This window comes from Alloalcanivorax marinus, from assembly GCF_016906305.1.
Taxonomy (GTDB): Bacteria; Pseudomonadota; Gammaproteobacteria; order Pseudomonadales; family Alcanivoracaceae; genus Alloalcanivorax; species Alloalcanivorax marinus.
Genome location: NZ_JADDOL010000001.1, coordinates 54592 through 109818 on the forward strand (window position 1 = coordinate 54592; position 55227 = coordinate 109818).

Annotated in this window: 57 protein-coding genes and 1 tRNA gene (2 of these 58 cut by a window edge); 18 read left to right on the forward strand and 40 right to left on the reverse strand. The window is 66.7% G+C overall.

The features are described 5' to 3' along the window. The 3 genes from IM760_RS00285 to IM760_RS00295 form a co-directional block, all read right to left on the reverse strand. Positions 1–161, reverse strand: the 5' portion of a protein-coding gene (locus IM760_RS00285) for a c-type cytochrome (RefSeq protein ID WP_204426789.1). Its footprint begins 283 nt before the window's first position; the window shows 161 of its 444 coding nt (coding positions 1–161); it begins with the start codon at positions 159–161; the stop codon falls past the left edge of the window. A gap of 98 nt (positions 162–259) precedes the next feature. Further along, positions 260–2857, reverse strand: a complete 2598-nt coding sequence (locus IM760_RS00290) for a CHASE2 domain-containing protein (RefSeq protein ID WP_204426558.1) — start codon at positions 2855–2857, stop codon at positions 260–262. Between the two features lie 173 nt (positions 2858–3030). Then, positions 3031–3720 carry a response regulator transcription factor gene (locus IM760_RS00295; protein ID WP_138773419.1) on the reverse strand — a complete coding sequence of 230 codons (690 nt, stop codon included), beginning with the start codon at positions 3718–3720 and terminating at the stop codon, positions 3031–3033. Between the two features lie 164 nt (positions 3721–3884). On the opposite strand from IM760_RS00295, the gene IM760_RS00300 reads away from it, so the two are divergent. From IM760_RS00300 to IM760_RS00315, 4 genes are all read left to right on the forward strand, one after another. Then, positions 3885–3961, forward strand: a tRNA-Arg gene (locus IM760_RS00300). A 155-nt stretch (positions 3962–4116) separates the two neighbouring features. Next, positions 4117–5556 (forward strand): pyruvate kinase, encoded by a 1440-nt coding sequence (pyk, locus tag IM760_RS00305; protein WP_204426559.1) that lies wholly within the window; start codon positions 4117–4119, stop codon positions 5554–5556. A 604-nt stretch (positions 5557–6160) separates the two neighbouring features. After that, complete coding sequence (locus IM760_RS00310; protein WP_204426560.1) at positions 6161–7531, forward strand: hypothetical protein; 1371 nt, start codon at positions 6161–6163, stop codon at positions 7529–7531. Between the two features lie 170 nt (positions 7532–7701). Next, a complete protein-coding gene (locus IM760_RS00315; protein WP_204426561.1) occupies positions 7702–8559 on the forward strand; it encodes a hypothetical protein in 858 nt (285 codons plus the stop codon). Between the two features lie 4 nt (positions 8560–8563). Here the strand turns inward: IM760_RS00315 and nfi are convergent, their stop codons facing one another. From nfi to IM760_RS00350, 7 genes are all read right to left on the reverse strand, one after another. Further along, a complete protein-coding gene (gene nfi, locus IM760_RS00320) occupies positions 8564–9313 on the reverse strand; it encodes a deoxyribonuclease V (RefSeq protein WP_204426562.1) in 750 nt (249 codons plus the stop codon). Positions 9314–9406: 93 nt separating this feature from the next. Next, positions 9407–10978: a PepSY-associated TM helix domain-containing protein gene (locus IM760_RS00325; protein WP_204426563.1), complete on the reverse strand. Its 1572-nt coding sequence runs from the start codon at positions 10976–10978 to the stop codon at positions 9407–9409. Next, complete coding sequence (locus tag IM760_RS00330) at positions 10978–11232, reverse strand: hypothetical protein (protein WP_204426564.1); 255 nt, start codon at positions 11230–11232, stop codon at positions 10978–10980. Before IM760_RS00330 ends, IM760_RS00325 begins: the two co-directional genes overlap by 1 nt. Further along, positions 11229–11519 carry a hypothetical protein gene (locus tag IM760_RS00335; protein WP_204426565.1) on the reverse strand — a complete coding sequence of 97 codons (291 nt, stop codon included), beginning with the start codon at positions 11517–11519 and terminating at the stop codon, positions 11229–11231. Before IM760_RS00335 ends, IM760_RS00330 begins: the two co-directional genes overlap by 4 nt. An 81-nt stretch (positions 11520–11600) precedes the next feature. Beyond that, a complete protein-coding gene (locus IM760_RS00340) occupies positions 11601–12176 on the reverse strand; it encodes a hypothetical protein (protein WP_204426566.1) in 576 nt (191 codons plus the stop codon). Continuing rightward, a complete protein-coding gene (locus IM760_RS00345; RefSeq protein ID WP_204426567.1) occupies positions 12173–12775 on the reverse strand; it encodes a hypothetical protein in 603 nt (200 codons plus the stop codon). The genes IM760_RS00340 and IM760_RS00345 overlap by 4 nt, the downstream gene beginning before the upstream one ends. 347 nt (positions 12776–13122) lie before the next feature. Continuing rightward, a complete protein-coding gene (locus IM760_RS00350; RefSeq protein ID WP_204426568.1) occupies positions 13123–13362 on the reverse strand; it encodes a hypothetical protein in 240 nt (79 codons plus the stop codon). Between the two features lie 208 nt (positions 13363–13570). Between IM760_RS00350 and IM760_RS00355 the strand changes: the two genes are divergently transcribed. Then, complete coding sequence (locus tag IM760_RS00355) at positions 13571–14659, forward strand: lipase family alpha/beta hydrolase (protein WP_338021353.1); 1089 nt, start codon at positions 13571–13573, stop codon at positions 14657–14659. Then, positions 14656–15291 (forward strand): class I SAM-dependent methyltransferase, encoded by a 636-nt coding sequence (locus IM760_RS00360; protein WP_239549524.1) that lies wholly within the window; start codon positions 14656–14658, stop codon positions 15289–15291. The genes IM760_RS00355 and IM760_RS00360 overlap by 4 nt, the downstream gene beginning before the upstream one ends. A gap of 242 nt (positions 15292–15533) precedes the next feature. On the opposite strand, the gene IM760_RS00365 is transcribed toward IM760_RS00360, so the two are convergent. The 6 genes from IM760_RS00365 to IM760_RS00390 form a co-directional block, all read right to left on the reverse strand. After that, the gene (locus IM760_RS00365) at positions 15534–16142 is read right to left on the reverse strand and encodes a GNAT family N-acetyltransferase (protein WP_204426569.1); all 609 of its coding nucleotides are present in this window, start codon (positions 16140–16142) and stop codon (positions 15534–15536) included. A 135-nt stretch (positions 16143–16277) separates the two neighbouring features. Beyond that, on the reverse strand, positions 16278–17015 hold the full coding sequence (locus IM760_RS00370) for a sulfite exporter TauE/SafE family protein (RefSeq protein ID WP_204426570.1): 738 nt from the start codon (positions 17013–17015) through the stop codon (positions 16278–16280). Continuing rightward, complete coding sequence (locus IM760_RS00375) at positions 17016–17804, reverse strand: SDR family NAD(P)-dependent oxidoreductase (protein WP_204426571.1); 789 nt, start codon at positions 17802–17804, stop codon at positions 17016–17018. Next, positions 17801–18736, reverse strand: coding sequence for an SDR family oxidoreductase (locus IM760_RS00380; RefSeq protein ID WP_204426572.1), 936 nt, complete (start codon positions 18734–18736; stop codon positions 17801–17803). Before IM760_RS00380 ends, IM760_RS00375 begins: the two co-directional genes overlap by 4 nt. Continuing rightward, positions 18733–19644: a bile acid:sodium symporter family protein gene (locus IM760_RS00385; RefSeq protein WP_204426573.1), complete on the reverse strand. Its 912-nt coding sequence runs from the start codon at positions 19642–19644 to the stop codon at positions 18733–18735. The genes IM760_RS00380 and IM760_RS00385 overlap by 4 nt, the downstream gene beginning before the upstream one ends. Before the next feature lie 9 nt (positions 19645–19653). Further along, a complete protein-coding gene (locus IM760_RS00390) occupies positions 19654–20946 on the reverse strand; it encodes a flavin-containing monooxygenase (protein WP_204426574.1) in 1293 nt (430 codons plus the stop codon). 108 nt (positions 20947–21054) lie between these two features. On the opposite strand from IM760_RS00390, the gene IM760_RS00395 reads away from it, so the two are divergent. After that, positions 21055–22014 carry an AraC family transcriptional regulator gene (locus IM760_RS00395; RefSeq protein ID WP_204426575.1) on the forward strand — a complete coding sequence of 320 codons (960 nt, stop codon included), beginning with the start codon at positions 21055–21057 and terminating at the stop codon, positions 22012–22014. On the opposite strand, the gene IM760_RS00400 is transcribed toward IM760_RS00395, so the two are convergent. From IM760_RS00400 to IM760_RS00420, 5 genes are all read right to left on the reverse strand, one after another. Beyond that, positions 22011–23282, reverse strand: coding sequence for an O-acetylhomoserine aminocarboxypropyltransferase/cysteine synthase family protein (locus IM760_RS00400; protein ID WP_204426576.1), 1272 nt, complete (start codon positions 23280–23282; stop codon positions 22011–22013). The two genes, IM760_RS00395 and IM760_RS00400, sit on opposite strands and share 4 nt — an antisense overlap. 19 nt (positions 23283–23301) lie before the next feature. Then, positions 23302–24168, reverse strand: a complete 867-nt coding sequence (locus IM760_RS00405; protein WP_204426577.1) for a crotonase/enoyl-CoA hydratase family protein — start codon at positions 24166–24168, stop codon at positions 23302–23304. A gap of 23 nt (positions 24169–24191) precedes the next feature. After that, the gene (locus IM760_RS00410; RefSeq protein ID WP_239549525.1) at positions 24192–24941 is read right to left on the reverse strand and encodes a helix-turn-helix domain-containing protein; all 750 of its coding nucleotides are present in this window, start codon (positions 24939–24941) and stop codon (positions 24192–24194) included. Between the two features lie 4 nt (positions 24942–24945). Then, the gene (locus tag IM760_RS00415; RefSeq protein ID WP_204426578.1) at positions 24946–25443 is read right to left on the reverse strand and encodes an Mpo1 family 2-hydroxy fatty acid dioxygenase; all 498 of its coding nucleotides are present in this window, start codon (positions 25441–25443) and stop codon (positions 24946–24948) included. Between the two features lie 84 nt (positions 25444–25527). Then, positions 25528–25932 (reverse strand): CBS domain-containing protein, encoded by a 405-nt coding sequence (locus IM760_RS00420; RefSeq protein ID WP_204426579.1) that lies wholly within the window; start codon positions 25930–25932, stop codon positions 25528–25530. A gap of 131 nt (positions 25933–26063) precedes the next feature. On the opposite strand from IM760_RS00420, the gene IM760_RS00425 reads away from it, so the two are divergent. Both IM760_RS00425 and IM760_RS00430 read left to right on the forward strand, forming a co-directional pair. Continuing rightward, positions 26064–28019 carry an ATP-binding protein gene (locus IM760_RS00425; protein WP_204426580.1) on the forward strand — a complete coding sequence of 652 codons (1956 nt, stop codon included), beginning with the start codon at positions 26064–26066 and terminating at the stop codon, positions 28017–28019. After that, positions 28012–28836, forward strand: a complete 825-nt coding sequence (locus IM760_RS00430) for a mechanosensitive ion channel family protein (RefSeq protein ID WP_204426581.1) — start codon at positions 28012–28014, stop codon at positions 28834–28836. The genes IM760_RS00425 and IM760_RS00430 overlap by 8 nt, the downstream gene beginning before the upstream one ends. A 6-nt stretch (positions 28837–28842) precedes the next feature. On the opposite strand, the gene IM760_RS00435 is transcribed toward IM760_RS00430, so the two are convergent. The 4 genes from IM760_RS00435 to IM760_RS00450 all read right to left on the reverse strand — a co-directional run bounded on the left by IM760_RS00435 (position 28843) and on the right by IM760_RS00450 (position 34682). Next, the gene (locus IM760_RS00435; protein ID WP_239549526.1) at positions 28843–29649 is read right to left on the reverse strand and encodes a metal-dependent hydrolase; all 807 of its coding nucleotides are present in this window, start codon (positions 29647–29649) and stop codon (positions 28843–28845) included. 185 nt (positions 29650–29834) lie between these two features. Then, on the reverse strand, positions 29835–32909 hold the full coding sequence (locus tag IM760_RS00440) for an efflux RND transporter permease subunit (protein WP_204426583.1): 3075 nt from the start codon (positions 32907–32909) through the stop codon (positions 29835–29837). Continuing rightward, positions 32909–33982, reverse strand: coding sequence for an efflux RND transporter periplasmic adaptor subunit (locus tag IM760_RS00445; protein ID WP_204426584.1), 1074 nt, complete (start codon positions 33980–33982; stop codon positions 32909–32911). Before IM760_RS00445 ends, IM760_RS00440 begins: the two co-directional genes overlap by 1 nt. A 250-nt stretch (positions 33983–34232) precedes the next feature. Further along, positions 34233–34682, reverse strand: coding sequence for a Dps family protein (locus IM760_RS00450; RefSeq protein ID WP_204426585.1), 450 nt, complete (start codon positions 34680–34682; stop codon positions 34233–34235). A gap of 215 nt (positions 34683–34897) precedes the next feature. Here IM760_RS00450 and trhA point away from each other — a divergent pair, with 215 nt between their 5' ends. Genes trhA through IM760_RS00465 form a run of 3 tightly spaced genes read left to right on the forward strand, consistent with a single transcriptional unit; the run spans position 34898 to position 36405 of the window. Further along, positions 34898–35533: a PAQR family membrane homeostasis protein TrhA gene (gene trhA, locus IM760_RS00455; RefSeq protein WP_204426793.1), complete on the forward strand. Its 636-nt coding sequence runs from the start codon at positions 34898–34900 to the stop codon at positions 35531–35533. A 24-nt stretch (positions 35534–35557) separates the two neighbouring features. Next, positions 35558–35995: a YeeE/YedE family protein gene (locus tag IM760_RS00460; RefSeq protein WP_204426586.1), complete on the forward strand. Its 438-nt coding sequence runs from the start codon at positions 35558–35560 to the stop codon at positions 35993–35995. After that, positions 35995–36405 carry a DUF6691 family protein gene (locus IM760_RS00465; protein ID WP_204426587.1) on the forward strand — a complete coding sequence of 137 codons (411 nt, stop codon included), beginning with the start codon at positions 35995–35997 and terminating at the stop codon, positions 36403–36405. The genes IM760_RS00460 and IM760_RS00465 overlap by 1 nt, the downstream gene beginning before the upstream one ends. A gap of 6 nt (positions 36406–36411) precedes the next feature. On the opposite strand, the gene IM760_RS00470 is transcribed toward IM760_RS00465, so the two are convergent. Together IM760_RS00470 and IM760_RS00475 are read right to left on the reverse strand one after the other, a co-directional pair. Further along, entirely contained in the window at positions 36412–36891 is a 480-nt protein-coding gene (locus tag IM760_RS00470) for a glutathione peroxidase (protein WP_204426588.1), read from the reverse strand. Positions 36892–36963: 72 nt separating this feature from the next. Then, positions 36964–37638 (reverse strand): type 1 glutamine amidotransferase domain-containing protein, encoded by a 675-nt coding sequence (locus IM760_RS00475; RefSeq protein WP_204426589.1) that lies wholly within the window; start codon positions 37636–37638, stop codon positions 36964–36966. 167 nt (positions 37639–37805) lie between these two features. Between IM760_RS00475 and IM760_RS00480 the strand changes: the two genes are divergently transcribed. Then, the gene (locus tag IM760_RS00480) at positions 37806–39158 is read left to right on the forward strand and encodes a deoxyguanosinetriphosphate triphosphohydrolase (protein WP_204426590.1); all 1353 of its coding nucleotides are present in this window, start codon (positions 37806–37808) and stop codon (positions 39156–39158) included. On the opposite strand, the gene IM760_RS00485 is transcribed toward IM760_RS00480, so the two are convergent. Next, positions 39155–39502, reverse strand: a complete 348-nt coding sequence (locus tag IM760_RS00485) for a gamma-glutamylcyclotransferase family protein (protein ID WP_239549527.1) — start codon at positions 39500–39502, stop codon at positions 39155–39157. The genes IM760_RS00480 and IM760_RS00485 overlap by 4 nt on opposite strands. Before the next feature lie 171 nt (positions 39503–39673). Here IM760_RS00485 and IM760_RS00490 point away from each other — a divergent pair, with 171 nt between their 5' ends. Beyond that, on the forward strand, positions 39674–40861 hold the full coding sequence (locus IM760_RS00490; RefSeq protein ID WP_204426591.1) for a helix-turn-helix transcriptional regulator: 1188 nt from the start codon (positions 39674–39676) through the stop codon (positions 40859–40861). Between the two features lie 6 nt (positions 40862–40867). On the opposite strand, the gene IM760_RS00495 is transcribed toward IM760_RS00490, so the two are convergent. The 4 genes from IM760_RS00495 to IM760_RS00510 form a co-directional block, all read right to left on the reverse strand. Beyond that, entirely contained in the window at positions 40868–41767 is a 900-nt protein-coding gene (locus tag IM760_RS00495) for an endonuclease/exonuclease/phosphatase family protein (RefSeq protein WP_204426592.1), read from the reverse strand. A gap of 14 nt (positions 41768–41781) precedes the next feature. Continuing rightward, positions 41782–42429, reverse strand: coding sequence for a thiol:disulfide interchange protein DsbA/DsbL (locus IM760_RS00500; protein ID WP_204426593.1), 648 nt, complete (start codon positions 42427–42429; stop codon positions 41782–41784). A gap of 181 nt (positions 42430–42610) precedes the next feature. Further along, the gene (locus tag IM760_RS00505) at positions 42611–43264 is read right to left on the reverse strand and encodes a c-type cytochrome (RefSeq protein ID WP_204426594.1); all 654 of its coding nucleotides are present in this window, start codon (positions 43262–43264) and stop codon (positions 42611–42613) included. A 24-nt stretch (positions 43265–43288) separates the two neighbouring features. Then, the gene (locus IM760_RS00510) at positions 43289–43585 is read right to left on the reverse strand and encodes a c-type cytochrome (protein ID WP_204426595.1); all 297 of its coding nucleotides are present in this window, start codon (positions 43583–43585) and stop codon (positions 43289–43291) included. A gap of 179 nt (positions 43586–43764) precedes the next feature. Between IM760_RS00510 and yihA the strand changes: the two genes are divergently transcribed. Continuing rightward, positions 43765–44400, forward strand: a complete 636-nt coding sequence (gene yihA, locus IM760_RS00515) for a ribosome biogenesis GTP-binding protein YihA/YsxC (protein ID WP_204426596.1) — start codon at positions 43765–43767, stop codon at positions 44398–44400. 520 nt (positions 44401–44920) lie between these two features. Here the strand turns inward: yihA and IM760_RS00520 are convergent. The 7 genes from IM760_RS00520 to IM760_RS00550 all read right to left on the reverse strand — a co-directional run bounded on the left by IM760_RS00520 (position 44921) and on the right by IM760_RS00550 (position 51600). Continuing rightward, entirely contained in the window at positions 44921–45253 is a 333-nt protein-coding gene (locus IM760_RS00520; protein WP_204426597.1) for a Na+/H+ antiporter subunit G, read from the reverse strand. Positions 45254–45266: 13 nt separating this feature from the next. Further along, entirely contained in the window at positions 45267–45536 is a 270-nt protein-coding gene (locus tag IM760_RS00525; RefSeq protein WP_204426598.1) for a K+/H+ antiporter subunit F, read from the reverse strand. Further along, complete coding sequence (locus tag IM760_RS00530) at positions 45530–46015, reverse strand: Na+/H+ antiporter subunit E (RefSeq protein ID WP_204426599.1); 486 nt, start codon at positions 46013–46015, stop codon at positions 45530–45532. Before IM760_RS00530 ends, IM760_RS00525 begins: the two co-directional genes overlap by 7 nt. Beyond that, positions 46012–47493, reverse strand: a complete 1482-nt coding sequence (locus tag IM760_RS00535) for a monovalent cation/H+ antiporter subunit D (RefSeq protein WP_204426600.1) — start codon at positions 47491–47493, stop codon at positions 46012–46014. The genes IM760_RS00530 and IM760_RS00535 overlap by 4 nt, the downstream gene beginning before the upstream one ends. Next, positions 47493–47828, reverse strand: a complete 336-nt coding sequence (locus IM760_RS00540; protein WP_204426601.1) for a Na+/H+ antiporter subunit C — start codon at positions 47826–47828, stop codon at positions 47493–47495. Before IM760_RS00540 ends, IM760_RS00535 begins: the two co-directional genes overlap by 1 nt. Continuing rightward, entirely contained in the window at positions 47828–50626 is a 2799-nt protein-coding gene (locus tag IM760_RS00545) for a monovalent cation/H+ antiporter subunit A (RefSeq protein WP_204426602.1), read from the reverse strand. Before IM760_RS00545 ends, IM760_RS00540 begins: the two co-directional genes overlap by 1 nt. Before the next feature lie 209 nt (positions 50627–50835). Then, complete coding sequence (locus tag IM760_RS00550; protein WP_204426603.1) at positions 50836–51600, reverse strand: ATP-binding protein; 765 nt, start codon at positions 51598–51600, stop codon at positions 50836–50838. A gap of 143 nt (positions 51601–51743) precedes the next feature. Between IM760_RS00550 and IM760_RS00555 the strand changes: the two genes are divergently transcribed. Genes IM760_RS00555 through IM760_RS00565 form a run of 3 tightly spaced genes read left to right on the forward strand, consistent with a single transcriptional unit; the run spans position 51744 to position 54763 of the window. Then, positions 51744–52001, forward strand: a complete 258-nt coding sequence (locus IM760_RS00555) for a hypothetical protein (RefSeq protein ID WP_204426604.1) — start codon at positions 51744–51746, stop codon at positions 51999–52001. After that, positions 52002–53339, forward strand: coding sequence for a DUF2868 domain-containing protein (locus IM760_RS00560; protein WP_204426605.1), 1338 nt, complete (start codon positions 52002–52004; stop codon positions 53337–53339). After that, on the forward strand, positions 53336–54763 hold the full coding sequence (locus IM760_RS00565) for a GTPase/DUF3482 domain-containing protein (protein WP_204426606.1): 1428 nt from the start codon (positions 53336–53338) through the stop codon (positions 54761–54763). Before IM760_RS00560 ends, IM760_RS00565 begins: the two co-directional genes overlap by 4 nt. A 7-nt stretch (positions 54764–54770) precedes the next feature. Here IM760_RS00565 and IM760_RS00570 read toward each other — a convergent pair whose 3' ends face one another. Beyond that, on the reverse strand, positions 54771–55227 hold the 3' end of the coding sequence (locus tag IM760_RS00570; protein ID WP_204426607.1) for a cytochrome c peroxidase. It continues 662 nt past the right edge of the window; only the last 457 of its 1119 coding nucleotides appear in the window; its start codon lies beyond the right edge, outside the window; it ends in the stop codon at positions 54771–54773.

The window sequence follows — 55227 nt, forward strand, 5'->3', positions numbered from 1 at the left end:
TCCTCGCCTTCCACGCACACGCTGCCCACCGGCTTGAGGCGTTCGGCGGTGGCGCGGTCACTGAAGATGGAGCGTTGACCCAGGGGGTAGGAGGAACTCTCGGCGGCCGAAGCCATTCCGGCGAACAGGGTAGCCAGAAGGACCAGGCTGGCGGACAGCATTTTCTTCACGATGACACCTCTTATAGCTGTGACTTGCCCTGGGGGCGGCGGGATTATACCCGTAGAGAACACGGGGAAAAAGGCACCCGCGCCCGGGGTCACAGATGATCCACCTGAATCCGGGGCAGGGAGAGGATAAAACAGCTGCCCTCGCCCGGGGTGCTGCGGACCTCGATGTCGCCACCGTGGCGCTCGGTGACCACCTTGACGAAGCGCAGCCCCAGACCGGCGCCACGGGTGCGGGCGCCGCCGCTGGTGCTGGCGCGGCTGAAGCGTTCGAACAGCTTGTCCTGGAATTCCTCGGGGATGCCCACGCCGTGGTCGCGCACCTGGCAGACCACCTTGTCCTCCATGGCGGACAGGCTGACCTCCACGGCACCGCCTTCCTGGCTGTATTTGATGGCGTTGGTGAGCAGGTTGACCACCAGCCGCTCAAGCAGCTCGTTGTTGCCGCGCACCCACACGTCCACATCCTGGTCGTAGTCGAAGCTCAGTCCGATGTCCCGGGTCTGGGCCTGGATCTGCACCTGGTCGATGGCCGATTCCACCACATCGAGCATGTCCTGCTCGATCATCTCCACCGCTTCCTCGGATTCCACCCGGGCCAGCTGCAGGAACTGCTCGGCGATGTTCAGGTTGCGCTGGGCGTAGTGTTCCACGTTGTCCAGGAAGTCGCGCAGGCGCTCGCCGTCCTCGCCGTGGCGCATCTTGCCGATCAGCGCCAGCACCGAGACCATCGGTGAGCGCAGGTCGTGGGACAGGAAATCCAGCATCTCCGTGCGGGTGCGCATCGCCTGCTTCACGTCCGAGATGTCCTTGAGACTGATGATCAACATGCGCCCGGGCTGGTCGCCGGCATGCACCAGAATCATGTCCAGGTACAGATCCATGCCGCGCCGGTTGCGGCATTCCTTCTGCACGCGGCCATCGGCGAGCACGTTCTGCACCAGCTCCACCCAGTGGCGGTCGCCGCTGAATTCCAGCTCCCGGCCGATGTCCGCCAGCCCCAGGGTGTCCTGGCCAACCCCTTCCAGGCTCAGCAGGTAGGCGGCCTGGGGGTTGATGAACACCACCCCGCCGCAGGCGTCGCAGATCAGCACGCCCTCGCTCATCTGCGCCAGGCCCACCTGGAAGAAGCGGGTCAGCGCCTGTTGGCGCTGTTCCTCGTTGCGCAGTTTCTCCACGTGCTTTTCGATCACTTCGTAGCGCGGGCCGGTGTTGCGGCCCCGGGCCTCGGTGCGCGACAGCATGGCGCGGATCCAGTAATCGTAGGTGTCCGCGTCCAGCCCCTGACGCCAGGCCACCCACAGTTCGTAGCGCAGGCCGTCATGACGGAACGGGTAACGGCGGGCCAGCTGGCCGCGCCAGTCCACCGGCGCCAGCTGTTCACCGCCGGTGACCGGCGAGCCGCCCTGGGTCTGCAACCGCCAGGCGCGCACCGGCAGCACCTGATCCAGCATGCGTAGCATGCGCGACATGGGCGCCGGCTCGGTGAGGCGCCGGTTGAGGTCGCTGTACTCCGCCAGCCGCGCCAGGGCGTTGCGCATATAAGCCATGGAATATTCCAGGCGCCGCCAGGTCCACAGCGGGTAGGCGACGATGGCGGACAGCAACGCCGCCGCCGGCGGGAACCACAGATTGAACAGCGCCAGCAGCCCGTAACAGACCGCCAGGGTCAGGCCCAGGAAGCCGAGCACCACCGGAATGCTCCAGCGCGGCAGCACCAGGGGCAGGCACAGGGGAGCCAGCAGCGCCAGCACCACCCCCAGCAGCAGGGTCCAGACCTGGCCCATGGCCTCGATCAGCTCGCCCCGGCGCAGGGCATCGAAGATGTTGGCGTTGATCTCCACCCCGGCCATCAGCTCGCCCTGGCCGGCCAGCGGGGTCGGCAGCACGTCGCCGAGGCCGGCGGCGGTGGCGCCGATCAGCACGAACTGGTCCTTGACCAGCTGATCGGGCACCCGGCCTTCCAGCAGGTCCACCGCGGACACCTGCGGGTAGGTGCCGGCCGGGCCGGCGAAGGGAATGTAGCGCTGGTACTTGCGCACATTGGCGAGCCCGGAAAAGCCCTCGTCCTCGCCGGCGGGGTAGCGATCCGGCGACAACAGCCCCTCGCCTTCCAGCAGGGCCTGCGTAATGTGCGGCCACCAGGGCTGGCCGATGCCCGAGCGCATGTACACCGAGCGGGCCACGCCGTCGCCGTCCAGCTCCAGGTCCACATGGCCCAGGCCCTTGGCTGCCCGGGCGAAGAAGGAATGGGGCAGCACCTCGATCAGCTGGCCACCGGAGCGCAGCTGCTCCACGTGCACCGGCAGATAGACGTTGCCGGCGTCCTGGATGGCCTGGACCAGGGCCTGGTCGGACTCCGGCCGGGCCCGGTCCGGCTCGGACAGGATCAGGTCCATCAGAATGGCCCGGGCGCCCTGCTTCTCCAGCTGGCGGATGATCTGCGCATGGACGCGACGGTCCCAGGGCCAGCGACCGATCTCACGCAGGCTGTATTCATCGATACCGACGATCAGCACGTCGCCGGACGGCTCCATGGGGAGCCACTGCATCATACTGTCGTAGACGTAGCGATTGAAAAAGGAGAGGGAGCCGCTGATCGAGAGCAGTACGCAGAGGCCCGCCACCACCAGCAGCACGGACAAATGTTCGACAAAGTAGCGTTTCTGCTCGGAACCCGAGTTCGCCATGGTGCCCCTAGAAATTTATTACTGCGCAGCCGTGAACCGTTTGTTATTCGCCCTCGCGCGGCGCGGGGCGCCCCCTGGCCGGGGAGGCATCGACAATAAACGGGCGGCCCGACCAGACAGGCACCTCGGACTGGCCGGGCGGGCAGGCCCGCCCCGGGTCGGCGACGACTGTTCTACTCGTCGACCGGCTCCAGGCGGTAGCCGTGCTGATACACCGTTTTGATCCGATAGCCCCGCTCGGGCCGGATTTGCAGACTACGACGAATGCGGCTGATATGCACGTCCACCGTGCGGGATTCGATCGGGGTCATGATGCCCCAGACCTTTTCCAGCAGATGGGCCCGGGACATCAGTTTGCCCACGTTCTGGAACAGATAGCAGGCCAGCTCGTAATCCTTGTCGGTGAGCTTGACGGGTTCCTCGTCGAGAAAGATCTGGCGCCGACCGCGATCGATCGTCCAGGGTCCCACGGTCATCATTCCTTGATCGTCCATGTCGGCCACACCCGCCCGGCGCCCCAGCGCGGTGAGGCGAGCCAGCAGTTCCGCTTGTTTCACAGGCTTAACCATATAGTCGTCGGCCCCCTGGCTCAGCGCACCGACGATGGAGGATTCATCGTCACGCTGGGTCGCGAACAGCACCGGCGTCTTGTTGCCGCTGGCGCGTACTTCGCCCAGTACGGCATAGCCGCTCATGTCGGGAACTTCCCAATCGAGCACCAGCAAATCGAAGGTATCCCTGCGCAGCAGGCTCATGAACTCCCGCCCACTGGAGAGATGCGTGCAGGTATGCCCGGCCTCGCGGAGCCAGTGCGTAACCAGCTCGGCCTGGGCGTGATCGTCTTCTAGGTAAGCAATACGCACCGTGTGTTCTCCATCCTTTGCCGCATGAGGGTAACCAAAGCGTGAGGGCCTGACGGGAAAAGATTGTAAAATGCCGGATCCCGTCGGGTCCATGGACTCCCCCGACACAACCCGGTATTATGCGCGTCCCGCATCGGGGCACCCCGTTCGGAATCACAAGTTTTGCGCCCGTAGCTCAGCTGGATAGAGCGTTGCCCTCCGGAGGCAAAGGTCAGAGGTTCGAATCCTCTCGGGCGTGCCAAATAAAAAGGGCCACCCCATCTGGGGTGGCCCTTTTTATTTGGCACGCCCGACGGATCGACCTCTCAGGTTCGACCAACTCGCTTCACCTCCCACCAAACCGTCACCATTTTTTGCCACAATAGCGTCATCGTTCATCGCCCCCGGGAAACCCGCATGTTCCGCCGCACCAAAATCGTCGCCACCCTTGGCCCCGCCTCCTCCGACGCCGACACCCTGGCCGCCCTGATCGACGCCGGCGTCAACGTCTTCCGACTGAATTTCTCCCACGGCAGCGCCGACGACCACCGCGCGGTGGCCGCCCGGGTCCGCCAGCAGGCCGACGCCCGGGGCCGCACGGTGGCCCTGCTGGGCGACCTGCAGGGCCCGAAGATCCGCGTGGCCCGCTTCCGGGACGGCCCGGTGATGCTGCGTGGCGGGGCGCCCTTCGCCATCGACACCGCCCTGGACAAGGACGCCGGCGACGCCACCGTGGTGGGCACCGACTACGCCGGCCTGGCGGACGACTGCCGCGAAGGCGACACCCTTCTGCTCAACGACGGGCTGATCCAGCTTGAGGTCACCGCCGTGGAGGGCAGCCGGGTGCATTGCCGGGTCAAGGTGGGCGGCGAGCTGTCCAACAATAAAGGCATCAACCGCCTGGGCGGCGGCCTCAACGCCGAGGCCCTGACCGAAAAGGACCGCCGGGACGTGCGGCTGGCCGCCGAGCTGGACCTGGATTTCCTGGCCCTGTCCTTTCCCCGTCACGCGGACGACATTCACCAGACCCGGGCGCTGTACCGGGAGGCCGGTGGCCAGGGCGCCATGGTGGCGAAGATCGAGCGGGCCGAGGCGGTGGCCGACCCGGCCACGCTGGATGCCCTGATCGAGGCGTCCGACGGCGCCATGGTGGCCCGCGGCGATCTGGCGGTGGAAATCGGTGACGCGGAACTGGTGGGGGTGCAGAAACACATCATCCGCCGCGCCCGGGACCTGGACCGCTTCGTGATCACCGCCACCCAGATGATGGAGTCCATGATCCACAGCCCCCAGCCCACCCGCGCCGAGGTGTCGGACGTGGCCAATGCGGTGCTGGACGGCACCGACGCGGTGATGCTCTCGGCGGAGACCGCCGTGGGGGACTACCCGGTGGCCACCGTGGAAGCCATGGACCGCATCATTCGGGGTGCCGAACGCACCTACCAGAACCGCCCGCCGGCGCACCGCCAGGAACAGGCCATGGAGCGCACCGACGAGGCCATCGCCCGGGCCGCCATGCACGTGGCCAACCATCTCGAAGGGGTACGCGCCATCGTCGCCATGACCGAGACCGGCACCACGCCCTTGTTGATGTCACGGGTGCGCTCCGGCCTGCCGATCTTCGCCTTCACCCCCAACCCCCGCACCCTGCGCCGGGTGGCCCTGTACCGGGGCGTGGAGCCGCTGCGTTTCGACACCACCCTGCCCGCCGACCAGGCCAACCGGGCGGCGGTGGCCCACCTGAGCGAAGCCGGCGTGGTCGGCCCCGAGGACCGGGTGATCCTGACCAAGGGCGACGCGGTGCGCGAAGGCGGCGGCACCAATACGCTGAAAATCGTTACCGCCGGGCAGGTCTGATTGTTCCCGACGGACACATCTTGCAACATTTTTCCAGTGGTGAGCCCCCCGGCGCCGGGGGCGCCCCACGGCAACCTGAATGTGTGAACATTTGTTTTCGCTCCGAAAAAGATCACTTTCTTTTTTTCGGTATTCGATTCCAAAAAATCACGCCCAGCGCTTCTATTGCGGATTCAGGGGGCCTCAAAGGGGCAGAAACAAAAATAGCTTTTCGTGTATACCGCGAAAAGATCGTGGCCCCGGCGAATTAATCAACACCTGTTCACATTAGGCGAAAAAGCCGCCCATGGGCCTGGAGAAACGCTCACATACCCTCCGGTATTTTGGTTCTTTGCAGTATTGCTTCGCCGACAAAAGGGGCTCTAAGATAGCTCGTGACGACCGGGTGAAGCCTGTATTTTCGCGGCCTTCGCCGAAAGTCTAGTGGACTTGTTCAACGCGAACGTGTCCGCTCGGGAGACGATGCCCTGGGAAGGGCATACGAGAGGGGTTCATCGTTCATCGCCCGAAACGGGTCTGTCACCCCGGGGGTGGTGGCCGGTTCCAGGGATGACCGGATTACGGCCCTCGCAATACCAAAACTTCGAAGAACAGGACAAAAACAATGGCACTTAAGTGGACCAAGAACGCTCCGGGAGCGCTGAACAGCAGTGCTGATCAACCCCAGATTTCCAAACTGACCAAAGCCATCGGCGTGGCCACCGTGTTCGGTGCCATGACCGCTCTGTCTCCGGCTGCCCAGGCTCTGAAAACCGATTTCGGCATGGAATACCGCGCCACCGCCTTCGCCAACCAGATCGATGAAGACGGCCAGGCCAACGGCGGCACCTCGGACAGCGACACCGGCTTCGGCCACCTGATCCGCATCAAGGGCAACTTCCTGGACGAGGACACCGGCATCTCCGTGTTCACCAGCGTGGAAGTGGCCGGCGACCGCTGGGTCGGCGACAACAACGGCGGCGCCGTGAACCCCTCTTTCAACAGCACCAGCCGTGGCGACAACGTGCGTCTGGACCTGGGCTATGTGCAGATCCCGGTGGGCCACACCGTGTTCCGCGTGGGCCGTCAGGCCACCAGCTACAACAACTGTTTCCTGGTGTGTGACGACCGCCGTGACCGGATCCTGGTGGTTCAGCCGTTCAGCAAGACCACCAGCGTGGTCGCGAGTTACGACCGTCGCTCCGACGCCACCGGCTACCGCAACCAGGACAACGGCGACATGAGCCTGCTCGGTCTGACCACCAAGATCAGCGACTGGAGCGCCGGCATCCTCTGGGTTCAGTGGTACAACAACTACGAAGGCGCGCGTAACCCGCTCGTCAACCCGGACGCCTACCCGCTGTCCAATGTGAGCCTGTTCTCCGGTTACCTGGACGGCAGCCTGACCGAAGCGCTGGACATGGCCGTGGGCTTCAACCTGTTCACCAACGGCAACGTGGAAACCGGTGCCCCGAACGACGACCGCTTCTTCCAGGAAGACGCACCGTCCGCCTACCTGCGCCTCGGCACCAACCTGGGCATGGTTGACCTGGGCGTTCAGTACGCCGCCACCCGTGACGGCGGTCTGATCTCCCCCGGCTTCGACACCTGGTCCAGCCTGATCAACTCCAACCCGGAAGCCACCCAGAGCGCCAGCAGCCTGTACCGCATGGGCGGCACCCTGGGCCTGAAGGACTTCGACGAGGACCTGCTGATGGCCCGCGCCAAGTTCAACCTGACGCCGAAGTTCTCCATCACCGGCGCCGTGGGCCAGCTGTCCATCGACAACGGCACCAATGACGACGACAGCATGGTCTACGACCTGCAGTTCGCCTACCAGGCCAACAAAGCACTGCGCACCTGGCTGTCCGTGGGCATGATCGAAGAGAACGAAGTCGGCACGCTGTCCGGGAACGACCTGGTCGGTGGCGGCCTCGGCACCTTCGCCAACGACGACGTGAAAGCCGCCAGCCTGAACATGACCGTGAACTTCTAAGTTCACCAGGCTGTCACTTTCCGACGCGGATAACGGGGCGACCAAGGTCGCCCCGTTTTCTTTTGGCGATCCGTTTTTGCGAAGCGTCGTACGGTACTGGACAAGGTCTCCCTTCCTTGCCCACACTCTTTTGTCCGCGCTACCGGTTCTTCTGATACGGAAACCCTTTCATGATCAAGTTCAATTCCCGCATTCTTTTGCTTTCCGGCGTCCTCGCCGCTTCCGGTCTGAGCGGCTGCGCGCTCACCGACGCGGAAGCGGAACAGGCCATGCAGGTCGTCGACAGTCCCACCGCCCTGAACACGCCGCAGCCTGAATGGGACACGCCGTTCTGGGAGCGAGGCAACCGCGCCGCCCCGGCCGACGACGAGCGGCAGGCCCCCAGCTTTACCCGCCGTGACGCCCCCCTGGCGAACGTGGCCATTGTCCTCGACGACGGGGTCGACGACACCCTGCCCGAGGCGCTGGTGGGCCGGGCCTCGGACCACGGCATGCTGGTGTTGCCCAAGGGCCTGGTCCAGGACGCCCTCACCCATACCCCCGGTTGCGACGACCTGGCCGGCGAAGCCTGCCGCTCGGCGCTGGCGGTCTACCCCGGCGCGCGCCTGGTGGTGAAAATCGACGACGCCGGTGGCGATCAGGTGGCGGTACGCGTTTGGGACACCGCCCTCAACAAGGAGCTGCAAGAGCGCGTCGGCAACAACGATCAGGGCGCCGCCCGTCTGCTCGACAGCCTGGGCAGCCAGGTGGCGGCGGCCGAATGGTCGGTGCGTCCGTTCGTGGGCGAAGGCAATGCGCTGTACATCGCCGCCGGTCGGGTCAACGGGCTGGCGGAAGGCACCGAACTGGAAGTGCGGGAACCCGGCCGCGCGGTGCGCACCCCCACCGGTCAGGTGGTGGCCTGGCGGGCCGGCGAGGTGATCGGCAAGGCGCGGGTCGCCGAGTGGGTGGGCGCCACCCTGTCACGGGTGGAGCCGGTCAGTGGCACCGCGCCGACCCCCAACCACCGCCTGTCCCTGGCGCCCTGAACGGTCAATGCCCCGGCGTGGGCAACTGCTCCAGCCGGGCCAGCCAGCGCTGGCCCCGGTTGGAGGCCAGACCGTCCGCCCAGCGGGTGGTTTCCGGCAGCCGGTAACGGGTGGTGCAGTGCATCACCCGTTCCAGGGCCCCATCCAGATCCATCCGATGCCCCGGTGACACGAACAGCGGCTTGAAGCCCGGCCGCGTGCGCAGCACCGCGCCGAGCACTTCACCCTCACCGCTTTTGCCGGCGGCGCTTCCCCTGCCCGCCATCAGCGGCGTCCATTCCCCGCGCCCTTCCGGCACCGGTCCGTGGCGGCCGTACAGTTTCTTCTTGGCCACCCCCACCGTGGGCAGGCCGGTGAGCACGCCCAGATGGGCGGCGATGCCGAGCCGGCGCGGATGAGCCACGCCGTGGCCGTCGCAAAGCAGCAGGTCCGGCGGCGTTCGCAATTGTTCCAGGGCCTTGAGGATCACCGGGCATTCGCGGAACGAAAGCAGGCCCGGCACGTAGGGGAAGCGTACCGGCAGGCGGGCCAGGGCATAGTCCAGCGGCTCCAGGTCCGCGTAGCGCAGCACCACGATGGCGGCGCGGGCGGTGTCGCGATTCTCGAAGCCCACGTCCACCCCGGCCACGGTCACCGGCGCCGGACCGTCCGGTTGCAGCCGCACCTGTCGCGCGGTCTCCACTTGCAGGGCCTTGGCACGGGCCGGCGTCATCGCCGCCCAGTCACGTTCCAGCTGCTCCGAGCTGAGGGTCATCGGCACACTCCTTTTGCCTTTGTCGGTTGCGGGGCACGGGCACCAGCCTAACACGGCGCCGCCGCCACCGTCGGTGACGGCCGTGGGCGGGCGTCAGGCCGGGTCCGGGTCGGCCCCGGCCGGCGCCGGGGCGGCGGACCGGACGGTGCCGGTCCACAGCGGATGGGGCGCGGCACGGCGCTGGCGGCGCACGCGCAGCCGCTCCACCAGCAGCAGGCCGGCGGCCACCGCCCACAGCGAGCCATTGACCAGCAGGATGTCCGTCTCCCGCCAGGTGGCGAAGCCTTCCCAGGCGCCCTGCACCAGCGGCGCCGCCATATAGAGCACCGCGCACAGGGTCGGCCACAGCCGGGCGGTGGCCAGCGGCGGCGCGCGGAAGGCAGCGGCCAGGGCAATCAGCAGGGTGATGAGAAAGGCGATTTTTTCCGCCGGCGCGGTCCAGGCGGACCAGGGCGAATGGAGCATCGGTTTGCTGACCAGGAAGCTCACCGCCAGGCCGGCGACCACGCCGAAGGTGACCCCCAGGGTCAGCCGCAGCATCACGGCGGCGGCGCGGCTCGGGCCCTGGCGATCAGTGCGCCGCTCGCACCAGAGAATGTTCCCGGAGAAGAACAGCAGGCAGCCCAGCAACGCCAGCACGAAATACAGCACCCGCACCAGCAGGCCGCCGTAATCGCCGAAGTGCAGCGAGTAGACCGGCGTCAGGAAGGCGTCATTGAGGGTGCGGTTGCCCGGCCCGGTGGTGGTCAGCAGCGCCGCGTCGTCGCCGCGCATCACCACGTGCGCATAGTGGCCCACGTTGCCGTGCACCGAACCGCCCACGTCCACCACCGCGTTTTCGTCGCCGTACTGCTGCAGCTCGATCCAGCCCACCTCCAGCTCCGGCAGGGTCTGCTCGGCCCGCGCCAGGTAACGGTCCACGCCGGCCATGGCCACCGCGTTGCCGCTGGCCTGCGGCGCCGGCCAGGCTTCCGTGGCGTCGGTAAAGGCACTCTGAAATTGCGGCCCGAACACCAGCCCGCTCATCACCAGCGTGAGCAGCGCCAGGCAACACATGGCGGCGCCGGTCCAGGCAAAAATCACGTGGAAGGGGTAGCTGAGCACCCCCACCAGATTGTGCAGGTTCTTCCAGTAGCGGCGCAGGTTGCCCTGGTGCTTGAGGGCGAAGAATTCCTTCCGCAGCCGCGACCAGTGGATCACCAGGCCGCCGATCAGGGCGGCGCCGTAGAGCACCGAGACGATGCCCATCAGATGGATACCGACCTTGGGCAGCGCCAGCTCGTAATGCAGCTCGTTGACGAACTCGGACAGCCCGGAGCCCGCCACCGCCACGTTCTCACCGGCGTCGTTGAAGTCGGCGGCGTGTTCGGTGTGCCAGACCGGCTTGCCGTCCACCTGTTCCTGCCAGATGGCCGACGGATCGTCGCCGGGGATCAGGAACATCCAGTTGCCGGCCTCGGGGTGGTTGGCCAGCACCGTATCCAGCAGGGCCTGCATGTTGGCGTCCGGCGCCCCGGCTTCGTGGGCCGGCTCCTGCCAGTGGTGGAGCTCATGGTGGAACATGTTCAGGGCGCCGGCGAAGAACGCCACGAACAGCGCCAGCCCGGCGAGGATGCCCACCCAGGCGTGCAGATCAATGTGTCGCTTCAGGGTCGCGGCGCGCATCAGGCTCCCCCGTACAGTGGGGTGGTTTGCAGCAGCAGCCAGGCCAGGCCGTTGGCCGCCAGCAGGCCGGCGCCGAGCCGCCAGGGCCGCCGTGCCAGGCCCGCCAGCACGATCACCGCCGCCCAGATCACCAGCGACAGCAGCATCAACGGCACCAGCCACTGGCGCCAGTCCACCGGCACCGCCGCGGCCAGCAGGCCGCACAGCATCATCGCCAGGGGCAGCCCCAGCACGGTGCCCAGCAGCCCTCTCACGACCGGCCTCCGGCACCCTGGCGACGCCCGGGCCGGTAGCCGTCGACCCAGTGACCGACGATCAGTGTCGGCACCAGGGCACCCAGGGCGAACACCCACATCGCGGTAAACAGCCCGACCCCGGTGCCCAGCAGCCAGGCCCAGCCGGCGGCGGCGCCGGCCACCAGGACCCAGCCGGCCAGGCGGGCGGCCGGCGGCAGCGCACGACGCAGCAGCCGTTGCTGACGATCAGAGAGGTACAACAGGAAGCAGCCGGCAAGCTGCACCGCGAACAACAGAAAAGGCATGATGGCGCGCACATAACGAGATTGACAACGATTCGCATTTATACGCGCCCGGCCGGGCCCGGTCAATGCGGGGCGCCGTGCTCAGACGTCGTCGCGCAGGGTGGCCAGTTGGGCCTGGGCGGCGGCCACGCCCTCCGCCGCCAGCCGGTCCGGATCCAGATGCTCCCGGTCCGGGACCCAGACATCGGCGAACAGGGCGGCGTCGGCCACCGCCATTTCGGCGCTGAGCAGAGGCAATTGATGCAGGTGACCGCGCAGACCGCCGGCCCGGGAGACCGCCTCCAGCCAGCCGGCGGGCCGCCGGTGCAGACGTACCCCGGGCAGCGAGCAACCGTCCACCGACTCCGCCACCGCGCAATGCAGCAGGGCGTCGCGCTGCCGGCTGACGCCCTGGCGCCACAGCGCCGAGCCGCCCACCACCACCACCGACGGGAAAGTACGCGCCAGCGCCAGGCACAGTTGCGCTTCGTCCGGGGGCTCGGCGCCATTAAGACGGATGAACACCGGCCGGGGCGGGGCCACCTGGCGCACCTGGCCGCTCTCCAGCCAGCGGCCGGCCAGTTCCATGGCGGCCTGTTCGTCACCGTTCAATTGCTGCTTGAGGTCCGCCAGGGTAAAGACGGGGGGAAGCGGGGCGTGCCCGGGGGGAGCGTTCATGGATCCAGAACCCCGGTGCGTGGTTCGCCGAGTCCCAGCCAGCCGCGTACCCGCACCACCCGGCTCAGCACCCAGCAGATCACCGCCACGCGGCCGGCATCGGCGGCCAGCAGGCGGCGCTCCTGCTGAAGACGATCCACGCAGCCCTGCAGGCGCTGGCGGGTGGCCAGCAGGTCGTCGGCCAGCGGTCCGCGCGCCAGACCCAGGGTCAGCAGGCGGCCCTGGTAATCCTCCAACTGCGCGGCCAGGGCGCGGTCCACCACACTGAACGCACTGAGCCGCCGCACGCCGGCACCCCGTGGCCGGCGGCGCCCGGGGCGGGCGTGCCGTTCACCGCCGAACCAGATGCCCAGGCGCCGCAGAGCGCGCCACCACAGCGGGCGCCGGGCGGCGCCGCGCAGGTAATGGCTCCAGGCGCGCAGCCGGGCGATGTCGTGGCGCAGCTCGCGGATGCGCTGGTGCCGGGCACGGCCCGGCGAGCCGGCGCCAGCGCGGTATACGGTCAGGTACTCGGTGAGCGCCACGATGCGATTGTCCACCGCCTCCAGGGCCAGCCGCGACGGCACTTCCGGGCCTGTCCACTTCGCCTGCGAACCCATCGAACGACTCCTTCATTCATTGCCTCGGCGGGTCGGGCGGGTGCCGCCGGCTCGGACCTTCTACTCTAGCCAGCCACCGGGCCGGGCCCAAAGAGGCAATGCGTCAAATTTGAGTGAACGGATGTAGTGGAATGTATCAGCCGTCCGGGCCGGGGAAAGCCTGGTCTCGGGCCGCGCAACAAAAAGGCCGCCGGGCGTGTCACCCCCGGCGGCCTTTTCCAATCGTCCCTGATTCGCTCGTCGTTCCATGACGAGAGTCCTTCAACCGGTCCTGCCGACGTCATTCCTTAACGAGGAATCGCGTTCGGCGAACCGCCTTCCCTGGCGGTCGGATAGAGCGTCAACCGTTACTGGTTGTTGTCACCGTCCACGGCTTCGCCCATTTCCTTACCGGCGTCCTTGGTGTCTTCCCAGGCGTCATCCACGTTTTCGCCCGCTTCTTCCATGGGTCCCTGGCCGGTGACTTCGTCGACGGCTTCATCCGCCTTCTCACCGGCTTTTTCCATCGGTCCTTGCTGATCACAGCCTGCCAGGCCAAGCATGGCGCCAAACAGAAGTACCACAAGTCCTTTGCTGAACGTACGCATAGTCACTCCTCGACGTGTCGTGAACGTTGGAGTGAAATCTATCGTCGTCGGCGCCGCCTGACCAGAGTGGGGCCTTTTGATTTTCCTCTATTTTACGAACCCCATCGGTGCACGGCGGCGACCTTTGCCGCCGGATTTCCCCATCGGTTAGTGGATAGGTGTTCGCGCCCGGACTTGCTATGATCGGGTGAAAAAACAAGGAGCGGCCGTGAAAACAATCAGCCGGACATCGGGGGGCCTGGCCCGTTTGCTCACTCTGCTGGGCGGGGAAATCACCGATACCGTGCAGGAAATGCACGGCGCCATCGCCCATCCGCTTGATCGGGGCCGGCTGCCCGCCGCCCTGGTCTACGACGTGATCCGCTATGGCTTCCGCCAGGCCGGCAACGCCGTCCATCTGGCCCAGCAGGCCCTGCGCGACGAGCCGGCACCGGCGGAGCATGCGGATTTGCAGAGCATCGTCAACGGCGTGTTCGGCCAGCTGCTGGCCGCCCGCGACAGCCACTACGCGCTGCCCATGACCCTGCTGCCCGGACCGCCGTCCCTGGAACGGGGCACCCTGGTGCTGATGGTGCACGGCCTGTGCCTCAACGAGACCTGCTGGGACAACCCGGCCGCCGAGGCTTTCCGCCGCTGGGCGGGGCCGGCGCTGGACGCCCACACCCGCACGCTGCGCTACAATACCGGCCTGCACATTTCCGAGAACGGCCGCGACCTGGCCGACCTGCTGGCCGCCACCGCCCTCCCCGAGCGGGTGGTGCTGGTGGGCCACAGCATGGGCGGCCTGGTGGCCCGCAGCGCCCTGCACCAGGGCCGTGCCCGCGGTGACGCCTGGGTGGACCGGGTCAGCCATCTGGCCTGTCTGGGGTCGCCCCACCAGGGCGCCATGCTGGAGCGCCTGGGCAACCAGGCCAACCGGCTGCTGGGGCTGACGCCCTACTCCCGGCCGCTGATGCGGCTGGGCAACCTGCGCTCCGACGGCATTCGCGACCTGCGCTTCGGCTATGTGATCGAGGACCAGTGGCGGGACCGGCCCCTGGACGAAGCGCGCCCCAGCCTCAAGGTGCCGCTGGACGACCGGGTGCGACAACTGTTCCTGGCCGGCAGTCTCAGCGACGAGGGCAGCGGCGCCCCGGTGGGCGACTGGCTGGTGCGGGTGGACAGCGCCCTGGCCGAACGGCTTTATCCGGACGCCGCCAACCTGAGCCGGCGACTGCTGTACCGGCTCGGCCACATGGCCATGCTGGAGGACTCGCGGACCTACGACTGCCTCAAGGAGTGGCTGCTCGCCCGATGACTGTTTGCTGTTTGTGCGGCCACGCCGGCGTGACCCTGTTCGCCACCGTGGAGGGGCGGCGCTATCTGCGCTGCCCGCAATGCCGGCTGACCTTTCTCAGCCGCCCGCAATTGCCCGCCCTGGACGAGGAAAAGCGCCAGTACGACCTGCACGAGAATGACCCGGACGACCCGGGCTACCGGCGTTTTCTGGACCAGTTGGCCGCCCCGCTGAAGGCCAGGCTGGCGAGCGGCGCGCGGGGGCTGGATTTCGGTTGCGGCCCGGGCCCGGCGCTGGCCCGCATGATGGAGGAAGACGGCTTTCCCATGCGTCTGTGGGACCCGATCTACGCCGCCGACGAGGACGTCCTGGCGGGGCGCTACGATTTCGTCACCTGCACGGAGGTGCTGGAGCATCTGCACCAGCCGGAGCGCGAGTGGGCGCGCTTTCAGTCACTGGTGGCCCCCGGAGGCTGGCTGGCGGTGATGACCCGGTTTCTGACCGACGACGGGCACTTTCCCCGCTGGCACTATCGCCGCGACCCCACCCATGTGTGCTTCTGGCAGCCGCACACCTTCCATTGGCTGGCCCGGCGCGACGGCTGGCAGGTGGTGTTACTGGATAATCCGGTGGCGCTGCTGCGACGGCTTTAAGGTTTGACCCCTCGTCCGTGTCGGCCACCCGCTCACGCCGCCACCAGCAGCGCGACCGCCACCGCCAGCAGTGCCAGGGGAATCACGATCAATAAGCCGCGCAGCATGCGGCCTAACCAATAGGCGCAGTCCATCGTCAACAAGGGTCCGTTGTCAGTTCAGCGTCCCCTCACTGTAGACCGGTCTTCACGCGTTCTTCATGAGCCGAACGGCGTAAAAAACGGCCTATTTTGTCAACCGGATCACGCGTCTTCGACGAGGGTCACGTCCCGCAACCAGAACTGCATGGTTTTTTCGGTCTGCTGCTCGTCGCCCAGGTCACGCCACGGAAAGCGGGTGGTCAGGGCCGGCTCCGGGTGGTAGCCGCGTTTTTTCCAGAACGGTTCCAGCGAGCGGTAGTCCCGTGGCCGTTGCGGGTGGTCGTCGTCGCGTACCACCGCGCAGAAGGCGGTGTAGTCGAAGCCGAAATCCCGGGCGTACAGCTCGCGCAGATCGAAGAAGCGGTGGCCGACGCCCTCGCCCCGGTAGGCCGGCAACAGCACCGACTCGCCGAAGTAGAACACCCGCCCGGCGTCCGGGCCGTGCTCGGCGAACGGCACCTGGAACTCCGGGTCGGCGTCGAGCAGCGGCAAGGCGGTGGCGGCACCGATCAGGCGGTTGTACTCCAGCGCCAGCACGAACAGGCTCTGCTCGGAGCGGGCATAGCGATCCAGGTAATCGCGCTCGTAGGCGGGGGAGCCGTCGTACAGATAGGGATAATCGCGGAACACCTGGATGCGCAGGTCCGCCAGTTCATCCAGCCAGGGCTCCACCGCGATGCCACTGACCGGTCGAATTTCCACTGCCGACATGATGCTCTCCCGGAACCCGCCGCTGATAATGGCCCGATGCTAGCCGGATCGCCGGGCGCGGTCACCCTTCCCGGTCAACCTTTCGCCAGCCGGCGGGCTTTGGCGAACCGGCGCGCATTAACGAACCAGCTCGCATCAACGAACCAACAGGGCCAGCCCGGCCACCAGCAGCACCGAAAACAACACCTGACGAAAGCGGTGTTCGTCCACCCGATGGTGCAGCGCCTCGCCGAGCACGATGCCCACCAGCACCACCGGCACCAGCGCCAGCAGGTGTGGCCATTGCGCCCGCAGTGCTCCGTTCAGCAAAAAGCCGACGGTCAGCAGCAGGTTGAGGCTGAACCAGACCAGCACCAGGGTGGCGCGAAAGCGGCTCTTGTCCAGCTGCACGCCCCCCAGGGCGTACACCAGCAGCGGGCCGCCGGAGGCGAACAAACCGTGCGTGAGGCCCGCCATCAGCATCCAGAAGCGGCTCCACAGCGCGCCGTGGGCGGCCGCCGGCCGGGCCCGCCGCAGCCGCCACAGCTCCCGGACGCTGAAGGCCACCACCAGAGCGCCGAACAGCCATTGCGCGCCCGGCCCCAGGGCGGGCCGCAGCACGAACCCGGCCAGGGTGCCCAGCGCCATCATCGGCAGAATGCCGGTGAGCAGCAGGCGCCAGTGCACCAGCCGCCGGTAACGCAGGGTCAGGTAGCCGCTGAGCACCAGATTGAGCGGCACCAGCACCGGCATCAGCACCTCCAGCGGCAGCACCAGGGCGCTCAGGGACAGGGCGATGACGATGGAGCCGAAACCGGTCATCGCCTCGGTGGTGTAGGCCAGCAACACGAACAGGGCCACCAGGGCCCAGGGCGAGCTCAGAACATCCAGCATTCAGTGGTCCAGTTCCCCGGCGAAATGACGACGCATCAGGCGATGATACAGGTCCGGCGCCAGCCGCCACAGCAGGCTGGCGAACAGGGTGAAACGGTCCGGAAACAGGCGCCGGCGGCCGGCGGCCAGGGCATCAAGCACACGCTCCGCCATCCAGTCGGCGTCGCGCACGCGGCCCACCGAGGAGCGCGCGTGGGCGGCGGGCCGGCCGTCGAAACCGAGCGCGTTGCGCTCGATGGGGGTGGCCAGAAAGCTCGGATAGACCATCAGCACGCCCACGCCCTCGTCGGCCAGCTCGCCGCGCAGCACCTCGAAAAACTGCGCCAGCGCCGCCTTGGCGCTGCAGTAACCGGCACGGCCCAGCACCGGCATCCAGCCCGCCATGGAGCCGATGTTGATGACGGTGCCACGGCGGGCGCGCAGCGCCGGCAGCAGGGCCAGGGTCAGCGCCACCGGGGCGTCCCAGTCCACCGCCATGACCCGGCGGAACACCGCCAGCTCGGTGCGCGCCACGGAGGAACGGTGGGTGATGCCGGCGTTATTGATCAACGCGTCCAGTGGCTCGTCGCGCAGGGCCGCCACCAGCTCGTTACGGGCGGTGTCGTCGGTGAGATCCAGGGCGAAGTGGCGCACCCGCCGGGTATCGACCCCGGCCAGGCGCGCCGCCTTGTCCGCCAGCGCCTCGCCGTCCCGGTCCACCAGAATCAGCCGCCAGCCGCGCGCCCAGGCGGCCCGGGCCAGGGCCCAGCCCAGCCCCGACGCCGCCCCGGTGATCAGCATCGTCTTCATAATTGCCCCCTCGCCCGCGCCTGTTCGATGAAAAAGCGAAAGGTTTCCTCGGAGGTTTTTCCGGGCCGATAGCCGAACTCCGCCTTGAGGCGCCGGTTGTCGAGCACCGGCCGGTAACGCAGAAAGTTCACTTTCTCCGGCGCGTGCTCGGTGAGCCCCAGGCGCTTGCCCAGCGCCAGGGCGGCGATCAACAGGCCCGCCGGCACCACCCGCACCCGCTTGCCCAGCAGTTCCGCCACCCGCCGGATCGGCAGCGCGCCGTCGCCGGCCAGGTTGTAGATGCCCCGGGCGCCGGTCTCGATGCCGTGCACGATGGCGCCCACCACATCCTGGTCCCAGATGAACACGAACGGCGAATCGGAACCGGCGATGGCCAGCACCCGACGGCCCTCGAACAGGGCGGTGATCTGATTGCGGGTGGTGGCACCCAGCACCGTGCCGGGCCGCAGGATCAGCTGCCCGAGCCCGGACGCCTCTTGGCGGTAGCGGGCCAGCAGCTCCTCCACCTGACGCTTGTGGTCGGAATAGGCGAATTCCGGGTTGCCGCGCAGCGGCGCGTCCTCGTCGAGCCAGGCCGGGTTATCCGCGTGATAACCGTAGGCGGCGCCGGAACTGGTAACGATCAGCTGGCGCACGCCGCCGGCCACGCAGGCTTCAAGCACATTGCGGGTGCCGTTCACGTCGATATCGTGATCGCGGGCCCGGTCCCCGGAATCTTCCAGCACGGCGGCCAGATGCACCACCACCTCGGTGCCGTGGTCGGCCACCCAGCGGGCCAGGGCCGGGTCGCGGATATCGCCCTGCCGGCACGCGAACGGCAGGCCGTCCGGTACCCGCACGTCCAGGCCGAGCACCTGGTGGTCGGTGGCCAGCCGCTCGGCCAGCTGCCGACCGATGTAGCCGGCGGCGCCGGTGATCAGAATGCGGCTCATGGCGCGCCCTCCCCCGGCGCCGGCCGCGCCGCGCCGCGTGCCCAGAGCAGCGACAGCAGCAGGCCGCTGACCAGATGCCAGACGCCCCAGAAACCGGCGATCAGAATCATGCCGGCGGCCTGCGGAAAGAAGGTAAACAGAATCGACAGCCCCAGGCCGGAGTTCTGGATGCCCACCTCCAGGGTCACCGCCCGCCGGTCGGCCCGGCTGAGCCCCACTGCCAGGCCGGCCAGGGCCCCCAGGCCCAGCGCCAGGGCGTTCTGCCCGATCACCAGGGCGACGATGCGATCCGCGTTGGCCAGGAACACGTCCATGTTGTTGCCGAAGGCGATGCCCACGAAGGCCAGCAGCACCAGCAGGGTGAACACCCGCATGGGCTTCTGGGCGGCGTCGGCGAAGCGGGGAAAATGCCGCCCCACCACCATGCCCAACAGCAGCGGCACCGCCAGCACCGCCACCACCAGCAACAGGATGTTGGTGCTGTCCAGGGCGATGTCGGTGACCAGACCACGGGTGTTCGGATTGAGCCACCCGTAGAAGGCGAAATTGAACGGGGTGAGCACCGTGGCGGCCAGGCTGGACACCGCCGTCATGCTCACCGACACCGCCACGTTGGCGCGGGCCAGCCAGGTCATGATGTTGGAGAAGGTGCCCCCGGGGCAGGAGGCCACCAGGATCATGCCCAGCGCCAGTTGCGGATCCACGTCCAGCCACCAGGTGGTGGCGCAGGTCAGCGCCGGCAGCAGCAGAAACTGGGCCAGCAGGCCCGCCGCCGGGGCCGCCGGTTTCACCAGCACCCGTTTGAAATCCTCGACGCGCAACGACAGGGACACGCCGAACATCATGCAGGCCAGGATCGCGTTGAGCGCGATCAGGCTGCCGGTATTGAAATCGATGGTGGTCTGCATGCCGCCTCCTTACCCTTGCCCGGCCAGGTCGCGTCGGCGCGCGGCCAGTTCCGCCCGATAGCTGTCCTTGTGCACGTAGTAGGCCATGCGCGCCAGTTTCAGATAGCGGTAGCCGCCGTCCGGGTTCACCCCGGCCCGTTCCCGTTTGAGACGGCGCAGGGTGTCGGCGGCCGGGTGACCCTCGCGCACCCGGCGCAGGTACAGCGCCGCCAGCGCCGCCTGCTCGTTACGCCCTTCCCAGCCCAGGCCGGCGGCTTCGATCATGCCCATCATCAACAGATCATCGCGCTCCGGATGGAACATGTTCAGGTACAGCGCCGGGGCGTCGCCGCGCCAGTTCAGGTGGGCCGGGTCGATGAAGGGATAATCCAGGCGGTAACCGGTGGCCAGCAGGATCAGGTCGTAATCGGCCTGCTCGCCATCGGTGAAGGTGACGGTGTGGCCCTCGACGGCGGCAATGTCCGGGCGCGGGCGAATATCCCCGTGGCCGAGATGATGCAGCACCAGGGAATTGACCACCGGATGGGATTCGTACATGCGGTAATCCGGGTCCGGCAGGCCGTAGTCACTGGGGCGGCCCACGATCAGGCGAATCAGTCGCGCGTCCAGCCACTGCTTGAGACGGCGCGGCAGTTTCAGCTTGCCGCCCAGGGTGTCGGCGGGCCGGCCACCGATGAACTTGGGCAAAAAGTAATAGCCCCGGCGCACGGACAGATCCACCCGGGCGGCCTGGTGCACCGCGTCCACCGCCATGTCGCAGGCGGAGTTGCCGCAGCCGACGATCAGCACCCGCTGGTCGCGGAACTGCTCGGCCCGGCGGTACTGGCTGGCGTGCAGCACCTGGCCGGCGAATCGGCCGGGCAATGCGGGCAGATTGGGAGTGTGCAGGGTACCGCTGGCGATCAGCACCGCGTCGAAGTGCCGGGTATCGCTGACACCGTTGTTTTCGGCGGTAAGGTGCCAGCCACCGCCCGGCGCCGGCTCCAGCGCCGTGACCCGGGTGCCGAAGCGGTAGTGCCGGCGCAGGTCGAAGCGCTCGGCGTAGTCGCGGAAGTAGCGCTTCAGTTCCGAGTGGTGGGGGTAGCTGGCCACCGCCTCGTCCATCGGGAATTCGCGAAATTCGGTCATTCGCTTGGAAGAAATCAGGTGGGCGCTCTGGTAGACGGTGCTGTGCGGGTTGTCGATGTCCCACAGGCCGCCCACGTCGTCGTGCAGCTCATAGCCGACGAAGGGCAGGCCCTGTTTGTCCAGATTGCGGGCGGTGGCCAGACCCATGGGGCCGGCGCCGATCACTGCGTACATGTCCGGGTTCCTTTCTTGTTATGCTCCTTACGCTAACCGCCGGGCCCGCCGCCGGCACGGCTGATTCGCGACCCGCCACCGGTTAATTCAGGACCCGGACCACAGACCATGACCCACACTCCCACGGTGACCGTGCATTTCTCCCAGGCCATTCTCCAGGCGGCCCGGCGCCTGGGCCTGCGCCTGCCGGAGGAATGGGCGGCACCGACCCATCAGGACCGGGTGGATCTGGCGCACCAGGATCGGCTCTGGGATCACTTTTGCCAGGCCGCCGACGATCCGCTGGTGGGGCTGGAACTGGGGCTCGCTTTGCAGGTGGGCCATCTGGACACCGCCGGCATGATCCTGATGAGTTGCGAGACCGTCGGCGAGGCCCTGGACAGCCTGCTGGATTATCACCCCATCGTCGGCGAGGGCGGCGACTTCCTGGTGGCCGACGACGGCCCACGGGTGGCCGTTCGTTACCGGCCACGCTACGCCACCCGCCGCCCGGAACGGGTGGAGGCGGTGCTCGCCAGCCTGCTCAATCTGACCCGCTGGAGCACCGGCCATGCCTTCCGGGCCGAGGCGCTGACCCTGCGCCACGCGGCCCTGGACGCGCCGCGACGTTACCGGGAACGGCTCGGCGTGCCGGTGGTGTTCGAGGCGCCGCACAACGCCCTGGTGTTCGAGACGGACCAGCTGCATCTACCGCTGGTGCACGCCAATCCGGCGCTGTGCCGCCATCTTCGCGGGCTGGCCGATGAACTGCTGGCGCGGCTCGACGATCGCGCCTTGAGTGCCCGGGTGGGCGCGCTGATCCGGGAGCATCCCGGCTGGGGCAAAGAGCGCATCGCCGACCGGTTGGGCATGAGTGGCCGGCACCTGATCCGCCGGCTGGCCGACGAAGGCACCAGCTTCAAGCTGCTGCGCGATACGCTGCTGCGGGAACGGGCCGAGCAGGCCCTGCGCGACGGCCGCCGGGTGGCGGACCTGGCCGCGGAGCTGGGGTTTTCCGACGAGAGTGCCTTTACCAAGGCGTTCAAACGCTGGACCGGCGAAACGCCGGCCCGTTTTCGCGCGCGCTAGACGGCCGCCAACGCCTGTTCGATGTCGGCCAGGATATCGTCGATGTGCTCGATGCCGATGGACAACCGCACCAGGTCGGCGCTGACGCCGGCGGTGCGCAGTTCGTCGTCGTTGAGCTGACGGTGGGTGGTGGTGGCCGGGTGGCAGGCCAGGGACTTGGCGTCACCGATGTTCACCAGCCGCTTGATCATGCCCAGGGCATCGATAAAGCGAGCGCCGGCCTCGCGGCCGCCGTCGATGCCGAAGCTGAGAATCGACGCCGGCACGCCGCCGTCCATGTAACGCTGGGCCAGGGCATGGTCCCGATCGCTGTCCAGGCCGGCGAAATTGACCCAGGCCACCTTGGCGTGGTTCTTCAGGTACGCCGCCACCTTCATGGCGTTCTCGCAATGCCGCTCCATGCGCAGGCTCAGGGTTTCGATGCCCTGCAGCAGCAGGAAGGCGTTCATCGGCGACAGGGCACCGCCGGTGTTGCGCAGCGGCACCACCCGGGCCCGGCCGATAAAGGCCGCCTCGCCCATGGCCTCGGTGTAGACCACGCCGTGGTAGCTGGGATCGGGCTCGTTGAAGGCCTTGAAGCGCGGATTGTCCTTCCACGGAAAGCGACCGGAGTCGACGATGGCGCCGCCCACGGTGGTGCCGTGGCCGCCCATGTATTTGGTCAGGGAGTGCACCACGATGTCGGCGCCGTGCTCGAACGGCCGGCACAGGGCCGGGGTGGCCACGGTGTTGTCGACGATCAGCGGCACGCCGGCATCGTGGGCCACCTTGGCCAGACCGGCCAGATCCACGATGTTGCCCGCCGGGTTGCCCACCGACTCGCAGAACACCGCCTTGGTGTCGTCGTCGATGGCGGCGGCGATGGCGTCCAGATCACGGCCGTCGGCCATGTGCACGCGGATGCCCATGTTCGGCAGGGTGTGGGCGAACAGATTGTAGGTGCCGCCGTACAGCTGGCTCACTGAAACGATGTTGTCGCCGGCCCGCGCCAGGGTCTGGATGGCGGCGGTGATGGCGGCCATGCCGGACGCCATGGCCAGGGCGCCGATGCCGCCTTCCAACTGCGCCACCCGCTCCTCCAGCACCGCGTTGGTGGGGTTCGTGATGCGGGTGTAGATATTGCCCGGCACTTTCAGGTCGAACAGGTCGGCGCCGTGCTGGGTGTCGTCGAAATAGTAGCTGGTGGTCTGATAGACCGGCACCGCCACGGCGTGGGTTTCCGGGTCGCCGGCGAAGCCGCCGTGGATGGCGATGGTTTCTTTTTTCATGGGGGTCCTCGTTCTGTTGTTATTTCAGCGGGGGCTCCGGCCAGAAGCCGAAGTCGCGGGGCAGGTCATTGAGATTGGTATCGAACACCGGGTCACGCTTTTCCAGAAAGGCGGGAAACCCGTCCTTGCCGTCCCAGAATTCGTTGGACCGGTAGATCAGGCGGGTTTCCACCGCGTGGGCCCGCATCGGGTGGTCGAACACCGGATTGCGCCACAGCATCTGTTTGGCCAGGGCCACCGACACCGGGGAGCTTTTGGCCACCAGTTTGTGGGCCAGCTCACGGGCCGCGTCGAGCACCGACTCCTTATCGTGCAGGCTGCGGAACAGGCCCGCTTCCAGACCTTCCTCGGCCAGAAAAATATCGCCGCTGTAAACCCACTCCAACGCCTTGTGCATGGGCACCAGGCGCGGCAGGAACCAAGACGAGCAGGCCTCCGGCGTCAGGCCCCGCTGGCTGAATACGAAGCCGATCTTGGCGCCGTGGGCGGCCAGCCGGAAATCCATGGGCAAGGTCATGGTGATGCCGACACCCACGGCGGCGCCGTTCAGGGCGCCAATCACCGGCTTGCGGCAATTGAAGATGGCCAGGGAGACCTCGCCACCGGAGTCGCGGATGGTATCCAGGGGCGGCGTCTCGCCCTCGGCGTCGTCGTAACCAAACACATGGCCGCCGTCTTCCGGCTGCATTTCCATGCCGGCGCAGAAGGCACGGCCCGCTCCGGTGACGATCACCGCGCGCACTTCGTGGTCGCGGTCCGCCTCGCCGAAGGCATGCACCAGCTCGTCCTTCATACGCAGGGTAAAGGCATTGAGGCGGTCCGGGCGGTTCAGGGTGATGGTGAGAAGGGGCGCCGCCCGCTCCACACGGATGTGCTGATACTCCATGATGATTCCCGAGTCTGCTTTTGTTATGCGGGGTCCAGGTGCTCGACCCGGACCGGGAAGGCCCTAGCATAGCGGGAAGGCAGGGTGTCGAACATGGCACGCAGGGTGCGATTGAGGTGCGGCTGGTCATAGAAGCCGGCCGCCAGCGCCAGGTCGGTCAGGCTCATGCCGTCCCGCCACAGGGTCAACGCGCGCTGACATTTGAGGTGCAGTTGAAAGCGTTTCAGATTGACGCCCAGTTCCTGCCGGAACAGATGCCGGAAGCGGGATTCGGACAGGCCCACCGCCACCGCCAGCTCGGCGCCACCCACCTCGCCGTCGCCGCGCCGCAGGCTCAGGCAGGCGGTACGCACCCGGGGGTCCAGTGGGCGCGGCTCACCGGCCTGCAAGGCATCGCGCAGGGCCAGGGCACCGGGCACCGACGGGGCCGCCGCCAGAGCCCGCAGGGCCGCCGCGAAATCCGGGTGGGCGGCGAGTGGGAACTCGCCCCCCGGGCCCTGCAGGCGCAGCGCCCGCCAGGCCCGGTGATCCGGGTCCAGGTGCAGCACCGCCACCGGACCGTCACTGCTCAGGGCCTGCTCCACGTCCGGCGCCGCCCACACCGCCTCGGCGGTCACCCCGTGCCCGGCCAGCTGCACCTGAATCGGCGCCGCCAGCCCCACCAACAGCGACGCGGCCACATGACGGTGGGGCCGGTTGTGCAGGTGCGGCGCCAGCATGCACCACCCGCCTTCCCACAGGTACAGGGGCGAGCGGGGAACCGGCTTGCTCATCGGGTCAGGACGGCCGGCCGTGACCCGGCGTGCGGCTGAGCCCCAGTTTATAGAGCACTTCCAGGCTGACGAAGATCGGCCCCACCAGCAGGAACACCAGATCGTCCACGAAGGAGGGTTTCTTGCCTTCCACCTTGTGGCCCCAGACCTGCACCGCCCAGGCCACCAGCCACAGGGTCAGGGCGGTCCAGCCCAGTGGCAGCGGACCCCGGTCCAGCGCCACGATCAGTGCCAGGGACAGCAGCAGCCACCCCAGCATCATCAACGACACCCCCAGGGAAAGGCGCAGATAGAAGGGCATGCACAACAGCGCCAACAGGGTGCCGCCGTTGACCCAGTAGGCGGCGGCGTCCAGGCCCAGCCACCGGCCGACCGGGATCAGCCAGAAAAGGCCCAGCGTGGAGAAGAAAATCACTGGCACACAGACGATGTGTACCCACTGATTGATCGGGTGGCGATGGCTTTCGCCGTAGTCGCCAAGAAAGGTGGCCAGATCACGCATGGCGGTCACTCCTTTTTTATTGTTCAGTCATACGGATGGCTCTAACACTAGCGTGCCAGGTCTTCGCAAACTTGTACGAAGCGGTCAACTCCAGTGGCTGTCGTTGAGGGCGCGCAACACCACCCGACGGGTCAGCAGCCCGACCAGCCGACCGCCGTCACGATCCAGCACCGGATAGATCTTCGGCTTCTGCTTGACCATCATCTCGGCGATGTCCACCACCGAGTCGGTTTCCCGCACGGTGAGCGGCTCATCATGCATCAGTTCTTCCACCCGCACGGAGCCCTCCTGGTGGTAGCTGGTGACCAGCAGACGGCGCAGGCAATCCTGTTCGGAGACGAAGCCGATCACCCGGCGCTCGCGGTCCACCACCGGCAGCCCGGAATAGCGGCTCTGCAGCAACGTCGCCACCACCGTGTTCAGCTCGGTGCCCGCCTGGATCGCCATGGGATGACGCACCATCAGATCCTTTACCAACAACGAAGCCATTGTCGCTCTCCTGATTTTCCCACCGGGGTTTCAATTCCTATACCATTTTGACTATAGCACCGGCACCACGCCGGGTGACGCTCCGCTTTCCGATTCATACAATAACGCCTTTGCCTGGCAAGGAACGCAACATGGGGTTTTCCTGGCCGCGGGCGCCGCGGGAACTGGCCGAGGCCCTGCTTGCCTTTTACGGGGCACCGGACACCACCGGCCATCTGGCCGGCAACCTGCTGTCGTTGCTGGCCGCCGGCCTGGTGTTCTGGTTGGCGGCGCGGCTGGGCCGCCGCGCCCGCGCCGGCCTTTTGGCCCTGCACGACCGGGTGCTGCGCCTGGGCAGCGAGAAACGCTGGCTGTGGAACCTGAGCCGGCTGGTGGCCGGTCTGGCGCCGCTGCTGCCGTGGCTGATTCCGGCCGCGCTGCTGGCCCTGGCCACGCCGCTGCTGGCCACCTCCCCGTCCACCCGCTGGGTGTTCCTGGCCCTGCCGCTGGCCTGGCTGTATGTGCTGTTCGGTGTGCAGTGGCTGGCCGGGGAATGGCTGGTGCTGCGCGTGGCCCAGGCCGCCGGCGAGTATGTGCAGGGCGATCAGGCGCGCACCGCCGGCCAGCGGGCCCGTCGGCTGTCCCAGCTGCTGCTGGTGCCCTGGGCGCTGTTTCTGGTGGCCGCCCAGGCCCAGCCGCAAGGCGCCATGCACACCGCGCTGACCGCCCTGGTGGCGGCGTCCCTGTACGCCGCGGTGGCCCGGCTGCTGGCGCCACGGGCCCGTGAGTACGTGCTCTGTTTGCAGACCATTCTGCCGTCGTCCCTGGACCCGCTGGCCGAGCGCCTGCTGCGCCCACGCTGGTTCCACTGGACCGCGCCGCTGCTGCTGCCGGTGGCGCTGGTCTATTTCGTTACCCGCTACCTGGACCGGCTGTTCGCCGGCTTCGACGGCTACCTGCGCCTCAAGGCGCGCTGGTTCCGGCTGCGCAACCGCGGCGACGAGGACGAGGATGGCGCGCCGCTGGACGAGAGCGAGGCGGCCCGGGCCTATCAGTCGTGGTTCGCGGCGGAGTTGCCCGGCGACGAGCCCGCGCCCTTTATCGACACCGGTCTGGAGGACGCCATCGCCAAGGCGGTGCAGCGCTGGCGGGACGACCGCAGCGATGACAACACCCTGCTGGTCACCGGTGAAAAAGGCAGCGGCAAGAGCCTGACGGTGGCGCATCTGAGCGAGCGCCTGGCCGAATCGGACCCGGCCCTGCGGGTGGTCCGTCTGGCGGTGCCGCCGCGCACCGTGGCGCCCCAGGCGGTCACCGCCCTGGTCGCCGAGGCTCTGAACGAGGCGCTCGATGAAGGCCCCGCCAGCCTGGTCCGCAACGACGGTGAGCGCCCACCCACCTTGCTGGTGCTGGACGAGTGCCAGAATACCTTCCTCTCCAGCATCGGCGGATTGGACGGCTGGCGCGCCTTGCTGCGACTGACCAACGCGCGGCTGGACAATCTGTTCTGGCTGGTGCTGATCAACAACCAGAGCTGGGCCTATCTGTGCAATGTGTTCGGGCGCGAATACCAGTTCCGCAACGTGGTGCGGGTAAAGCGCTGGAGCCCCACGGAGATTCGTTCGCTGATTCTTTCCCGCCACCATCGCAGCGGCCTGAAGCTGCGCTATGACGAGGTGCTGCTGTCGTCCCGCGGCCCGGAGGCGGGCAATGTGCGCAACGCGGAACAGCGCTATTTCAGCCTGCTGTGGGACGCCTGCCGGGGCAACCCGATGACCGCCCTGAAACTGTGGCTGAGCTCGGTGAAGGTGGGCCGCCGGGAGGTGCTGGTGGGGCTGCCGTCATTGCCGCCGTCGGCAACGGTGGAAAAATCCGGCGAGAATCTGCTGTTCGTGTACGCGGCCATCGCCACCCATGAGAATCTGTCCGGCGATGAGATCGTCACCGTCACCAACCTGCCGGAAAACGTGGTGCGTTATGCCTTGAAGGCGGGCTTCGACGCCGGTTTCATCCGTTCCAGCGAGGGCGACGGCCGCTATCGGCTGGTGCCGCTGTGGTACCACACGGTGATCCACCTTCTGACCAGGAAGAATCTGCTCCATGAGTGACAGCGGCGACCTCGTCAACGACCTGGCCACGGTCATGGATCTGTTCGACGTCTATGTGATCCTGCTACTGATCGTCGGCATCGGGGTGCTGTGGGCGCTCAACTGGGGGGTGCAGCGGCTGGGGCGCAATCTGATGGAACGGGTCCCCGCCCGGCGCTTCCTGATTCTGCAGTTCACCACCCTGCTGGGGTTCGCCATCTACACCCTGGGCACCGGCGCGCTGTTGATCGGCGTGCTCAACCCGCCCCGCGAATTCGTGCTGGCCGCCGCCGGTTCCCTGGCCGTGGCCCTGGGGTTCGCGCTCAAGGATGTGGTGGCCTCGCTGGTGGCGGGCCTGTTGCTGCTGTTCGACCGGCCCTTTCAGGTGGGTGACCGCATCACCTTCGGCGACACCTATGGGGAAATCGTTTCCATCGGTCTGCGCGCGGTGCGCGTGCAGACGCTGGACGACAATCTGGTGACCATCCCCAACGCCCTGTTCATCACCGACGTGGTCGCCTCCGGCAACGCCGGGGAGCTGGACATGATGGTGGTTACCGACTTCCACGTGGGCCTGGACGCGGACCTGCAGGCGGCCCGGGACATCATCGAGGAGGTGATCGTGACCAGCCGCTTCGCGTTTCTGAAAAAGCCGGTCACCCTCGCCATCGAGGAGGTGCCGGTGGCGGAATACCTGGCGGTGCGGCTGCGCGCCAAGGCCTATGTGCTGGACGTGCGTTACGAGAAGGCGTTCCAGAGTGACGTGGTGTTGCGCGTCACCGGCCTGTTCCGGGAGCGGGGCATCGCCCGCCCCCGGGAACTGCGCGGCGGAGACTGATCCGCCTCAGGCGGCCTCGGCCAGCTCCGGCCGGTCCAGCATCACCGCCAGTCTCGCCAGCGCACGCTGACGCACGGCGCGGCTGTCTTTCTTCTCCGGGTGAAAACCCGGCTTGTAGTAGGCCAGATAGGAACGGCCCAGACGGCGCAGCCAGCCGGGCTTGCCCAGCAGCCAGTTAACGCCGTTGAGCACCGAGCGCAGATCGCGCTTGTCGTCCATGTCCCGGCGCAGCTGGATGTAGTGGAAGATGGTGAAGCCGATGAACTCCACGGTGGTGAACGCCATCTCCGAAGTGCGCACCCAGTAGTTGTCCACCTGGTCGCGATAGACGTCGAACGCCACCGCCTTGTGTTCGCTTTCCTCGATGGCGTGCCACAGCCACAGCGGCAGCATGCGCTCATCCATGCCTTCCAGGAATTCCGGTTCCTCGAGCATCAGCTCGGCCAGCATGGCGGTGAAATGCTCCAGCGCGCAGGTCTTGGCCAGTTGCCGCTCCGGGGAAAATTTCTTGGCGATCCACTTCATCCCTTCGTGCACATAGTCGTGCACCTTTTGGGTGGGCACGCCCTTGCTTTCCATGAAGGTGTTGAAGTGTTCGTGCTCGTTGCCGTGGTGCGCTTCCTGACCGATAAAGCCTTTCACCCGTTCGCGCAGGTCCGGATCGGTGATCCGTTTCTGGTAATGGCGCACGGACCGCACAAAAAACCGCTCGCCTTCCGGGAAGGTGCAGGACAGGGCGGTCAGCAGCAGCGTCTTGAACTGATCGTTGGCGAACCAGTAACGGGGGATGTCCGGATCGAAGGTGAAGTCCATTCTCCGTGGCTGGATCTCACTTCGGTTAGTGCGTCGAATCGGGGCTTGAGCACTCATGGCGGTGGCACCTGTGGCGGAACGGCGTATTGATACGGTTTTGCAATATGCGTCACCCGCGCCCGCGCGGGCCAGTGCAGGTCGCGCCATTTTCCCGCGCCATTGCGGCCCGGGCGGCACGACGGCGATCAGGCCGTCTTGCCATCCGGGCGGATGCGATAGGCCAGCGTGTACAGCACCGGCACCACGATCAAGGTCAGAACGGTGGCGAAGCCGAGACCGAACATGATCACCGCCGCCATGGATTTGAAAAAGGCATCGAACAGCAGCGGCACCATGCCGAGAATGGTGGTGACCGCGGTCATGCATACCGGCCGCACCCGCGTGACGGAAGCGTGTATCACCGCATCCAGGGCCGCATTGCCTTCATTCATCTCCAGCTTGATCTGTTCAACCAGTACGATGCCATTCTTCACCAGCATGCCGCTCAAACTCAGGAAGCCGAGCAGCGCCATGAAGCTGAACGGGGCATTGAACACCAGCAGACCGATGGTCACTCCGATGATCGCCAACGGCACGGTGGCCCAGATCACCAGTGGTTGGCGTAAACTGTCGAACAGCAGAATGGTAATGATGAACATAAACAGATAGCCCATCGGCACACTGGCGAACACCGCGGTCTGGGCGTCCTTGGTGAGTTCGTATTCACCACCCCAGCTCAATTCATAGCCCCTCGGCAATGCCAGCGCCTCGATCTCGGGACGAATGCGGCGCAGCACCTGGTCTCCGGTTTCCCCGCCCAGCACCGCCGGCTCGGCCTGCACCGTAAGGGTACGCTTGCGATCCCGGCGCATGATCAGACCGTCTTCCAATTCCGTGTCGAAACCGGACACCAACTGTCGAATGGCAATGTAATCCTCAAGCACCGGCGACCAGACCTGCACCTGGTCCAGGTTGTTCGCGCCAAGACGCTCGGTGTCCGGCGGGCGGGCGATGATCGGCAGAAGATCCGCGCCGTCCCGATACAGGCCCACGTCCACGCCCGAGAAGTTCATCGCCAGCGCCTGCTCCAGATCTTCCCGGCTGACGCCGGTGCGCCGTGCCTGCGCCTGTTCAAAGCGCGGTTTGATGACTTTTTCCCTTTCGCGCCAATCGTGGCGGATACCTTCCAGACCCGGGTCGCGGTGCATGATCTCTTCCACCTTCACCGCCAATCCACGCAATACCTCCGGGTCCGGCCCGGATAACCGCGCTTCGATGGTGGCGTTGGCGGTGGGTCCGATCATCAACCGTTTCATCTTGGTGAACGCCGACGGGTGCGATTCACCCAGCCGCTCCTGAAGCTTGCTGATCACCCCGTTGATGTTGTCGCGTTCATCCACTTCCACGATCAACTGAGCGTATGAGGGATAACGTCGTTCCGGGAAATACGGCAGCATAAAGCGCTGGGCACCCTGCCCGATGGTGCTGGTCACCGAGGTGACATGGTCGGTTTCCAGTAACGTTTCTTCCAGTTGCTGAACGCCATCCTGCGTGGCGCGGATATCGCTCCCCTGAGGCAGCCAGTAATCGACCAGGAAAATGGGCGTATTGGAAGGCGGGAAGAACGATTGCTTCACCAGTCCGAAGCCGGCCACGGCCGCCACCAGCAGCAGCACCATGAAAAGCAGGGTAAGCACACGATGATGAATGGAGCGTTGCAACAACCCCCGGTAAAGACGGAAGAAGCGTCCCTTGTAGGGGTCCTCGCCGACGTCCTCGCCGTGCGTCTTGGCGGTCCGGTTACCGGTAAACAGCATGTCGGCGAAGAATGGGGTCAGTGTTATGGCCACGATCCAGCTCAGCATCAGCGACACCAGCAGCACCCAGAACAAACTGTTGGTGAACTCCCCGGACGCGTCACTGGATAGCCCGATCGGCGCAAAGGCGGTGATGGCGATCACCGTGGCACCGAGCAAGGGCCAGGCGGTCTGGCGGACAATCTCGGCGGCCGCCGCCACCTTGGACAGGCCGCGTTTAATGCCCACCAGAATGCCTTCGGTGATAACGATGGCGTTGTCCACCAACATCCCCAGGGCGATGATCAGGGCGCCCAGAGAGATACGCTGCAACTCGATGCCCATCACCGCCATGACGATGAAGGTGCCGAGAATGGTCAGCAGCAGAATGCCGCCCATCAGCACGCCGGAACGCAGCCCCATGAACAGCAGCAGTACGCCGATAACGATCATCACCGCCTGGGCCAGGTTCCACAGGAAAGAGCCCACGGATTCATCCACTTCGGCGGGCTGGTCGTACACCGTGGACAGGTCCATCCCCGCCGGCTGCCGGTAGGACAGTTCCTCCAGGCGCTGGCGGACACGCTCGCCGACATCCACCACATTCACCTGTGGCGCGAACGAAATGCCCAAGGTAAGCGCCGGTTTACCTCCATGGCGGTAGAGATGATCGGGCACCTCCTGGTAACCACGCTTGATGTCCGCCACATCGCTCAGATACACCAGTTGTTCCGCGCCGGGTTCCGAGATCAATAGATCGCCCAGGCTTTCCACCGAAGTGAAGGCCCCGTCCGGTGCGATGCGAAGGTGTTCATCGTCCACCCGGACACGCCCGGCGGGATTGATGGCGTTCTGGGTATCCAGCAGCGAAAAAATCCGCTCCGGACTGATCCCCAGATTGCTCATCCGGCTCCGTGACAGCTCCAGAAATACCTGCTCCTGCCGCTGCCCCGCGACCTGTACGCGGCCTACGCCCTCGACCAGCACCAGTTCGCGGGTGAGTATGTCCGCGTAATCCTGGAGATCCCGATAGGAGTAGCCATCGCCGGTCAGGGCCAGCAGGATGCCATAGACATCACCGAAATCGTCGAGGACCTGGATTTCGCCGACTCCGGGCGGCAGGCGGGCCTGAATATCATGGGTCTTGCGGCGCAGCTCGTCCCAAATCTGCTTGAGCTCCTTTTCCCGATATATCGGCTTCATCTCCACGGTGATCTGGGACAGGCCGGCGCTCGATATGGACGTTACATAATCCACATAAGGCAGGCTCTGGATTTCCTTTTCCACTGGCAGAGTGACTTCCTCTTCCACCTCCAGGGCGGAGGCGCCGGGGTATTCGGTATTGACCAGCGCCGTCTTCAGCGTGAACTCCGGATCTTCCAATTGCCCCAGCTGGAAAAAGCTCACCACGCCGCCCACCAGCAGCGCCACGGCGAACAGCCAGCTTACCACCCGGTGCCGGACAGCGTACTCGGCGATGCCCATCACAACCCCCGCTCGCGGGTCAGCTCGCGGACCTCCTGACCCTCCTCCAGGCGGTGCACGCCGGCGCTCACGACCCGGTCGCCCGGCTTCAGGCCATCCAGGATTTCCACGCCCGAGCCGGTCACTTCACCCAACATCACGCTTCTCGCATGCACGGTGCCGGCCTCCGGGTCCAGACGCCAGACCCGGGCACCTTCCTGCCCATCCTGATTGAAGACCGCCCCCACCGGCACCCGGGCACGGGCGCGCCCGCCATTGCTCAATCGGCTCTCATCGACCCAGACCTCCGCGCTCATGCCCGGCAGGACCGCCAGCGCCTCCGGGGTGGGGAGCGTGACCACCACCGCATAGGCCTGGGTTGATCCGGAACGGGCTTCATGTTCTCGGTAAACAGCCGGAAAACGCTGATCCGGCAAGCCCGGAAAGACCACCTCCGGCTGGAAATTTCTGTCCAGCGGTGCCGCCCGGGATATGAAGCTTTGCGAAACGGAAAACCGCACATCAATGGTGGCACTGCTCTGCAGGTTCACGACCGGTTCCTGAGCCTGCACGAATTGATGGTTTTCCTGCTCGGTGCTTGCCACCACGCCATCGTAGGGAGCGATCAGACGGGTGTAGGAGAGATTGTCCCTGGCCAGCTTGAGCGCCGCCTGCGCCTGACGATAACGTGTCGACAACTCGTCAAGTTCGGAATCGGCAATCACGCCCCGTTCCGCCAGGGCGCGGCCACGCTGGTAGTTCTTTCCCGCCAGTTCCGCATCCGCCCGGCTTCGCTCCAATTCATTCTCGAAATCCTGGGGGTCGAGTCGGGCCAGCAGCGTCCCTTTCTCGACGCGTTGGCCATCCTTCACCGGCAGTTCCACCAACTGACCCGAGACGCGAAAGGCGAGCTGCGAGCGTTCGGTGGCCACCACCCGGCCGGGGTAGCGACGCCCGCTGTCACCGCTTCTGTCCACGGTGACAAGCTTGACCGGTACCGGTGCACTCTCCGGCCGCTGTGCCGGTTCTTCGCATCCCGCCAGCCCCAACAGCACCATCACCGCCATCAGGACCTGCCCGGTTCTCTCCTTCATCACGCTCTCCCTTCAATATCCATGGTCCGACTTGCGCGGCCCGGTGGGTCACCGAATAAACAAAACCGAAGGGTTCAATAATGCCAGAAGGGCGCCGATGATAAGAGCCCGATCAATACCGAAAATGCCTTTTATCGTGACCTTATGGTCACTTCCCGTTAACTTGACGATCACGCTATTCCGACCAAATAAAAGGCCGGCGTGAGCCGGCCTGAGAGGTCGAAGCGGACGAGGGCAAAGCGAGCGAGGGTCAGTCGCCCAGGTGGGCGGACAGCATCCAGGCGGCTTTTTCGTGCAGCTCGATGCGGTCGCTGGCGATGGCGGCGGACCCCTCGTCCTCATGCTGGCCGGCCAGCTTCAGCACCTTGTTGGCGCGCTCGGCCACGGTGCGGTGATCGGCGGTCAGGGTCTTGAGCATTTCGGTGGCGTCCGGGTCGCCTTCGGCGTCCTTCACGGTGGACAGCTTCGCGAACGCGGCATAGCTGCCCGGCGCCTTGCTGCCCAGGGCGCGAATGCGCTCGGCGATGGTGTCCACGGCGGTGGCCAGCTCCGTGTACTGCTCCTCGAACAGAAGATGCAGGCTGTGGAACATGGGGCCGGTCACGTTCCAATGGTAATTGTGGGTCTTAAGGTACAGGGTGTAGCTTTCGGCAAGCAGCTTGCTCAGCTCGTCGGCCACCTCTTTGCTGTGTTCAATCATCGCGATTCCTCCTTTGGCGATTGGACTTATACCTGAATAGAATGCCTCCGTTTTCGGATTAAACAAGGCCCGTGTCGGGCTATCGCAGCGATACCTTGATCTCATGACGGCGCTGCCTTTACAAGGCGGCGGTCACCAGCAATGATTCGCCCTTTCGGGCATGTTCCGGACCGACGAACCAGGAGCGAACCTTGACCACACAGCAGGCCGCCACGATGGACGATTATGCGCCGTTCGAGGAGTTCCTCAACAGCCTGACCCATGGCATCGGCCTGGTGCTCAGCGTGGCCGGCACGGTGCTGCTGGTGGTGGCCGCCAGCCTGCTGGGCGACCCCTGGAAGATCGTCAGCTTCAGTGTGTTCGGCGCCACCCTGGCGTTGCTCTACGCGGCCAGCATGCTCTATCACGCCAGCCGCGCGCCGCGCTGGCGGGCGATTTACAAGATGCTCGACCATTGCGCCATCTTCGCGCTGATCGCCGGCACCTATACCCCTTTTCTGCTGGTCAACATGCGCGGGCCGGTGGGCTGGACCCTGTTCGGCGTGATCTGGGCGCTGGCGGCCACCGGCATCGTCCTCAAGCTGCTGTTCGGCAACCGCTATAAACTGGCCCGGGTGGGCATTTATCTGGCCATGGGCTGGCTGGTGCTGTTCGCCTCCGGCGAGCTGCTGGACAGCATCGACCCGGCCGGCTTTCGCCTGATTCTGGCCGGTGGCATCACCTACACCGCCGGCGTGGTGTTCTATCTGGCCGACCGGCTGCCTTACAATCACGCCATCTGGCACCTGTTCGTGGTGGGCGGCAGCGTGTGTCACTTCTGTGCGGTCTATTTCAGCGTTCTGCCCGCCTGATTCCCGGCTTGCGGAGACCCGGCAATGAACGTGGATTGGTCCGTTTTCACCCCCTGGAGCGCCCTGGCGGGCGGTCTGCTGATCGGCGCCGCCGCCGGCGGTCTGTGGTTATTGATCGGCCGCATCGCCGGCATCAGCGGCATTCTCGGCGGCCTGCTGGCCCCGGTGCCGGGGGACTGGCGCTGGCGGCTGGCGTTCCTGGCCGGCCTGTTGGTTTCTCCCTGGCTGTATCTGGCGGTGGCCGGCCCGGCCCCGGTGCGGGTCAGCGCGTCCTTGCCGGTGCTGATCCTGGCTGGCCTGCTGGTCGGCTACGGCACCCGGCTGGGGTCCGGCTGCACCAGCGGCCACGGCGTCTGTGGCCTGTCGCGCTGGTCGCTTCGCTCGCTGGTGGCCACCTTGCTGTTCATGGGCGCCGGCTTCGCCACGGTCTATGTGACCCGGCATCTGCTGGGAGCGGCCTGATGAAAACCCTGGTGGCGTTTCTGGTGGGGCTGGTGTTCGGCCTGGGGCTGCTGATTTCCCAAATGGCCAACCCGGCCAAGGTGCTGGGCTTTCTGGATCTGGCCGGCGCCTGGGACCCGTCCCTGGCACTGGTGATGGGCGGCGCCGTGGCGGTGGGGGTAGTGGCGTTCGGGGTCTCCCGGCGCTGGCGTCAATCGCTGCTGGGAGAGCCCATGCGCGGCCCCACCGCCACCCGGCCGGACCGCCGGTTGGTGGTCGGCGCGCTGCTGTTCGGCGCCGGCTGGGGGCTGGCGGGCTTCTGTCCGGGCCCGGCTCTGGTGGCCGCCGGCGCCGGCCACGGCGAGGCGCTGATCTTCGTGGCCGCCATGCTGGCCGGCATGGGCCTGTTCAGGCTGCTCGGCCCCCGCTGACCGCTCCTAGAGCAGCGCCTCGATGTCGTCGGCCAGCTTTTCCGGCTTGTCCTTGGGCGCGTAGCGCTTCACCACCCGACCGTCCCGGTCCACCAGAAACTTGGTGAAGTTCCACTTGATGCCCTCGGTGCCCAGCACGCCGGGCGCCTCCGCCTTCAGGTAACGGAACAGCGGATGGGCGTGCTCCCCGTTCACGTCGATCTTCTCGAACACCGGGAAACGCACGCCGTAGTTCTTCTCACAGAAGGCACCGATCTCTCCGGAATCACCGGGTTCCTGATGACCGAACTGGTTACAGGGAAAGCCAAGCACTTCCAGGCCCCGGTCGGCGAAATTGTCGTACAGCTTTTGCAGCCCCTGGTACTGGGGCGTAAAGCCACACTTGCTGGCGGTATTGACGATCAACAGTACCTTGCCCTTGAAGTCGGACAAGGGCCGGGGCTGGCCGTCCAGGGTACGGGCCTCGAAATCGTACAAGGTGGTCATGGCGGGCTCCTTAAGGTGTCGAATCCGAGTATAGCCCGGACGCCGGCCCGGCGCCGTCGCTATCCACCGGCCCTACTCCGAGTAGAGCACCTCGACCAGGGCTTCGGCAGTGACCTTGCTGGACGGCGGGTTCTGGCCGGTGACCAGGCGCCCGTCGGTGACCGCGTGGGCCTCGAACTTGCCTTTGTTTTCGATGCGCGCGCCGAGCTCCGAGAGGCGCGTTTCGAGCAGGAAGGGCATGACCTCTTCCAGGCCCACTTCCCGCTCTTCCTCGTTGGTGAAGCAGGCCACCTTGCGACCCTTGACCAGCGGTACGCCGTCTTCGTCGCGGGCGCCAATCAGGGCCGCCGGCCCGTGACAGACGGCGCCCACCACACCGCCCTGGGCCCAGGTGCGCTGCAGCACACCGGCCACCAGCGGGTTGTCGGGCATATCGAACATGGCACCGTGGCCGCCGGGTACGAACACGCCCACGAAACCGTCTTCCCAGACCTCTTCCAGGGGACGGGTATCCTGCAGTTCGGCGATGGCTTCCCGCCATGCTTCTTTCTGATCGTCGTCCGGCACCGAGCGCGGATCGATGGGAATCTTGCCGCCGGTGGGGCTCGCCACCCGCACCGGAATATTGTTGTCCTTGAAGACCTGCCAGGGCACGGCGAACTCTTCCAGCCACAGGCCGGTCTGTTGGCCCTGCCCCATTTGTGACGCGCTGGTGACCAGCATCAGTAGCGGTTTATCCAGGTTCATAACAACTCCTTGCGCGATCTGGATGGCCGTGACGGTTCGCGGCCAGCTTTAGCTTGACGCTGACAGATTCGGCATCAAGATGGGATCAATACCCACAGCGTTGGGGGCGGCGGTACTGAATTCAACCGGCCCGCCTCGCGATGACCGGTCACGAACCAGGGACGCCGATGAACTGGGAACAATTACTGAACAAGGCCCGCCTGGGCGGTCGCGATGCCAAGGATGAAACCGGGCGCACCGCCTTTCTCCGCGATCACGACAAGATCATTTTTTCCGGCGCCTTCCGGCGTCTGGCCCGCAAAACCCAGGTGCACCCGCTGGCCACCAACGATCACGTGCACAACCGCCTGACCCACTCCCTGGAAGTGTCCTGCGTAGGGCGCACTCTGGGCATCCGCGCCGGCGAGCGGCTGGCGCGCCTGGGCCACCTGCCGGACACCGTCAACGCCACCGACCTGGGCGACATCGTGCAGTCCGCCTGCCTGGCCCACGACATCGGCAACCCTCCCTTCGGGCACACCGGCGAGCGTGCCATCCGTGCCTGGTTCCAGGAACGCGGCCAGCGCTATCTGGAATTGCTGTCGCCGGAGCAGCAGAGTGATCTGATCGACTTCGAAGGCAACGCCCAGGGGTTCCGCATCCTCACCAAGAGCGAGTACCACCAGTACGACGACGGCATGCGCCTGACCTACGCCACCCTGGCCACCTTTCTCAAGTACCCGTGGCTGTCGTCCCGGGCCGGGGAAAGCGGCGCCAAGCCGGGCAAGTACAGCGCCTTTCTGTCCGAGGCTGCGGCCTTCGACGAGGTGTGCCGGGCCACCGGCCTGCGTGAACTGGCGCCGGGCCGCCATTGCCGGCATCCGCTGGCCTATCTGATGGAGGCGGCGGACGACTTCTGCTACGCCATCATCGACCTGGAAGACGGCCTGGAAATGGACCTGCTGCACTGGGACGAAGTGTACGCCCTGCTGCTGCCGGCCCTGCCGGACAGCGCCGAGGTGCGGCGGCTGGTGCAGTCGGAGATGCGCGACGGGCGCAAGGCGGCGCTGCTGCGCGGCAAGATCATCGAGCGGTTCATCGAGGCCGGCGTGGAGGCCTTCGTGGCCAACCACGAGGCGCTGCTGGCCGGGCGCATGGAGGGCGACCTGCTGCACCATTGCGAGCCGGCGGTGCACGATGTGGTGGAAAATGCCAAGCAACTGGCCCGGGGCAAGGTGTTCGAGCACCCGCGCAAGATCGAACTGGAGATCGGCGCCTTCGAGGTGATGGGGGCGCTGCTCGACGGTCTGGTGGAGGCCGCCCTGTCCCACGCCCGGGGCACGGTGCGCAACTACCGCCACGAGCGCATCATCGACCTGATCGGCCGGCACAGTTTCCCGGACAAGCTGGACCGCCTGGATGATCGGGAACGGATTTATCAGTGCATCATGCGGGCGCTGGATTTCCTGTCCGGCATGACCGACAACTACGCCACCTATCTGGCCAAACAGTTCTCGGGCATGGCCGAAACCCGCTACTAAGGGAAGGGCCGGCGCCGCCAGTCGCCGCCGAACAGCACCCGCCCGGCGGGCGCCCGCCGGCGCCGGTATACCCAGGCTCGGCCCCAACCGGTGGGGATCAGCACCCGGCCGTAGTCGGCGGGATAACCCTCCAGCACATCCAGCCGGGCCAGGATCAGACGGCTAATGGCATATACCTCGCCGCGCACGGCGGTGCGCCCGCCCAGGGCCAGCACCGGATAGGGACCGGTATCCACCAGCCGGTACCGTGGCGCCGTGGTCCAGCCCCCCAGGTAGCGGCCACCGGCCAGCCATGCGTGGTTGGCCTCCCCGGCCAGCAGGGTGCCATAGACAAATACTCTCAACGGACAAGCACTCTCAATGATGCCGCACCAGCCACCCGGGATGCGTTAACGGCGGGTTGCCGCCGGGTAACCGACCGCACCGATAGGTGGCATTTTGCTATCAGGCTGTCGTTGCCTTCAGCGGTTTGTGAGATAGTTCCCCTGGGGGAACAACACGATCTGGGGGAAACCATGGAAGCATCCAATGTACTTCCATACCGGGGGGCCGCCTACGAGGGTCTGTTGGACACGCTCTATGCCACGCCCACGGACCCGCAATGCTGGCCGGCCTTTCTTGAACAACTGGTAGGTGTCAGCCGCTCGCGCTCGGCGCGGCTGCTGGTCATGGACACGGCGGCGCGGAAGGTGATCTCCAGCGCCAAAGTGAACATCGACGACGGCGCCCACCGAAACTATGTGGACTACTTCGTCAACGCCTGCCCCTGGCGCCCGGAGTTACAGGACAAACCGGGCGGCCGCCTTTATTCCACCTATCTGGATTTCTCCTGCCGCCAGAAGCGCTTCTACGGTACCGAGTTCTATAACGACTGGGCCCGGCAACTGGATATTCACCACGGAGTCTGCGGTACCGTCCACCAGGACCAGGACCACACCATCCAGTTGCTGGTGCAACGCACCGGCGGCCAGGGCCCCTACACCCAGCCGGATACCGCCTGGTTCAACCACCTGGTGCCCCATGTGCGCCGGGCAATCGAACTCAACCGCCACGGGCAACGGCTGCGCTGGCAGCGGACGGCGGCGTCGGTTACCGGTTGCCGGCCCTACGCGGTGGTGGGCGCCCGGGGCCGGGTGGAGTATCTGTGCGAGCGGGCGCGAATCCTGGTGGCCAACGAGCCCCAGCTGCTCCACCACAACGGTCGCCTGACCCCGCGCCCGCCCCGGCTGCGCGATCACTACCGGCGATTGCTGCACGGCGTGCTCGCCGGCGCCGGCCGGGGCTGGGGCCATGCCGGCGGCGCCCTGGCGATACCGCGCCCGGGCCAGCGCCCGTTAGTGTGCGTGGTCAGCCCGCTGGCGCCGGAAGTGGCTCGCGCCCTGCTGCCCGACGGGGGCCGGGCGCTGATCTATTTTCATTTGCCGGAACAGGAAGGCCGGGTGGACGAAAGCCAGCTGGCCGCCCTGTTCGACCTTACCCCGGCGGAAGCCCGCGTCGCCCGGGGCGTGGCGGAGGGCCTCGATCTCGACGCCCTGGCGCGGGCACGGGGGGTTTCGGTACAGACGGTGCGTGCCCAGCTCAAGGCGGTGTTCCGCAAAACCGGCACCTCACGGCAGAACGAACTGGCCGCCCGCATTCTCAAATCCCCGGCCCTGCGACCGGCTGAAGCGGCGCCCATCACCCTGCCCCATGGCGGGCCGTAACGGGCGCTAGTCGATCAGCGGCAGCCGGTGTTCCAGGGTGGCGGCCCGTACCGCGTCGGGAATGCGGATCTCGGTGGCCAGCGGCAGGTGGTCGGACAGGCGGCAGTCGGTAAGCACGCGGGTGTGGCGCACCTCCAGACCGGGGGACACCAGGATATGGTCGATGTGCCGGTCCGGCGCCCAACTGGGGAAGGTGAACAGTTCCCCTTCCAGCGGGCTCAGCTCCAGCTCGGCCATGGGCGAGTGGGTCAGGTGCTCCAGGCGGCAATTGAAGTCGCCCATCACCACCGTGTAGCGGTAGGGCCGCAACAGGGCGCCCACGTAGGCCAGCTGGGTATTGCGGATTTTCTCGCCCAGGGCCAGATGCACCACCGCCACCACCAGGGGTTCCACCGGGTGCCCGAACTTGATCAGGATGGCGCCCCGGCCGGGCAGGCCCGGCAGGGTGTGGTCCTCCACCGCGAACGGCGTGAGGCGGCTCAGAAAGCCGTTGCTGAACTGGCCCAGACGCCCCAGATTGCGGTTCAGCTGCTGATGCCAGAACGGAAAGTCCGCCAGCGACGCCAGGTGCACCAGCTGGTTCACGTTCCGTGAGCGCAGGCTGCCGCCGTCCACTTCCTGCAGGCCGACCACATCGAAATGACGCACCACGTCGGCGATCTGCTCGATGGTCTCGACGCTGCGCGGGTGCGCCACCAGATGCTTCCAGCTGCCAGTCACATAGTCGCGGAAACGACTGGTGCCGATGCCCGCCTGGATATTGAAACTGAGCAGCTTGATGCTGTCGTCCGGCAGCGTCACCTCACGGACACGGCGGGTGCGCCGGTGGCCCTGACGGGCGAAGGAAAAGCCCGCCGGGCGGGCTCTCCAGCTTTGGTAGGCGATACGGGCGCGATCCAGCAACATCGGGCGTGGGCTGCCTATTTGCTCTCTTTCGCCACCAGATAATCGATGACGTCGAACATTTCCGCGTTGCTCTTCAGGCCTTCGCGCAGCACCAGATACTTGCCATTGACCACGAAGGAGGGCACGCCGCGAATTTCGTAATCGCGGGCCAGGGCGTCACCCTGGCGCAGCTTGGTGGACACCCCGAAGGAGCCGTACAGCTGATTGAATTCGTCCTTGTCGACCCCGAACTTGGCGAAGAAATCCGCCAGCGCGGTGGGGGTGAACAACGGTTCCCGGTGCTTGTGGATGGCGTCGAAGATCGGCTGGTGCACCTCGCCCACCATGTCCAGCACCTCGGCCACGTAGTAGGCCCGGGCCAGCGGCTCGGCGTTGCGCAGGAAGGTCACCGGGGTACGCACGTAGTCCACGTTGTCCGGCTTGTTCTCCAGCCAGTCGTCCACCAGCGGTTCCAGGGCATAGCAATGGGGGCAGATGTAGGAGAAGAACTCCCGCACTTCCACCTTGCCGGGCGCGGCCACGTTGCCCTGGGTGTCGAGTACCTTGTAATGGGTCCCTTCCGCATAGCGTGCGTGATCCCCACCGGCTTCCGCCGCCACGGACGTACCGGCCAGGCCCAGCCCCACCAGCAGCGCCATTGCCGTCATCAGCTTACGCAACATGAAATTCTCCTTGTTGTCCACTTGGTCCACTCTGTGACCGCGCGGGGCGGCAAACGCTCCCGGCGGCACGATCTTTCATTATGACGTCATAGCCGGGCTTTTGCCCACGCCGGCTTTTCGTAAAAATCGTGCAAAAAAAAGGCAGCCAGAGGCTGCCTTTCTTTGATCGGGCGATGGGCGCTTACTCCGCCGCGGCCTGATCCTCGGACAGGCCGGCCACGAAGCTGGCCACGGCCTTGATCTGAGCGTCGCTCATCTTGCCGGCCACGGTGCGCATCATGGCCTGGGGATCGTTGTCGCGCTTGGCCATGTCGCCGATGGACTCGTTGCCGGCGGCGCGGAACGCCTTCAGCTGCGCTTCCACATAGTCGGCGTGCTGACCGGCCAGGGCCGGGAAGCCGGCGGCGTCGACGCCCTGACCCGCCGGGCCGTGACAGCCGGAGCAGGCCGGGATGCCGTTGCTCACATCACCGCCCCGGTAGAGGCGCTCGCCCTGCTCCACCCAGTCGGGGCTGGCCTGACCGGTGGTGATTTCCTGCCCGGCGAAGTAAGCCGCCAGATCCTGCATGTCCTGATCGCTCAGGCCGGCCGCCTGGGCCTGCATGATGGCGTTTTCGCGGGCGCCGGACTTGAAGGCGTGGAGCTGCTCCACCAGGTATTTCTCACCCTGACCCGCCAGGCTCGGGTACATGCCGGACGGAGAGTTGCCGTCGGGGCCGTGGCAGGCGGCGCAGGGCTGGGATTTTTCCTTGCCGGCTTCCGGATTACCCTGGGCCAGCGACAAGGGAGCGACCGCCAGGGCGGTCAGCAGCACGATCAGCTTGAAACACTTCATGGCCTTTCCTTCAAAAACAGCGACTTACTTCGACATGTATTCGATGAGAGCGCGGTATTCTTCGTCGGAGCAGTCCCCGCACATGCCGCCCGGCGGCATCGCGTTGTAGCCCTCTTTGACATGCTTGACCAGGGTGTCCATGCCTTTTTCGAGGCGCGGTTTCCAGGCGGCCTGGTCACCGGTCTTGGGCGCGCCGGCGGCACCGCTGGAGTGGCAGTAGGTACAACTTTGATCGTACCGTTCCTTGACGGCGTCGGCCTGGACGCCGGAGGTCAGGCTCAAGGTAAACACCAGGGCAAGCCCTGCGATCAGACCTTTCATGCGGTATCTCCCCGTGGAGCTGGCGACATGCTGGCTTTTATTCTGCATTGAGTTGCTGTAGAACGTCCGCCACGCGGCGAACGCGCGACGGCGCGCATTATATACTAGAGGTCCGCTCCCGTCATATGCCTTATTAAGGGTGCGGGTTTTCCGCCCTCCCGGACCACAGCGAGACCATCATGCCCCAGGATCCCACCCAGCGCCTGCTGCACCAGGCCCACTTTCTGAAAAGCGCCCAGACCGTGGAGCAATGCCCGCCGGACGAGGGGTTCGAGGTGGCTTTCGCCGGGCGCTCCAACGCCGGCAAGTCCAGCGCCATCAACCGGCTCACCGGCCAGCGCGCCCTGGCGCGCACCTCCAAGACCCCGGGACGCACCCAGCTGCTCAACTTCTTTGAGCTGGACGAACAGCGCCGTCTGGTGGACCTGCCCGGTTACGGTTACGCCAAGGTGGACAAGCAGACCCGCATGCAGTGGCAGCGTCACCTGGACGACTACCTGGCCCGCCGCCGCTGCCTCACGGGGCTGGTGCTGCTGATGGACATCCGCCACCCGCTCAAGGACTTCGACCGGCTGATCCTGGACTGGTCCGCCCAGGCCGGCATGCCCCTGCATCTGCTGATCACCAAGGCGGACAAGCTCAAGTTCGGGGCCGCCAAAAGCACCTTGCTGCAGATCCGGAAAACCCTGAAGGACCACCCGGCACCGCTCACCGCCCAGTTGTTCTCCGCCACCGCCGGCACCGGCTGCGACGAAGCCTGGGCCCGCCTGGGCGACTGGCTGCGGGTCCCGCCGGACGAAAAACCGTCCGCCTGACCCGTTCTGTCACACGTTCGACGTTTTTCGGCACTACATTGATGCCCGTCAACGCGCCTCCGCATCGAGGCGCGATAATGCAAGTCTTTGATTTAACGTCGCTTTTCGTTGTTCCAAGCGTTATTGCGCGGCATTGGCCGATAACGGCACAGCCTTTGCACCATTGGTGTTGGAAGGAAAGGGGAAAAGCCCGGCCCGGAGCCGGCGCCTGCTTTTCAGCAGGCAAAAAAAATCCCTGGCAGCAAGTGGGGGGAAGGGAACGACTGCGCTGCCAGGGAGGCTTGCCGCCCCGGCCTCCTGGGGGAGAGGCCGGGGTGTCCAGAAGCTACGAACCGGTGAGGGTACTGGGGGATCGGGGGTACCGGTCCGTAGCCATTAGTTAGGACTGGCCGCCATTCAAAAAAGTTTCCGGGCGGTTCGACCTTTTACAAATTTAATCTTTCCCTGCAATTTACGCCTCGGCGCGCGCCCGCGCCATCCTCACCGTACCGCCGGCTCGGACGGCGGTCTCCTTGTTGCCTTACTGTTTCCAGGGCCGCCCGCGGGTGTCCTCGCGGCGACGCAGCTGCCGGTGCATGGCCGCCTTGGCCAGCATGTGCGCGGACACCGGCGCGGTGATGAACAGAAACAGCACGATCAACAGTTCCTGGAGCCGCAGGGACTGCTCCTGCCAGGAAAAGAACAGCAGCGAGGCGAAGATGGTGCCACCCACGCCCAGGGTCGACGCCTTGGTGGGGCCGTGCAGCCGCAGATAGAAGTCGGGCAACCGCGCCAGCCCGAACGAGCCCACCAGGGCGAACACGCCGCCCACCAGAATGGCGGCGCTGACCAGAAACTCAACCAGAGTGTCCATAATCTCCTCCCGCCTACTCGATGATGTCGCCACGGGTCATGTATTTGGCCACCGCCACGGTGCTGACGAAGCCGATCAGGGCGATCAGCATGCCCGCCTCGAAATACAGCTTGCTGTTGTTGGCGATGCCGTACAGAACGATCAGGGCGATGGCGTTGATGTACATGGTGTCCAGCGCCAGGGCCCGGTCCGGCAGGGTGGGGCCGCGCAGCAGCCGGTACAGATTGAGCACCAGGGCCACCACGATCAGGCCGAAGCCGATGGGCAGAGCGATCTCTAGCATTCGAAAATCTCCTTCAGTGGCCGCTCGTAGCGCTGCTTGATCTGCGCCACCAGCTCCGCTTCGTCGTCCATGTCCAGAGCATGAATGAGCAGCGTGCGGCGGTCCTCGCTGACGTCGGCGCTGACCGTGCCCGGCGTCAGGGAAATGGTGCTGGCCAGCAAGGTGATGGCGAAGTCGTCCTCCAGCTCCAGCGGCAGTTCCACGAACGCGGGCCTCAGCTTGCGCGGTGAGCCCAGGATCAGCCGCGCCACCGCCAGATTGGCGGTGAGGATGTCCCAGTGCACCACCAGCACAAACCGCACCAGCTTGGGAAAATTACGCAGGTGCGGCACGTTCGGCCAGAACGGCCGGGTGCCCAGCGGCAGCACCACCGCCAGCATCAGCCCCAGCAGCCCGTGGCCCCAGGAAAAACCGTTCAACAGCAGCCAGGTAAGCCACAAAAACAGGCTCAGCAACGGAAACGGCAACAGTTTTCTCATGCCCCACCTCCCAGCACCGCGTCGATATAAAGCTGCGGCTGGGCCCATTGCGCCGCCACCGCCACGGTGGCTTCCAGCACCGGTTCCGCCCAGATCGCCAGCGCCGGCGCGGCGGCCAGCAACAGCACCGTGGCCAGCAGCCGGGGCCGGTCCAGACGCCGCCTGGCGCCGTCGCCGGTGGCCCGCCAGAACAGGGTGGAGCCGGCCCGGCTCAACCCCACCAGGGCGAGCAGCCCGCCGCCCAGCAGGAACAACCAGTAAAGCGGCGCCGGCACGGTTTGCAGCAAGGCCACCTTGCCCATGAACCCGGACAACGGGGGCAGCCCGATCACCGCCACCGCGCCGACAAAGAACAGCAGCCCCAGGCCGGCGCGGCCGGTGGGCGCCGGCCCGGCCACCAGCTGATCGCCAAGCTTGCCACGGCCGCGGGCCACCAGATCGGCGAGCAGGAACAGGCCGCCGCTGACCAGGGTGGTGTGGATCAGGTAGTACAGCATGGCGCCGAACGACTCCGGCGAGCTCCAGGCCAGCCCGGCCATCAGCGTGCCCACCGACATCACCACCATGTAGGCCACCATCTCGCCCAGGCGCCGGGCGCCGAGCACGCCGATGGACGCCAGCAGCAGGGTCAGCAGCGCCATGATCCACAGGGCATCGCGGCCCAGGCCGGCCAGGGCGCCCTGTTCGAAGGCGAGACCATAGACCCGGGCCACCGCGTAGACGCCCACCTTGGTCATGATGGCGAACAGCGCCGCCACCCCGGCGGTGGCGTTGGCGTAGGTGGCCGGCAGCCAGAAATAGAGGGGGAACAGCGCCGCCTTGAGCCCGAACACCACCCACATCAACAGGCCGGCCACGCGCGCCAGCTCCAGGGCGCCGCCGTCCAGCTGATTCACCTTGACCGCGAAGTCCGCCATGTTGAGGGTGCCGGTGGTGCCGTACACCAGCCCCAGGGCCACCAGAAACAGGGCGGAGCCGATCAGGTTGAGCACCACGTAATGAATGCCGGCGCGCACCCGCGCCGGGCCCCGGCCGTGCAACGCCAACCCGTAGGAGGCGATCAGCAGCACCTCGAAGAACACGAACAGGTTGAACAGATCGCCGGTCAGGAAGGCACCGTTGATGCCCATCAGCTGCAGCTGGAACAGGGCATGGAAATTGGCGCCGCGCTTGTCGTCGGCCCGGCAGGCATAGAGCAGCGCCGGCACCGCCAGCACCGTGCACAGCAGCACCATCAGGGCGCTGAGTTTATCGAGCACCAGCACGATGCCGAACGGCGCCGCCCAGTCGCCCAGCCGGTAGACCTGGATCTCGCCGCCGGCGGCCTGCTGGAACAGCGCCCAGGCCACCGGCAGCAGCGCCAGCACCGAGAGCATGCCGGTGAAGCGGCGCAGCGGCTGGCGCTCGCGCACTTCCAGCAGCAGCAACATGCCGGCGAAGGCGGGAATCAGAATCGGCGCGATAATCAGATGTTCCATCAGGCCTCCCCTCCGTCATCCCGCTTGCCGTCCACATGGTCGGTGCCGGTTTCGCCCTGCCCGCGCAGGGCCAGCACCACCAGGAAAGCGGTCATGGCGAAGCCGATGACGATGGCGGTCAGCACCAGCGCCTGGGGCAGTGGGTCGGTGGACGGCCCCGCGCCGACGATGGGGGGCTGGTCCAGGGCCAGCCGGCCGGAAATAAACACGAACAGATTGACCCCGTAACTGAGCAGGGTGATGCCCAGAATCACCGGGAAGGTGCGCGCGCGCAGCACCAGATAAACGCCGGTGCCCACCAGCACCGCGATCATGACGGCGACCATGGCTTCCATCAGGCACCCTCCTTCGCTTTGTCGTCCAGCAGGGACAGCTTGCCCAGATTGGCCAGCATCAGCAGGGTGGCGCCGACCACGGTGAGGAACACGCCGGTGTCGAACAGCAGCGCGCTGGCGACCTCGAATTTGCCCACCAGCGGCCAGTGCAGATAGTCGAAGGTGCTGGTCAGGAACGGATGGCCGAAGAACCAGGAGGCCAGGCCGGTCACGCCGGCCAGCAGCAGCCCCACCGCCACCACCGGGTGGTAATCACCGGGCATGCGCCGGTGCACCCAGGCCACCCCGGACGCCACGTACTGCAGCAACAGCGCCACCGAGGTGATCAACCCGGCGATGAAGCCGCCGCCGGGCAGATTGTGCCCGCGCAGGAAGATGTACACCGAGATCAGCAGCGCCAGCGGCAACAACGGCCGCGAAATGGTCACCAGCACCATGGGGTGGACTTCCCGGGCCCAGGGCCGCCCCAGGGAATCGCTGGGCGCGGAGAGCAGATCCAGGTCGCGCAGCAGGGCGTAGATGCCCATGGCGGCGATGCCCAGCACGGTGATCTCACCAAAGGTGTCGAAGCCACGGAAGTCGACCAGGATCACATTGACCACATTGGTGCCCCCGCCGCCGGGTTTGGCGTTGTCCAGGAAGTAACCGCTGATCGACTGGAAGTCGCTGGTCATCATGGCGAAGGCCATCACCCCCACGCCCCCGCCGATGATCACCGACAGCAGCAGGTCACGGAGAATCCGTGGCCAGCCGGACTCCATGCGCGTGCGCACCGGCAGAAAGTACATGGCCAACATCAGCAGCAACAGGGTGACGATTTCCACCGACAGCTGGGTCAGCGCCAGATCCGGCGCCGACAGCCGCACGAACGCCAGCGACACCACCAGGCCGACCACGCTCATGGACATGATCGCGGTCATGCGATGGCGGTGCAGAATGGCGGTGATCAGCGCCGCCACCACCAGCATCACGCCGGCCAGCAGCGACACGCCGTCCAGCGGCAGCAGGGCGCGCTGACCGTCCAGCACCGCCGGCGACAGATAGACCAGCAACACCAAGGCCACCAGCGTCAGCAGCCAGGCCGCGTAGCTCTGCAGGGACCCGTTGCGCAGGAAGTTGCTGAGCGCCGCGGCGCCCCCGGCCAGGCCCTGGATACGGCGCTCGAAAATCAGGCTGGCGTTGATCTCCGGCAGGCGCGCGTACTGCCGGAACAGCCAGTTCCGCGCGCTGTAAACCAGCACGCCGCCGACCAGCGCCACCACGCTCATGATCAACGGCAGATTAAAGCCGTGCCAGATCGACAGGTGATAGTCCGGCAGCTCGCCGCCCAGGGTGGCCGCCGCCGCCACCGCCAGCAGCCCGGACACGGTGATCGAGGGCAGCACGCCCACCGCCACGCAAAGGGCCACCAGAATTTCCACCGGCACCTTCATGTAACGCGGCGGCTCATGGGGCGGAAACTTAGGCAGATTGACCGGCTCGCCGTTGAAGAACACGTCGTGGATGAAACGCGCCGAATAGGCCACCGAGAACACGCCCCCCAAGGTGGCGCCCAGCGGCAGCACCCAGCTCATGGCGCCCAGCCGACTGGACTCCAGGGTCTCGGCGAAGAACATCTCCTTGGACAGGAAGCCGTTGAGCAGCGGCACCCCGGCCATGGCCGCCGACGCCACCATGGCCAGCACCGCGGTGTAGGGCATGTACTTCCACAGCCCGTTGATGCGGCGCATGTCGCGGGTGCCGGTCTCGTGATCGATGATGCCGGCGGCCATGAACAGGGACGCCTTGAAGGTGGCGTGGTTGATGATGTGGAACACCGCCGCCACCGCCGCCAGCTCGCTGTTGAGGCCGAACAGCAAGGTGATCAGGCCCAGATGGCTGATGGTGGAGTAGGCCAACAGCCCCTTCAGGTCGTGCTGGAACAGGGCCACCGCCGCGCCCCACAGCAGGGTGGCCATGCCCGCCAGGGTGACCACGTCGAACCACAGATTGGTGCCGGCCAGCATCGGATAGAAGCGCGCCAGCAGGAAGACCCCGGCCTTGACCATGGTGGCGGAATGTAAGTAAGCACTTACGGGCGTGGGCGCCGCCATGGCATGGGGCAACCAGAAGTGGAACGGGAACTGGGCGCTCTTGGTGAAGACGCCCAGCAGCACCAGCCCCAGAATCAGCGGATACAGCGCGCTGGCGCGGATCAGATCGCCGCTGGCCAGGGCGTCGCCAAGGGAATAGCTGCCCACGATCTGGCCGATCAGCAGCACCCCGGCAAGCAGCGCCAGCCCGCCCATGCCGGTGACGGCCAGCGCCATGCGCGCGCCCTTGCGGGCGGCGCTCTGGTGCGACCAGAAGCCGATCAGCAAAAAGGAACTGAGGCTGGTGAGCTCCCAGAACAGCACCAGCAGCAGCAGATTGTCGCTGGTCACCACGCCCAGCATGGCGCCCATGAACAGAAGCAAAAAGGCGAAGAAGCGGCCCGCTTTCTCCTTGGCGGACAAGTAGTAGCGGGCGTACAGAATCACCAGCAGCCCGATGCCCAGCACCAGCAGCGCGAACAGCAGCGCCAGGCCGTCCAGCCGGAACGACAGGGCCAGCCCCAGGCTCGGCACCCAGGGCAGGGAGGCGTGGACCGTCTGGCCGTCGAACACCTGGCCGGCCGGGGCGATCAGCAACACCAGGGCCAGGGCCGGCATCAGAGCGGCGCTCAGCGCCAGCACCGTGCGCGACGCGTGCAGGCGCTCGGCCAGGAGGGGCAGTGCCGCGCCGACAAAGGGCAGCAATACCAGAACAGCGAGAGTCATAGAATTTCCGTTATCCGTCGCGGCAAAGCCGCTTTGAGCTTAACAGGTCGAGGCTCGGCGACAACGGGGCGGATCGGGGAAATAGGGGCGGCGCCCGCGGCGGGGACAGTGCGCGGGCGTGATCATCATCCGATTGTGGGGCGAACGGCGCTCCATGGATGGGACTCTGACGAAATGAACCGGCAGTATGCCACGAGTCCCGCGCCGTGTCAGAACTCGCCGATGAACTGGTTGTAAAACTGGCGCGCGGTGCGGCCGGACCGGACGCCGCGCTCCATGGAGAAGCGGCGCGCGCGAATGTGCAGGTCGTGGCGGTCAGCCACCGGGCCGAACAGGTGGTCCACCATCTCGAAGTAGCGCTCCTCGTTGATCGGATAGAAGCTCAGCGACAGCCCGAAGCGGTCCGCCAGGGAGATTTTCTCCTCGACCACGTCGCCATGATGGATCTCGGTGCCCACCACCCGGCTCTGGTCGTTGTCCGACAGGTATTCGCTGACCAGATGGCGGCGATTGCTGGTGGCGTACAGTTTGACGTTGGCCGGCGGCAGCTCCAGGGAGCCTTCCAGCACGCTTTTCAGATGTTTGTACTGGTTGTCGCCATCCTCGAAGGCCAGGTCATCGCAGTAGATCACGAAGCGCTGGGCACGCTCGCGGATGTCGTCGACGATTTCCGGCAGGTCGATCAGGTCGTGCTTTTCCACCTCGATCACGCGCAGCCCCTTGGGCGCGTAGGCATTGAGCAGCGCCTTCACCAGGGACGATTTGCCGGTGCCACGGCTGCCCCACAGCAAGGCGTGGTTGGCGGGCTTGCCGGCCAGAAAGCGTTCCGTGTTCTGGATCAGCTTGGCTTTCTGGGTGTCGATGCCAAGCAGATCGTCCAGGCGCACCGGATCCAGGTTGCGCACCGGACGCAGCCGCTGCTGGCGCGGCCGCCAGATGGCCGCCACTTCGCTTCGCCAATCCACCTCGTTCATGATCCGGAATCCTCTCTGTCGTGGGTCTCGGGGGGCCCAATGATAAGGTCAATGGGCTTGTCTTGGCACGCACCCCGAAACGGTGGCCCCAAATGCCCGCCCACGCGGTACCATGGATGCCTGATCGCAATAAGGAGAGTTCGATGCGCCGTTTTCTGCCCCCCCTGCTGCTGGCTCTGACCGCCCTGGCCAGCGGCTGCGCCCAACAGCCCGCCGCTCCGGTACCGGAAGACGCCCGGGTCTGCCCGGAGACGCGCCCGCAGATGTGCACCATGGAATACCGCCCGGTGATCGGCTACGACCGCGCCGGCGAGAAGGTCGGCAAGTTCGGCAATGCCTGCCACGCCTGTGGCCAGGAGGGCGTCCACTACACCCTGCCCGAGGGCAAGGAGCCGCGCTAATTGTCCTCGTCACCGCTGCGTCTGCTGCTGGACTTCGACGCCCAATACCGCCGCGACCGCGACCAGACCCCGGCTTTTCTGCACCGCCGTGACCGGCGCCTGGCGCTGGTGCGTGAGCAGGCCGGCGCCACGCCGCCGTCGCTGGCGGAATGGCTGCACGCGGTGGGCGACGGCCGCCACCACACCGCGCCCCTGCGTCACTGGCGCCGCCTCAACGGCGGCCTGGTGCTGGCCGGCGGGGTGCTCGGCGTGCTGACCATGCTCGGCCTGCTTTACGTCACCGGACCGGCGCGCATCAATGTCACCCTGTTTCTGGCCCTGGTGCTGGTGCAACTGCTGCTGGCCGTGCTCACCGCCGGTCAGTCCCTGGCCGGCTGGCGCCCCTGGGGCGCCCTGCTGGATCGCTCCGACCCGGACCAACCGGCGCCGGCGCTGCGCCCCCTGCAGCCGCAGCTGGCCGGGCGCGCCGCCCAGGCCGGCGGCCTGGCCTTCGCCATCACCGCCCTGCTGACCCTGCTGGCGCAAATTCTGGTGCGCGACCTGGCGTTCGGCTGGAGCACCACCCTGCAAACCTCGGCGCCCGCCTATCACGGGCTGGTGAATGCCCTGGCCTGGCCGTGGCGGGGCTGGCTGCCCGCCGCCGTGCCGGACCTGGACCTGGTGGCCCAATCCCGCTATTTCCGCCTGCAGAACGGCCAGCCGGCGGACCCGGCCCTGCTCGGCGGCTGGTGGCCGTTCCTGGTGATGACCTGGCTCTGCTATGTGGTGCTGCCCCGGCTGGTCCTGCTGATGCTGGCCCAGGCCCACCTGCGCCACCGGGCGCGGCGCCTGCTCCGCGACCACCCGGGCGTGGCCGCCCTGCGTGAACGGTTCGCCACCCCCTGGGTGGACAGCGGCGACGAAACGCCCGCCGGCGCGCCCCTGGCCACGCCGAGTCCGGGCCCGGCCCCGGAACCGCCGGCGGACACCGGCACCCTGATCCGCTGGGCCGGCGCCGACGACCGGGACCGGCTGCGCCCCCGGCTCGGCGAGGCCAGAGTGCTGGACGCCGGCGGCGCCGCCAGCCTGGAGCAGGACCGCGACACCCTGAACCGGGCCGACGGCGGCCGGCCGGTGGTGATTCTGGTGCGTGCCTGGGAACCGCCCACCGGCGATCTGGCCGACTTCCTCGACGACGCCCGCGCCCACTGGGGCGCGGCCACGCCGATTCTGCTGCAACCGCTGGCCACCGACGACCGCGGCCTGGCGCCCTGGCAGCGCTTCGTGGCCCGCCGCCAGGACCCGGCGCTGCAACTGTGCCCACCGCTGCCCGCCGACCAGGAGGCCGCCGCGCCATGACCGCCCCGCCCCGCTTCGCCGTGGTCGGCCACCCCAACAAGGGCAAGTCGAGCATCGTCGCCACCCTGGCCCAGAACGACGGCATCGCCATCGCCCTGGAACCGGGCACCACCCGCGACAGCCACCACTATCCGCTGAGCGTGGACGGCCACGTCCTCTACGAACTGATCGACACCCCCGGCTTTCAGCGCCCGCGTAAGGTGCTGGCCTGGCTGCAGGCGCACAGCGCCAGCGCCTCGGACCGGGCCGACACGGTGCGCGCCTTCGTCACCCAGCACCGGGGTGACCCGCGCTTCCACGACGAATGCGAGCTGCTCACGCCGATTCTGGACGGCGCCGGCATTCTCTACGTGGTGGACGGCGCCGTGCCCTACAGCCCGGAACAGGAAGCGGAGATGGAGATTCTGCGCTGGACCGGCCGGCCCAGCCTGGCGCTGATCAACCGCATCGGCGAGGGCGACCACCTGGCCGACTGGCGGGCCGCCCTGGGGCAGTACTTCCAGATCGTGCGCGACTTCGACGCGGTGCGCGCGCCGTTCGACACGCACCTGAGCCTGCTGCGCGGCTTCGGCCAGCTGGCGCCGGACTGGGAAGCGCCGCTGGAAGAAGCGGTGACCCACCTGCGCGACCAGCGCCGCCACCGCCAGCACCGCGCCCTCGGCCTGATCGCCGAAGCCCTGGCGGACATGCTGACCCACGCGGAAAGCGCCCGCTTCAACGAACACGACAACCGCGACGCCCTGGAGCACGACCTGGCCCGCCGCTGGCGGGACCGTCAGCGACGCCGCGAGCAAACCCTGCGCCGGGATGTGGAAGCCCTCTACCGCCACCGCCATCTGCACCGCCGCGAACAGCAGCTGGACTGGGACGGCGGCCACGACCTGTTCAGCGATCAGGCGCGCCGCGCCTGGGGTGTGAGCCGCACCTACCTGGCCACCGCCGGCTTCGGCGCCGGCGCCCTGGGCGGCGCCGGCATCGACGCCCTGGCCGCCGGCCACTCCCTGGGTACCGGCGCCCTGATCGGCGGCGTGCTGGGCGCCGCCGGCAGCCTCTACTACGGCGGCAAATACGCCGACAAACTGGGCGCGCTCAAGCTGCTGGCGCCGCTGGCCGGCGGCGGACGCCAGGCGGAATTCGGCCCGGTCCGCGACCCGCAGTTCGGTTACGTGGTGCTGGGCCGCGCCCTGGAGCACTGGTTTCAGGTCAGCCATCGCAACCATGCCGGCCGCGACCCCCTGACCCTGGACCACGGCGACCGCCACTGGCTCGAACAACTGCCCCGCCCCGACCGCCAGCGCCTGCAAAAAGCCCTGCAAAACCCGCCCCGCCATCAAAGCGACGGCAAACGCCGCCAGGCTCTGGAACAGGCCGTGGAAAACGCCGGCGCCGCCTTCCTCGTCTGGCGGGAAACCCCCTCCGACTGACACGGGGTCATTGCGGCAGTTCCGGCACACGGAAGAAGGGCGCCCTGCGATTTTCCAGGCTGTGGAGGAACGCCTCCAGGTCGGCCAGCTCGTCCTGGCTGAGGTCCAGCGGCTTGAGCAACGGACTGGTCACCGGGAACAGAGGGTCGTCCAGTTGAGCGCCCTTCCGGCGCGGATGGGCGCCGCCGGCGTTGTAGATAGCCAGCACGCCGCGCAGCTTTCCGAACTTGCCGTTGTGCATCCAAGGGCCCGTCTCGGTGACATTGCGCAGGCCCGGCGTTTTGAAGGCACCCACATCCTCGGCTCGACCGGTCACTGCATAACGCCCCAGATCCTCATTGCTTCGCCCATAGTAGTGCAGCCCCAGATTGTGGAACCCGCCGTCGGTGAACAACGGGCCGTGGTGGCAGTTCATGCAACCGGCGCGGGTGCGGAACAGATCCAGGCCGCGAATCTCCGCCTCG

Bases quoted from the DNA above. Each gene is read 5' to 3' on its own strand.
- IM760_RS00290 (WP_204426558.1), bottom strand. From the start codon at position 2,857: ATGGCGAACTCGGGTTCCGAGCAGAAACGCTACTTTGTCGAACATTTG.
- pyk (WP_204426559.1), top strand. From the start codon at position 4,117: ATGTTCCGCCGCACCAAAATCGTCGCCACCCTTGGCCCCGCCTCCTCC.
- IM760_RS00310 (WP_204426560.1), top strand. From the start codon at position 6,161: ATGGCACTTAAGTGGACCAAGAACGCTCCGGGAGCGCTGAACAGCAGT.
- IM760_RS00315 (WP_204426561.1), top strand. From the start codon at position 7,702: ATGATCAAGTTCAATTCCCGCATTCTTTTGCTTTCCGGCGTCCTCGCC.
- nfi (WP_204426562.1), bottom strand. From the start codon at position 9,313: ATGACCCTCAGCTCGGAGCAGCTGGAACGTGACTGGGCGGCGATGACG.
- IM760_RS00325 (WP_204426563.1), bottom strand. From the start codon at position 10,978: ATGCGCGCCGCGACCCTGAAGCGACACATTGATCTGCACGCCTGGGTG.
- IM760_RS00335 (WP_204426565.1), bottom strand. From the start codon at position 11,519: ATGCCTTTTCTGTTGTTCGCGGTGCAGCTTGCCGGCTGCTTCCTGTTG.
- IM760_RS00340 (WP_204426566.1), bottom strand. From the start codon at position 12,176: ATGAACGCTCCCCCCGGGCACGCCCCGCTTCCCCCCGTCTTTACCCTG.
- IM760_RS00345 (WP_204426567.1), bottom strand. From the start codon at position 12,775: ATGGGTTCGCAGGCGAAGTGGACAGGCCCGGAAGTGCCGTCGCGGCTG.
- IM760_RS00350 (WP_204426568.1), bottom strand. From the start codon at position 13,362: ATGCGTACGTTCAGCAAAGGACTTGTGGTACTTCTGTTTGGCGCCATG.
- IM760_RS00360 (WP_239549524.1), top strand. From the start codon at position 14,656: ATGACTGTTTGCTGTTTGTGCGGCCACGCCGGCGTGACCCTGTTCGCC.
- IM760_RS00365 (WP_204426569.1), bottom strand. From the start codon at position 16,142: ATGTCGGCAGTGGAAATTCGACCGGTCAGTGGCATCGCGGTGGAGCCC.
- IM760_RS00370 (WP_204426570.1), bottom strand. From the start codon at position 17,015: ATGCTGGATGTTCTGAGCTCGCCCTGGGCCCTGGTGGCCCTGTTCGTG.
- IM760_RS00375 (WP_204426571.1), bottom strand. From the start codon at position 17,804: ATGAAGACGATGCTGATCACCGGGGCGGCGTCGGGGCTGGGCTGGGCC.
- IM760_RS00380 (WP_204426572.1), bottom strand. From the start codon at position 18,736: ATGAGCCGCATTCTGATCACCGGCGCCGCCGGCTACATCGGTCGGCAG.
- IM760_RS00385 (WP_204426573.1), bottom strand. From the start codon at position 19,644: ATGCAGACCACCATCGATTTCAATACCGGCAGCCTGATCGCGCTCAAC.
- IM760_RS00390 (WP_204426574.1), bottom strand. From the start codon at position 20,946: ATGTACGCAGTGATCGGCGCCGGCCCCATGGGTCTGGCCACCGCCCGC.
- IM760_RS00395 (WP_204426575.1), top strand. From the start codon at position 21,055: ATGACCCACACTCCCACGGTGACCGTGCATTTCTCCCAGGCCATTCTC.
- IM760_RS00400 (WP_204426576.1), bottom strand. From the start codon at position 23,282: ATGAAAAAAGAAACCATCGCCATCCACGGCGGCTTCGCCGGCGACCCG.
- IM760_RS00405 (WP_204426577.1), bottom strand. From the start codon at position 24,168: ATGGAGTATCAGCACATCCGTGTGGAGCGGGCGGCGCCCCTTCTCACC.
- IM760_RS00410 (WP_239549525.1), bottom strand. From the start codon at position 24,941: ATGAGCAAGCCGGTTCCCCGCTCGCCCCTGTACCTGTGGGAAGGCGGG.
- IM760_RS00415 (WP_204426578.1), bottom strand. From the start codon at position 25,443: ATGCGTGATCTGGCCACCTTTCTTGGCGACTACGGCGAAAGCCATCGC.
- IM760_RS00420 (WP_204426579.1), bottom strand. From the start codon at position 25,932: ATGGCTTCGTTGTTGGTAAAGGATCTGATGGTGCGTCATCCCATGGCG.
- IM760_RS00425 (WP_204426580.1), top strand. From the start codon at position 26,064: ATGGGGTTTTCCTGGCCGCGGGCGCCGCGGGAACTGGCCGAGGCCCTG.
- IM760_RS00430 (WP_204426581.1), top strand. From the start codon at position 28,012: ATGAGTGACAGCGGCGACCTCGTCAACGACCTGGCCACGGTCATGGAT.
- IM760_RS00435 (WP_239549526.1), bottom strand. From the start codon at position 29,649: ATGGACTTCACCTTCGATCCGGACATCCCCCGTTACTGGTTCGCCAAC.
- IM760_RS00440 (WP_204426583.1), bottom strand. From the start codon at position 32,909: ATGGGCATCGCCGAGTACGCTGTCCGGCACCGGGTGGTAAGCTGGCTG.
- IM760_RS00445 (WP_204426584.1), bottom strand. From the start codon at position 33,982: ATGAAGGAGAGAACCGGGCAGGTCCTGATGGCGGTGATGGTGCTGTTG.
- IM760_RS00450 (WP_204426585.1), bottom strand. From the start codon at position 34,682: ATGATTGAACACAGCAAAGAGGTGGCCGACGAGCTGAGCAAGCTGCTT.
- trhA (WP_204426793.1), top strand. From the start codon at position 34,898: ATGGACGATTATGCGCCGTTCGAGGAGTTCCTCAACAGCCTGACCCAT.
- IM760_RS00460 (WP_204426586.1), top strand. From the start codon at position 35,558: ATGAACGTGGATTGGTCCGTTTTCACCCCCTGGAGCGCCCTGGCGGGC.
- IM760_RS00465 (WP_204426587.1), top strand. From the start codon at position 35,995: ATGAAAACCCTGGTGGCGTTTCTGGTGGGGCTGGTGTTCGGCCTGGGG.
- IM760_RS00470 (WP_204426588.1), bottom strand. From the start codon at position 36,891: ATGACCACCTTGTACGATTTCGAGGCCCGTACCCTGGACGGCCAGCCC.
- IM760_RS00475 (WP_204426589.1), bottom strand. From the start codon at position 37,638: ATGAACCTGGATAAACCGCTACTGATGCTGGTCACCAGCGCGTCACAA.
- IM760_RS00480 (WP_204426590.1), top strand. From the start codon at position 37,806: ATGAACTGGGAACAATTACTGAACAAGGCCCGCCTGGGCGGTCGCGAT.
- IM760_RS00490 (WP_204426591.1), top strand. From the start codon at position 39,674: ATGGAAGCATCCAATGTACTTCCATACCGGGGGGCCGCCTACGAGGGT.
- IM760_RS00495 (WP_204426592.1), bottom strand. From the start codon at position 41,767: ATGTTGCTGGATCGCGCCCGTATCGCCTACCAAAGCTGGAGAGCCCGC.
- IM760_RS00500 (WP_204426593.1), bottom strand. From the start codon at position 42,429: ATGTTGCGTAAGCTGATGACGGCAATGGCGCTGCTGGTGGGGCTGGGC.
- IM760_RS00505 (WP_204426594.1), bottom strand. From the start codon at position 43,264: ATGAAGTGTTTCAAGCTGATCGTGCTGCTGACCGCCCTGGCGGTCGCT.
- IM760_RS00510 (WP_204426595.1), bottom strand. From the start codon at position 43,585: ATGAAAGGTCTGATCGCAGGGCTTGCCCTGGTGTTTACCTTGAGCCTG.
- yihA (WP_204426596.1), top strand. From the start codon at position 43,765: ATGCCCCAGGATCCCACCCAGCGCCTGCTGCACCAGGCCCACTTTCTG.
- IM760_RS00520 (WP_204426597.1), bottom strand. From the start codon at position 45,253: ATGGACACTCTGGTTGAGTTTCTGGTCAGCGCCGCCATTCTGGTGGGC.
- IM760_RS00525 (WP_204426598.1), bottom strand. From the start codon at position 45,536: ATGCTAGAGATCGCTCTGCCCATCGGCTTCGGCCTGATCGTGGTGGCC.
- IM760_RS00530 (WP_204426599.1), bottom strand. From the start codon at position 46,015: ATGAGAAAACTGTTGCCGTTTCCGTTGCTGAGCCTGTTTTTGTGGCTT.
- IM760_RS00535 (WP_204426600.1), bottom strand. From the start codon at position 47,493: ATGGAACATCTGATTATCGCGCCGATTCTGATTCCCGCCTTCGCCGGC.
- IM760_RS00540 (WP_204426601.1), bottom strand. From the start codon at position 47,828: ATGGAAGCCATGGTCGCCGTCATGATCGCGGTGCTGGTGGGCACCGGC.
- IM760_RS00545 (WP_204426602.1), bottom strand. From the start codon at position 50,626: ATGACTCTCGCTGTTCTGGTATTGCTGCCCTTTGTCGGCGCGGCACTG.
- IM760_RS00550 (WP_204426603.1), bottom strand. From the start codon at position 51,600: ATGAACGAGGTGGATTGGCGAAGCGAAGTGGCGGCCATCTGGCGGCCG.
- IM760_RS00555 (WP_204426604.1), top strand. From the start codon at position 51,744: ATGCGCCGTTTTCTGCCCCCCCTGCTGCTGGCTCTGACCGCCCTGGCC.
- IM760_RS00565 (WP_204426606.1), top strand. From the start codon at position 53,336: ATGACCGCCCCGCCCCGCTTCGCCGTGGTCGGCCACCCCAACAAGGGC.